The 57,671-nt window shown below is 34.6% G+C and carries 55 protein-coding genes (2 of these 55 running past the window's edge); 41 read left to right on the forward strand and 14 right to left on the reverse strand.

The genetic code is table 11. The annotated features are described in order from the left end of the window. The 10 genes from NCC77_RS04645 to NCC77_RS04690 form a co-directional block, all read right to left on the reverse strand. On the reverse strand, positions 1 to 730 hold the 5' portion of the coding sequence (locus NCC77_RS04645) for a ribulokinase (protein ID WP_250834547.1). It extends 962 nt beyond the left edge of the window; the window shows 730 of its 1,692 coding nt (coding positions 1-730); its start codon is at positions 728 to 730; its stop codon lies off the left edge, out of view. A gap of 315 nt (positions 731 to 1,045) precedes the next feature. Continuing rightward, complete coding sequence (locus NCC77_RS04650) at positions 1,046 to 2,158, reverse strand: glycoside hydrolase family 43 protein (RefSeq protein ID WP_250834548.1); 1,113 nt, start codon at positions 2,156 to 2,158, stop codon at positions 1,046 to 1,048. A gap of 41 nt (positions 2,159 to 2,199) precedes the next feature. Further along, complete coding sequence (locus NCC77_RS04655) at positions 2,200 to 4,179, reverse strand: glycoside hydrolase family 127 protein (RefSeq protein WP_250834549.1); 1,980 nt, start codon at positions 4,177 to 4,179, stop codon at positions 2,200 to 2,202. Positions 4,180 to 4,191: 12 nt separating this feature from the next. Continuing rightward, the gene (locus NCC77_RS04660) at positions 4,192 to 5,172 is read right to left on the reverse strand and encodes an arabinan endo-1,5-alpha-L-arabinosidase (protein ID WP_250834550.1); all 981 of its coding nucleotides are present in this window, start codon (positions 5,170 to 5,172) and stop codon (positions 4,192 to 4,194) included. An 89-nt stretch (positions 5,173 to 5,261) separates the two neighbouring features. After that, positions 5,262 to 6,206 (reverse strand): glycoside hydrolase family 43 protein, encoded by a 945-nt coding sequence (locus NCC77_RS04665; RefSeq protein ID WP_250834551.1) that lies wholly within the window; start codon positions 6,204 to 6,206, stop codon positions 5,262 to 5,264. A 255-nt stretch (positions 6,207 to 6,461) separates the two neighbouring features. Next, the gene (locus NCC77_RS04670) at positions 6,462 to 8,084 is read right to left on the reverse strand and encodes an arabinan endo-1,5-alpha-L-arabinosidase (RefSeq protein ID WP_250834552.1); all 1,623 of its coding nucleotides are present in this window, start codon (positions 8,082 to 8,084) and stop codon (positions 6,462 to 6,464) included. An 11-nt stretch (positions 8,085 to 8,095) separates the two neighbouring features. Next, complete coding sequence (locus NCC77_RS04675; protein ID WP_250834553.1) at positions 8,096 to 9,634, reverse strand: alpha-N-arabinofuranosidase; 1,539 nt, start codon at positions 9,632 to 9,634, stop codon at positions 8,096 to 8,098. A gap of 54 nt (positions 9,635 to 9,688) precedes the next feature. Continuing rightward, positions 9,689 to 10,696: an arabinan endo-1,5-alpha-L-arabinosidase gene (locus NCC77_RS04680; RefSeq protein ID WP_250834554.1), complete on the reverse strand. Its 1,008-nt coding sequence runs from the start codon at positions 10,694 to 10,696 to the stop codon at positions 9,689 to 9,691. Between the two features lie 127 nt (positions 10,697 to 10,823). Then, positions 10,824 to 12,386 carry a RagB/SusD family nutrient uptake outer membrane protein gene (locus tag NCC77_RS04685; RefSeq protein WP_250834555.1) on the reverse strand — a complete coding sequence of 521 codons (1,563 nt, stop codon included), beginning with the start codon at positions 12,384 to 12,386 and terminating at the stop codon, positions 10,824 to 10,826. Between the two features lie 28 nt (positions 12,387 to 12,414). Next, positions 12,415 to 15,471: a SusC/RagA family TonB-linked outer membrane protein gene (locus NCC77_RS04690; RefSeq protein ID WP_250834556.1), complete on the reverse strand. Its 3,057-nt coding sequence runs from the start codon at positions 15,469 to 15,471 to the stop codon at positions 12,415 to 12,417. 573 nt (positions 15,472 to 16,044) lie between these two features. Here NCC77_RS04690 and NCC77_RS04695 point away from each other — a divergent pair. Next, positions 16,045 to 16,734, forward strand: coding sequence for an NUDIX hydrolase (locus tag NCC77_RS04695; protein WP_095930664.1), 690 nt, complete (start codon positions 16,045 to 16,047; stop codon positions 16,732 to 16,734). Positions 16,735 to 16,932: 198 nt separating this feature from the next. Here the strand turns inward: NCC77_RS04695 and NCC77_RS04700 are convergent, their stop codons facing one another. Further along, complete coding sequence (locus NCC77_RS04700; protein WP_250834557.1) at positions 16,933 to 17,931, reverse strand: GntR family transcriptional regulator; 999 nt, start codon at positions 17,929 to 17,931, stop codon at positions 16,933 to 16,935. Between the two features lie 101 nt (positions 17,932 to 18,032). On the opposite strand from NCC77_RS04700, the gene NCC77_RS04705 reads away from it, so the two are divergent. The 5 genes from NCC77_RS04705 (at position 18,033) to NCC77_RS04725 (ending at position 24,561) form a co-directional block, all read left to right on the forward strand. Continuing rightward, positions 18,033 to 19,085 (forward strand): aldose epimerase family protein, encoded by a 1,053-nt coding sequence (locus NCC77_RS04705; RefSeq protein WP_250834558.1) that lies wholly within the window; start codon positions 18,033 to 18,035, stop codon positions 19,083 to 19,085. 246 nt (positions 19,086 to 19,331) lie between these two features. Beyond that, positions 19,332 to 20,492, forward strand: a complete 1,161-nt coding sequence (gene galK, locus NCC77_RS04710; RefSeq protein ID WP_250834559.1) for a galactokinase — start codon at positions 19,332 to 19,334, stop codon at positions 20,490 to 20,492. 15 nt (positions 20,493 to 20,507) lie between these two features. After that, positions 20,508 to 21,566, forward strand: coding sequence for a UDP-glucose--hexose-1-phosphate uridylyltransferase (locus NCC77_RS04715; RefSeq protein WP_250834560.1), 1,059 nt, complete (start codon positions 20,508 to 20,510; stop codon positions 21,564 to 21,566). A 250-nt stretch (positions 21,567 to 21,816) separates the two neighbouring features. After that, positions 21,817 to 23,505 (forward strand): sodium/sugar symporter, encoded by a 1,689-nt coding sequence (locus tag NCC77_RS04720; protein ID WP_250834561.1) that lies wholly within the window; start codon positions 21,817 to 21,819, stop codon positions 23,503 to 23,505. A gap of 276 nt (positions 23,506 to 23,781) precedes the next feature. Then, complete coding sequence (locus tag NCC77_RS04725; protein ID WP_057115557.1) at positions 23,782 to 24,561, forward strand: L-fucose dehydrogenase; 780 nt, start codon at positions 23,782 to 23,784, stop codon at positions 24,559 to 24,561. 304 nt (positions 24,562 to 24,865) lie between these two features. Here NCC77_RS04725 and NCC77_RS04730 read toward each other — a convergent pair whose 3' ends face one another. Continuing rightward, complete coding sequence (locus NCC77_RS04730; protein ID WP_250834562.1) at positions 24,866 to 25,756, reverse strand: AraC family transcriptional regulator; 891 nt, start codon at positions 25,754 to 25,756, stop codon at positions 24,866 to 24,868. A gap of 171 nt (positions 25,757 to 25,927) precedes the next feature. Here NCC77_RS04730 and NCC77_RS04735 point away from each other — a divergent pair, with 171 nt between their 5' ends. The 4 genes from NCC77_RS04735 to NCC77_RS04750 all read left to right on the forward strand — a co-directional run bounded on the left by NCC77_RS04735 (position 25,928) and on the right by NCC77_RS04750 (position 29,738). Further along, positions 25,928 to 27,583 (forward strand): UxaA family hydrolase, encoded by a 1,656-nt coding sequence (locus tag NCC77_RS04735; protein ID WP_250834563.1) that lies wholly within the window; start codon positions 25,928 to 25,930, stop codon positions 27,581 to 27,583. Between the two features lie 38 nt (positions 27,584 to 27,621). After that, the gene (locus tag NCC77_RS04740; RefSeq protein WP_250834564.1) at positions 27,622 to 28,386 is read left to right on the forward strand and encodes an SDR family NAD(P)-dependent oxidoreductase; all 765 of its coding nucleotides are present in this window, start codon (positions 27,622 to 27,624) and stop codon (positions 28,384 to 28,386) included. Positions 28,387 to 28,540: 154 nt separating this feature from the next. Further along, positions 28,541 to 29,398: a fumarylacetoacetate hydrolase family protein gene (locus NCC77_RS04745; RefSeq protein ID WP_250834565.1), complete on the forward strand. Its 858-nt coding sequence runs from the start codon at positions 28,541 to 28,543 to the stop codon at positions 29,396 to 29,398. Between the two features lie 4 nt (positions 29,399 to 29,402). Continuing rightward, on the forward strand, positions 29,403 to 29,738 hold the full coding sequence (locus NCC77_RS04750) for an L-rhamnose mutarotase (RefSeq protein WP_250834566.1): 336 nt from the start codon (positions 29,403 to 29,405) through the stop codon (positions 29,736 to 29,738). A gap of 246 nt (positions 29,739 to 29,984) precedes the next feature. Here NCC77_RS04750 and NCC77_RS04755 read toward each other — a convergent pair whose 3' ends face one another. Next, positions 29,985 to 31,235, reverse strand: a complete 1,251-nt coding sequence (locus tag NCC77_RS04755) for an NAD(P)/FAD-dependent oxidoreductase (protein WP_250834567.1) — start codon at positions 31,233 to 31,235, stop codon at positions 29,985 to 29,987. 101 nt (positions 31,236 to 31,336) lie between these two features. Here NCC77_RS04755 and flxA point away from each other — a divergent pair, with 101 nt between their 5' ends. From flxA to NCC77_RS04840, 17 genes are all read left to right on the forward strand, one after another. Continuing rightward, on the forward strand, positions 31,337 to 32,857 hold the full coding sequence (gene flxA, locus NCC77_RS04760) for a flexirubin biosynthesis tyrosine ammonia-lyase FlxA (RefSeq protein ID WP_250834568.1): 1,521 nt from the start codon (positions 31,337 to 31,339) through the stop codon (positions 32,855 to 32,857). Positions 32,858 to 32,897: 40 nt separating this feature from the next. Next, entirely contained in the window at positions 32,898 to 34,124 is a 1,227-nt protein-coding gene (locus NCC77_RS04765) for a WG repeat-containing protein (protein ID WP_250834569.1), read from the forward strand. 95 nt (positions 34,125 to 34,219) lie between these two features. Continuing rightward, positions 34,220 to 34,951, forward strand: coding sequence for a flexirubin biosynthesis SDR family reductase FlxB (gene flxB / locus NCC77_RS04770; protein ID WP_201999149.1), 732 nt, complete (start codon positions 34,220 to 34,222; stop codon positions 34,949 to 34,951). A 167-nt stretch (positions 34,952 to 35,118) separates the two neighbouring features. Continuing rightward, positions 35,119 to 36,354, forward strand: coding sequence for a beta-ketoacyl-[acyl-carrier-protein] synthase family protein (locus tag NCC77_RS04775; protein WP_250834570.1), 1,236 nt, complete (start codon positions 35,119 to 35,121; stop codon positions 36,352 to 36,354). Further along, positions 36,347 to 36,601 carry an acyl carrier protein gene (locus NCC77_RS04780; protein WP_177211448.1) on the forward strand — a complete coding sequence of 85 codons (255 nt, stop codon included), beginning with the start codon at positions 36,347 to 36,349 and terminating at the stop codon, positions 36,599 to 36,601. Before NCC77_RS04775 ends, NCC77_RS04780 begins: the two co-directional genes overlap by 8 nt. Further along, positions 36,602 to 37,483: a lysophospholipid acyltransferase family protein gene (locus tag NCC77_RS04785; RefSeq protein ID WP_250834571.1), complete on the forward strand. Its 882-nt coding sequence runs from the start codon at positions 36,602 to 36,604 to the stop codon at positions 37,481 to 37,483. Positions 37,484 to 37,763: 280 nt separating this feature from the next. After that, complete coding sequence (locus NCC77_RS04790; protein ID WP_250834572.1) at positions 37,764 to 38,666, forward strand: NADPH-dependent FMN reductase family protein; 903 nt, start codon at positions 37,764 to 37,766, stop codon at positions 38,664 to 38,666. Between the two features lie 17 nt (positions 38,667 to 38,683). Then, complete coding sequence (darB, locus tag NCC77_RS04795) at positions 38,684 to 39,817, forward strand: dialkylresorcinol biosynthesis protein DarB (protein WP_250834573.1); 1,134 nt, start codon at positions 38,684 to 38,686, stop codon at positions 39,815 to 39,817. Continuing rightward, positions 39,817 to 40,245, forward strand: coding sequence for a hotdog family protein (locus tag NCC77_RS04800; RefSeq protein WP_250834574.1), 429 nt, complete (start codon positions 39,817 to 39,819; stop codon positions 40,243 to 40,245). The genes darB and NCC77_RS04800 overlap by 1 nt, the downstream gene beginning before the upstream one ends. Positions 40,246 to 40,254: 9 nt before the next feature. After that, positions 40,255 to 40,722 carry a hotdog family protein gene (locus tag NCC77_RS04805; protein WP_250834575.1) on the forward strand — a complete coding sequence of 156 codons (468 nt, stop codon included), beginning with the start codon at positions 40,255 to 40,257 and terminating at the stop codon, positions 40,720 to 40,722. Further along, a complete protein-coding gene (locus tag NCC77_RS04810) occupies positions 40,715 to 41,035 on the forward strand; it encodes a hypothetical protein (protein WP_250834576.1) in 321 nt (106 codons plus the stop codon). Before NCC77_RS04805 ends, NCC77_RS04810 begins: the two co-directional genes overlap by 8 nt. A gap of 4 nt (positions 41,036 to 41,039) precedes the next feature. After that, positions 41,040 to 41,444, forward strand: coding sequence for a flexirubin biosynthesis protein DarG (DarG, locus tag NCC77_RS04815; protein WP_250834577.1), 405 nt, complete (start codon positions 41,040 to 41,042; stop codon positions 41,442 to 41,444). Beyond that, positions 41,445 to 42,443: a BtrH-related acyltransferase DarH gene (gene darH, locus NCC77_RS04820; RefSeq protein ID WP_250834578.1), complete on the forward strand. Its 999-nt coding sequence runs from the start codon at positions 41,445 to 41,447 to the stop codon at positions 42,441 to 42,443. A 63-nt stretch (positions 42,444 to 42,506) separates the two neighbouring features. Further along, positions 42,507 to 43,205: an ABC transporter ATP-binding protein gene (locus NCC77_RS04825; protein WP_250835065.1), complete on the forward strand. Its 699-nt coding sequence runs from the start codon at positions 42,507 to 42,509 to the stop codon at positions 43,203 to 43,205. Further along, positions 43,195 to 44,478, forward strand: a complete 1,284-nt coding sequence (locus tag NCC77_RS04830) for an ABC transporter permease (protein ID WP_250834579.1) — start codon at positions 43,195 to 43,197, stop codon at positions 44,476 to 44,478. Before NCC77_RS04825 ends, NCC77_RS04830 begins: the two co-directional genes overlap by 11 nt. Further along, complete coding sequence (locus tag NCC77_RS04835) at positions 44,453 to 44,902, forward strand: acyl-CoA thioesterase (RefSeq protein ID WP_111423009.1); 450 nt, start codon at positions 44,453 to 44,455, stop codon at positions 44,900 to 44,902. The genes NCC77_RS04830 and NCC77_RS04835 overlap by 26 nt, the downstream gene beginning before the upstream one ends. A gap of 107 nt (positions 44,903 to 45,009) precedes the next feature. Beyond that, the gene (locus NCC77_RS04840) at positions 45,010 to 46,149 is read left to right on the forward strand and encodes a beta-ketoacyl synthase N-terminal-like domain-containing protein (protein ID WP_250834580.1); all 1,140 of its coding nucleotides are present in this window, start codon (positions 45,010 to 45,012) and stop codon (positions 46,147 to 46,149) included. 12 nt (positions 46,150 to 46,161) lie between these two features. Here NCC77_RS04840 and NCC77_RS04845 read toward each other — a convergent pair whose 3' ends face one another. Beyond that, a complete protein-coding gene (locus NCC77_RS04845; RefSeq protein WP_201999162.1) occupies positions 46,162 to 46,347 on the reverse strand; it encodes a hypothetical protein in 186 nt (61 codons plus the stop codon). 73 nt (positions 46,348 to 46,420) lie between these two features. Here NCC77_RS04845 and NCC77_RS04850 point away from each other — a divergent pair, with 73 nt between their 5' ends. The 14 genes from NCC77_RS04850 to NCC77_RS04915 form a co-directional block, all read left to right on the forward strand. Further along, a complete protein-coding gene (locus NCC77_RS04850; protein ID WP_250834581.1) occupies positions 46,421 to 47,104 on the forward strand; it encodes a hypothetical protein in 684 nt (227 codons plus the stop codon). A 20-nt stretch (positions 47,105 to 47,124) separates the two neighbouring features. Further along, positions 47,125 to 47,742 carry a beta-ketoacyl-[acyl-carrier-protein] synthase family protein gene (locus NCC77_RS04855; RefSeq protein WP_250834582.1) on the forward strand — a complete coding sequence of 206 codons (618 nt, stop codon included), beginning with the start codon at positions 47,125 to 47,127 and terminating at the stop codon, positions 47,740 to 47,742. Between the two features lie 2 nt (positions 47,743 to 47,744). Next, on the forward strand, positions 47,745 to 48,002 hold the full coding sequence (locus tag NCC77_RS04860) for a phosphopantetheine-binding protein (protein ID WP_111378796.1): 258 nt from the start codon (positions 47,745 to 47,747) through the stop codon (positions 48,000 to 48,002). 132 nt (positions 48,003 to 48,134) lie between these two features. Then, complete coding sequence (locus tag NCC77_RS04865; RefSeq protein WP_250834583.1) at positions 48,135 to 49,331, forward strand: beta-ketoacyl-[acyl-carrier-protein] synthase family protein; 1,197 nt, start codon at positions 48,135 to 48,137, stop codon at positions 49,329 to 49,331. Further along, positions 49,331 to 50,392, forward strand: a complete 1,062-nt coding sequence (locus tag NCC77_RS04870) for a beta-ketoacyl synthase N-terminal-like domain-containing protein (RefSeq protein ID WP_250834584.1) — start codon at positions 49,331 to 49,333, stop codon at positions 50,390 to 50,392. Before NCC77_RS04865 ends, NCC77_RS04870 begins: the two co-directional genes overlap by 1 nt. Beyond that, entirely contained in the window at positions 50,389 to 51,174 is a 786-nt protein-coding gene (locus NCC77_RS04875) for a polysaccharide deacetylase family protein (protein WP_250834585.1), read from the forward strand. The genes NCC77_RS04870 and NCC77_RS04875 overlap by 4 nt, the downstream gene beginning before the upstream one ends. A 102-nt stretch (positions 51,175 to 51,276) precedes the next feature. Next, on the forward strand, positions 51,277 to 51,903 hold the full coding sequence (gene lolA2, locus NCC77_RS04880) for a flexirubin biosynthesis/transport protein LolA2 (RefSeq protein WP_250834586.1): 627 nt from the start codon (positions 51,277 to 51,279) through the stop codon (positions 51,901 to 51,903). Then, complete coding sequence (lolB2, locus tag NCC77_RS04885; protein WP_250834587.1) at positions 51,869 to 52,504, forward strand: flexirubin biosynthesis protein LolB2; 636 nt, start codon at positions 51,869 to 51,871, stop codon at positions 52,502 to 52,504. Before lolA2 ends, lolB2 begins: the two co-directional genes overlap by 35 nt. A gap of 37 nt (positions 52,505 to 52,541) precedes the next feature. Beyond that, entirely contained in the window at positions 52,542 to 53,138 is a 597-nt protein-coding gene (locus NCC77_RS04890) for a porin family protein (protein WP_250834588.1), read from the forward strand. A gap of 2 nt (positions 53,139 to 53,140) precedes the next feature. Further along, positions 53,141 to 53,752 carry an outer membrane beta-barrel protein gene (locus NCC77_RS04895; protein WP_095930629.1) on the forward strand — a complete coding sequence of 204 codons (612 nt, stop codon included), beginning with the start codon at positions 53,141 to 53,143 and terminating at the stop codon, positions 53,750 to 53,752. Positions 53,753 to 53,758: 6 nt separating this feature from the next. Then, complete coding sequence (locus NCC77_RS04900) at positions 53,759 to 54,130, forward strand: ApeI family dehydratase (protein ID WP_250834589.1); 372 nt, start codon at positions 53,759 to 53,761, stop codon at positions 54,128 to 54,130. A 2-nt stretch (positions 54,131 to 54,132) separates the two neighbouring features. After that, entirely contained in the window at positions 54,133 to 54,618 is a 486-nt protein-coding gene (locus NCC77_RS04905) for a hypothetical protein (RefSeq protein WP_250834590.1), read from the forward strand. Positions 54,619 to 54,634: 16 nt separating this feature from the next. After that, a complete protein-coding gene (locus NCC77_RS04910; protein ID WP_250834591.1) occupies positions 54,635 to 55,810 on the forward strand; it encodes a DUF2062 domain-containing protein in 1,176 nt (391 codons plus the stop codon). 161 nt (positions 55,811 to 55,971) lie between these two features. After that, on the forward strand, positions 55,972 to 57,671 hold the 5' portion of the coding sequence (locus NCC77_RS04915; protein WP_250834592.1) for a 1-acyl-sn-glycerol-3-phosphate acyltransferase. It continues 1,978 nt past the right edge of the window; the window shows 1,700 of its 3,678 coding nt (coding positions 1-1,700); its start codon is at positions 55,972 to 55,974; the stop codon falls past the right edge of the window.

Raw genomic sequence — 57,671 nt, forward strand, 5'->3', positions numbered from 1 at the left:
ATGTATAAGTTTCATCATATAAATTACCTCGAAGCTGCGCTAAATACGGATGTAATTTTTCTAAGAATTCAACTGGCGGTAATCCGTTCCAGTCTGCATGCCACATGGCTTTATGACCTGCTGCGCAACGGCTTCTTTTGAACGTTTTTAAATCTTTATCTTCAATTAACAAATACGTCATTAAATCGCAATGCTCCATCCAAGTGTGTGCTGCATTTCGAACCGCTTCGTCTTGTCTTGCGATATGGAGGATTTTTGCCCAAAACCATTCAGAAGAATAAATTCCTCCAACATATTTTGTAACATCTTCTCCGCCCCAGCTAACTGCCAGTTCATTGATTTCGTTTGCTTCATTTATCGAAGTATGATCTTTCCATAAAACCATCATCGCATTTGGATTTTCTTCAAAACCTTTTGTCAAAGCTAATGGCGTTCCGTCTTTTGTAACTGGCACTGGAGACGATCCAGTTGTATCAATACAAATTCCTTTTACTAACGAAGGATCTACTTTACTTTCTTTTACAACGTTTTGAATCGTAATTTCTAATCCTTCGATATGATCCAAAGGATGCTGACGAAATTGGTTTATAGAAGCGTCACAATATTGTTTGTTTTTCCATCTTTTGTAATGAGAAACATTCGATGCTAGCTCCTGCCCATTTTCTGTATCAATTAGCACCGCGCGAACAGAATCTGTTCCGTAGTCCAATCCTATTACATAATTTTTCATTCGTATTTTATTTTTAAAATATTGACAAATATAATTATAAATAATTTATAAGTGTATAAAAAACACTTAACAAAATTCTGTTCTTTAATTTTTACAAAAAATGCATCAAAACAAAGATTTAAGCTCAAAACAAAAAATAAATGTCAATGTTACATTTATAATCTTGCGATTATTTCATCTTAATTTTCAAAACAGTCAAAGAATAAGCTGGAAAATCATACTGAACTTTACTTCCACTTATCTAAAACTGACTTTCTTTTGGACTAATTTTGGTTGGTGCTGCGAATGAATTTTCGTCATTACCATTTGGCTTTTTTAGTTAAATTCGAATATTGGTCTACCACTTTCATCAAATTTTAATTTCATCATTCTTGCATGACGATTAGGATCATATAGCGGATCTGCAATAATTTCTTTCAACGGCCTTTTATCTGTCGAAGGCACCACTTTCGGATCGCCAACAGCTTTTTCGTAATCTCTTGCATGATAAATTACTAATGGTTCTCCGTTTTCATCCACCGTGAATGAGTTATGCCCTGGTCCATAAATCTTTTTTGCTTCATTGGTTTTTAATACTGGATATCTAGATTTTTTCCAAGAATTTCTATCTAGTAAATCAGCGTTTTCATCTGCTTCCATCATTCCCATACTGTAACAAGAACCAGTAGCACTTGCCGAAAAAGTAATGTAAATTTTTCCTTTGTTTTTAATCACCGCAGGACCTTCATTTACCCAAAAACCTACGCGTTCCCAATCATAATCTGGAGTTGTTAGCATGAATTGAACTGTTTTTAGTTTTACGGGCGATTCCATTTCGGCTAAATACAAATTGGAAGCGGCAAACTGTCCGCCTGTTTTTTCTGCCCAACAGAAATAGCGTTTGTTTTTATGCTCAAATACAGTCCCGTCCAGAGAAAAATCGGTAAAGCTTTTTGGATCTGCATCCGCTGCCTGCATTTGTCCAAGTTCAATCCACTTGTCATGTAAAGGATCCTGGCCTGTACACTCCAAAACATAAGGTCTTAATTTCCAAATATCTTCTTCTTCGCTTGCTGCAAAATACACGTACCATTTTCCATCTAAATAATGAATTTCAGGAGCCCACACGTGACGGCTCATTGGTCCGCTTTTATGTTTTTCCCATACTCTAAAGGTTTCAGCATTTTGAAGCTCAGCAATAGACTTTGCACGTCTTAACTCTATAGCGTCGTAGGTTGGTACCGATCCTGTAAAATAATAATACCCATCTGTATGCTTGTAGATAAAAGGATCTGCTCTTTGCAACACAATAGGTTTGTTAGTTAAGGTTGTTTTTGTATTAGTCACTTCTTTAGACAGTTCTTTTTCTGCTTTTTTATCTGTACAAGAAGAAACACTTACAAAAACAATGGCCGAAAGTGCCCAATTTTTTAATAGGTTTGTTTGCATGTTATACTGGTTTGTTTGAATTTAATTTATTTGGGAGGAATTCAGTCTTTAAAATCAATCCACACTTTCATTTTCCCAACTCCGCGATTTGACCAAGAATAATAGGGAATGGCTTTGAATTTTGAATTTTCGATTACATTTACACCTTGCAATAAGTTCGCTTCTTTTCTTACTTTGAAAGTATCTGAAGCCGAAATATTGATCTTGTCAAAATTGGTTTTGTTGTCCATTTCTTCCACTGCATATACCAGCGGACCGTATTCCAAAGAAACTTTATTTTTATTCGTTTCTACCTTTGAATTGGTTTCTACTTCTTGAACTTCCATCGGGAAATTGAGAGCGATTTTGTCTCCTTTTTTCCAGTTTCTTGTTACATTGAAATAGCCATTTTCAGGCTGAATTGCTACTATTTCTCCATTTATAGTAATCGTTGGTTTTTGAATTGAAGCTTTCTTATATGTATACAAATCTCCTGGCAAAACTTCATTTCTTGCCCAACCTGGAACGCGAAGTTTTATAGTGAATTGACTTTCTTTTTTAGGATTAACTGAAATTCCGACTTTTCCGTTCCAAGGATAAGAAGTCTGTTGCGAAATCTGTAAATCGGTTTTTCCTAATGCGAAAGAAGCGTCATTTGAAGCATATAAATTCACATACAAATCGTTCTTAGTTTTCGAATAAATCAATCCCGGAATTGAAGGAATAAAACGAATTAAATTCGTCGGACAGCAAGAGCAATCAAACCAAGCCTGACGTGTGCAAGAACCTCTGTTTGATTTGTAAACACCGTCTGCTTCTAAGGCATTTGGATAGAAAAATTGTTTTCCGTCAAGCGAAATACCCGAAATTAATCCGTTGTACATTGTTCTTTCTATGACATCAAAATATTGTGATTTCCCGTATAAATTATGCAATCTATGATTCCAATATACATCGCCAATTGCAGCACAAGTTTCGTTGTAAGCCGTTAGATTTGGCAATTCGTAGTTTGCTCCAAAAGCTTCGCCGTCATGTCTCGATCCGATTCCGCCTGTGATGTACATTTTTTTATTGATCATATTTTCCCATAAACTATTTACAGCATTTTCGTAGGCTTTATCTTTGGTCATGGCTACAATATCTGTCATTCCCGCATACATGTAAACAGCGCGAACGGCATGTCCAACTGCTTCTTTTTGCTGCACAACAGGCATATGATCCTGAGCATATTCTCCGTATAATTTATGATTGTCTGGATTCCCGCGATTATCCAAATAGTATTTGGCCAATTTCAGATACTCTTCTTTTCCTGTAATCTGATACAATTTTATTAAACCCGTTTCTACAATCTGATGCCCTGGAACCCCTTTTACCTGACCCGGATTATCGCCAAAAGTTCTTACCAGCATATCGGCTGCTTTTATGGCAATATCTAGAAAATTGGTTTTTCCTGTGGCTTCATAATGCACGATTGCCGCTTCGATTAAATGTCCTGGATTGTATAATTCATGGCTGATTTGCAAAGATTCCCATCGTTTTCCCTCAATTACAGGAACCCAAGGTGCCGGCGGTTTTGCAGGGTTTATCGTTCTCCAAGTGGTAATATATCCGTCTGGTTCCTGACCAATTTTTACAATGGCAATCATCGAATCAAGAACTCTCTCCAATTTCGGATTCGGAGCACTTATTAAAGTATTAGATGCGCCTTCAATGATTTTGTAAACATCGGTATCATCGAAAGGCATATCGCCTCGCACTTTTCCAGTTTTTTGTTTTCCAGCAATTAAAAAGTTTTCAAAACGACCTTCTTCATCACATTTCTTAATCGCATATTCGATTGTTACTTCTTGGACTCTTTTGATAATTGGAAGCCAAAAAGAATCTGTCAGTTTTACATTTTGAATGTTAATCGGTTCGATTTCATAACCTGCTTTTAAGGCCGATGTTTTATTTTGCACCACATTGTTTTTGGTTTCCTTACAAGAAGCCAAAACAAGTAATAACATCAAAATCGTTAAAATTGGTAAGTTATATTTCTTCATTGTATTTGTATTCTATTTTAAAACAGGCCAGAAATCGGCATCCCATTTAATTTCTCTAACCACTAATCTTGGTGTTCCGTTGGTTTTCTTTTCGTAACCGTGATAAAACATATAATCTTTTCCATCAAAAGTATAAGCACTGTTATGGCCTACGCCAAAGTAATTTTCATCGCCTTGAACTACTAAACTTCCTCCACCTTGATCGAGTTGTTTTCCTTCTTTATCCAAATAAGGTCCTGCTACATTTTTTGATCTTCCAACAACCACTTTGTAAGTGCTTTTTTCTCCGCGACAGCACAAATCCCAAGAAAGAAATTGATAATAGTATCCGTTTTTCTTAAAGATAAAAGGAGCTTCAAGTGCGCCATCTCCCGGGTCTGAATCTGTTAATTCGAAAGATCTTTTGCGTTTTGCAATCGTATGCCATTCTTGAGGTTGTGCAATTGATTTTAAATCGGGATTTAGTTTGACCAATTTCAATCCTTCCCAAAAAGAACCAAAAGAAAGCCAAGGCGTATTGTTTTCATCAAAAACCAAATTCGGATCAATGGCATTCCACATATCTCTGTTTGGTTGTGATTTAATGACAATTCCCTGATCGACCCATTTGTAATTTTTATCTTTTGGATCTAAAGTTGTATTCGTCGCAACGCCAATCGCCGATGTATTTTTGGCGAAAGCCGAAACTGAATAATACAGATAATAGGTATTGTTGTGAAATGAAATATCTGGCGCCCAAATATGATTTTTAAAATCGGCCGCAACGCCATCTGCCCAAACTGGTTTTTCTGTGAAAACTTGTGGTTCTTTGTTCCATTTTTTTAAATCTTTAGAACTAAAAACACTTATTCCGTTGCCTGTACAATACAAATAATAAATGCCTTTTTGCTTGATAACAACAGGATCGTGCACAACAATTTCTTGAGCCATAATCACCGAAGTTGTCAGCATCAAAAAAATTGAAATTGTATATTTTATGTTTTTGTAAACCATATAAGTGATTTAAGTAAGTTTAAGTTTTGGCTAAATGAGAACTGCTTTAGATAATATAAGTCAAACTGCAACTGAACACTGAACACTTATTACTGTATTCCTTCAGACGTCATCACGACACGTTTCATTGTTCCGTCTTTGTTATAAAATAATTTATCTACACAAACAGATCTTCTAAAACTTCCTCCATGTGGTTTTGATGCTCCGTTATGATAAATGAAATACGATTGTCCTTTAAAGTCAATTATAGATTGATGATTGGTGTTACTGTTTCCTGCTAATTCATTCAAAATTCCTTTAAACTCCCAAGGCCCTGTAATTGATTTGCTCATGGCGTAGGCAATTTTTTCGGGAAACTCATATGCGTATGACAAATAGTACCAGCCGTTATGTTTATGAATCCATGGTGCTTCAGTGAAATTTGGTAATTTTATGTGATGAATTTCTCCGTCTATTTCCGTCATATTTTCTTTTAATTTAGCATAATGACAAGCTGTATTTCCCCAAAACAGATACGCTTGTCCGTCAGTATCAATAAAAACCGTCGGATCGATATCGTCCCAGCTTATGTCGCTAAACTTGGTCATATCGTTGGTGATTAGTGCTTTTCCCAATGCATCTTTAAAAGGTCCAAGCGGATTATCTGCAACCGCAACTCCAATCGATTTTCCTGGAACAGTTCCATGTTCAACCGTTACGTACCAATAAAATTTTCCATTTCTTTCTATTACCTGCGAAGCCCATGCATCACTTTTTGCCCATTTAAAATCGGTTACTTTCAATGGCACAGGATGTGATTCCCATTTTTTCATATCAGAAGAAGAATACACTAGCCATTCATTCATTTTATAAAAATTAAAATCGTTTGGCGCTTCATCATGACCTGCATACAAATACACTTTGTCTTTGTAAACCAATGCTGCGGGATCTCCTGTATATTTATCTGTAATAATGGGGTTGTTGAATTTTACCGATTGTGCTGTTCCCACAATCGATAAAAGCAAAACAGAAAGGTTTATAAATAGGTTTTTCATTTGTTACTTTTTTTTGCCACGAATCCACGAATTTTTACAAATTATAATTTGAGAAATTTGCGGTTATTTTTATTCAAGCAGATTTCACAGATTTTTTAATCATTTTAATTCGTGAATTGCTTCGCCTATTCGCTATCGCTCGGGTTGTGGCTATTTTTCTCTCGCAGATTGAGCAGTTTTTTTAATCTTTTTAATCCTTTAATCTGTGGCCATTCTTTAATGTTTGGAATTTGGAATTTAAAAAATTGGAATTTTCTAGTTTACTTTTTTACCCCAAACTGCTAATCCCGCACTATTGATTCCAGTGTAACTTAAAGTCACTTTTCTGGTTGCCGATTCCCAATCCCAAGCATCAATTACATTGCATTTCACTCCGTTTATGGTAGCGATTTTTTTTGCAGGATCGTAAGACCAAGTTCCTGTTATATCACCACTTACTTTTTTATCGGCCGTTAAATAAATCGTAACCGCTTTCTGCATCGTTTTGTATTGATAATTCATGGTGATTTGTTCCCAAGTTCCTACCAGATTTCCTTCTGCAAAAGTTGTTGTTGGTACTCCAGCATAGCGTTCTGGTTCTATTACAGGCCAGCCGTCTTCTGTCCATTGAATTCCGTGCACATGTCCCATCATGACTGCATTTGAGACATTAATTCCAGCAACTCCTTCTGGCAAACGTGCCTGCGAAGCATAAAACCATTGTTTTGTTTCTGGGTTTTGAAAAACAGCGCAGTGCGCAAATCCAACCCAACCTGTATGATTTTTAAACTGATACGGATGTGTTACCAACGGAAAACATTCTGCACCGTTTGTAATACTCATTCCTGTATTGGTTACATAAGGCCCCAAAATATTTTTAGAACGAGCTACACGTGTGTTATAGGCAACCGATAATTCGTCATAAGCCAAAAACAAATAATAATATTGCGTCTCTGGATTGTAGATAATTTCTGGTCCTTCAAGTGCTTGCCATCGATTTGAATTTACATTTCCTCGACCCGCGATTCGAACCCCGTAATCGTCGATTGTTTTTAATTTATCTGGTTTTCCTGTTGTCGGATTTAGTTTTAAAGCTGCAATTCCTGAATGCCAAGAACCGTAAATTAAATATTGTTCGCCTTCTGGGGTTTCAATAAAACTCGGATCAATGGCATTGAATTTAAAATAAGCATCCCAATCGTTTCCTCCGTTTCTCACATAACTTTTTACACCGTCAGGTTCTGAGCAGACTACCATTCCTTTGTCAACCCAATTATTAGAAGCCAAATCTGTTGTTTCAGCCAAACCAATAAAAGCACGTTCTGTCCAAGAAGTATTGGTGTCTGTTCCTGTAATGGGATTGGTTACTACAATGCTGTAATACATTCTAAAAACATTACCTACTTTTCGAACGCATGGCGCCCAAAATCCATAATTTGGATTTTCTATCGGAGGAAGAGCTGGACTCATTCTGGCTCTTTTATTATTTAAAGAATCTTTTACCCAAGCTGGAGCCTGAGCCATTGAAGATCCCATAAATTCCCAATTGATTAAATCTTTGGATCTTCTGTAGAAAAAATGTCCGTTACCCTCATGTGCATTTCCGTACGAAGCATCTGTTTGGTACATATAATAATATTCTCCCGATTTTTCAACTGACGGATCATGTACATTTGCCAGATTCCATTGTGATCTAGTGTTCCAGCTTGCAAATGCCGTATAATTGTCTGCATAAGTTGGTCCTGCAAACGTTGGCGTAACCACTGGCGGTACGACAGGATCTGGCCCACCAACTTCAGGTGCCGCAGGATCATCTTTGGAACAGCTTGCCATTAGAATTGCTGCCGCAAAAAATCCGATGGAAGAAATGGTTTTTAAAATGAAGTTTTGCTTTTTCATCTGCTTCTATTTTATTTTCCTTCTAAAACAACAACTGAGAAAGGAGGAATAGTGATTTCAAGTTTTCCTTTTTTGTTTTCGAAACCTTTAAAAGCTGTTGGAACAATTTTATTTGGGTTTTCAAATGAATTATAATCTTGTAATTTAGCCGATGTTATAACCGCTCCTGTGAAGTTTTTCACACCTAAATCTTTTACATCAATTTCGATTTTGTTTTTGTTTTTTGCATCCACATTAACTAATGAAATATGAACTGCGCCATTTTTGTCTTTTGATGCCGATGCTGAAACTGCTGGAAGGATTTCTCCATTAAAAGTATAATTTGGTGAAGTAAAACTTACTGGCAATAACTTCGCATCTTGATGCACGCTGTACATTTTCATTACATGATAGGTTGGCGTTACAATCATTTTAGCTTTGTCTGTAAGGATTACAGCTTGTAAAACGTTAACGCATTGTGCTAGGTTTGCCATACGAACGCGATCTGCATGGTTATTGAAAATGTTAAGAGTTGCTCCAGCTAAAACCGCATCACGCATGGTATTTTGCTGATACAAAAATCCTGGATTGGTTCCTTTTTCTACTTCATACCAGCCTCCCCATTCGTCAACAATCATGGCTACTTTTTTCTCAGGATCGTACTTGTCCATAATAGCAGAATGTTTCGTAACTAATTCTTCCATTTTTAAAGCCGATTGCATCGTTTTAAAATAGCCTTCTTCTGTAAAATTTCTGTCATCTCCTTTTTTACCCCAGTCAATTACAGCATAATGATGAACTCCAACTCCGCCTAACATATTTAGCGGAATTCCTTTCATTAAAACTTCTGTCCAATTGTAATCTGCACTATTTGATCCAGATGCAATTCTGGTGATTCCTCCCGTATTTTCCCAGTCAGACATGAAAGTCGCATATTTACGGTATTCTCCTGCATAATATTCTGCTGTCATATTTCCTCCACATCCCCAAGCTTCATTTCCAATTCCCCAATACTTGACTTTCCAAGGTTCTTTTCTTCCATTTTTAGCACGTAAATCACTCATCGGACTTTTACCGCTGAAGTTCGTATACTGAACCCAGTCTGCTAATTCCTGAACCGTTCCGCTTCCTACATTTCCAGATAAATAAGGTTCAGCACCTAAAAGTTCACACATATTCAAGAAATCATGTGTTCCAAAACTGTTATCTTCAGTAACTCCGCCCCACCATTTGTTTACAATAGTTGGTCTTTGTTCTTGTGGCCCGATTCCATCTTTCCAATGGTAAGTATCAGCGAAACAGCCTCCTGGCCATCTTAAATTTGGAATTTTTAAATCTTTTAAAGCCGCAATAATATCATTTCTTACTCCTTTTGTATTTGGAATTTTCGAAGTATCTCCCACAAAAAATCCTCCGTAAATACAACGCCCTAAATGCTCTGCAAAATGACCGTAGATGTTTTTGTCAATTGTGGGCGCATCGGCCGTATTTTTAATGGTGATTGTGGTCTGCGCAAAATTCAGCTGACTGCAAAACGAAATAAGAAATGTGATTAAAAGTGCTTTTTTCATAGTGGTTTTTATTGTAGAGGAAAGCCCGAAAACTTTCCTCTGAATTTTAATTTTTTAATAAGAAAGTGTCGGCCATCCTGATGACCAAGTAAAGTATACAATTTCGAGTTTTGGATTTCCGCTGTCGGCTCCGTCATAATAATGAACCGCTCCCTTTTGCGTTCCTGTAATTCTAGACAAATGACCTGGACCGATATAATTTCCTTGTGAAGCCAGAACGGTTGTTCCGCCGCCGCTTTTTAGAGATACTCCGTTTTTATCCACAAAAGGCCCAAACGGACTTGTAGAACGCCCAACTACAATATAGTAGGTGCTGTTAACTCCATTGCAGCAAGTTCCTCGGTTTACAAATAAGTAATAATAGCTTCCTTCTTTAATTAAACAAGGAGCCTCCCAAGATGCGCTGTTTCCGCCAGCAACAATGGTTTTGCTTCCTGTTGTTTTTCCTGTTGAAGGATTAATTTGAATTACACCAATACCTGCATGCCATGAACCGTAAGCCATATAGACATTGCTTCCATCTACTAAAATTGACGGATCGATTGCATTAACATCTGATGCTGATGAAGAAGAAACAACAACTCCTCTGTCTGTCCATGTTGTTCCCGCGCTTTGCGAAATGGCTGGTGTTGTTACCAATCCAATTGCTGATGTTGCCGAACCAAATGTCGAGCATGAATAATACATATTCCATCTGTTATTGAACCAAGCAACGTCTGGTGCCCAAAACGTTTTAACGAATCCTGGAACGTATCCTGTAATCCAACTTGGTGTTGATGAAAACACCGATGTTCCCCATGACCAGCTTGTTAGATTTGTTGAATAGGTAACTGGTATATTATCTCCTGTTGTAAAAACATAATAATTAACACCACTTTTTACAATCGTACTTGGATCATGTGATGGCACATTTCCGCTGACTGTTTTGGCTGTTAAATTGGTAACCTTTGAATCCTCTGCATTTACAATTGCTGTTGTTTCTTCTTGTGTTGGGACAATATCTTCATTCTGACAACTCCCAAATAATATCGCTAATAAAACCAAACTTGTAATTGTTTTCATTATTCTAATTTTAGTTACTGTTAAAAATTACTTCTCTTGTATTCCAAATTCTAAGGCATAATATTATAGTCTCAGTTTTCATTTACAGTATCCAGTGAGACTGTGACTGAAAACCGAGACTGAAAACTTAATAACTGTCGTTTTGAACAGTTCCCGGGTTATTATCCATTTCTAATTGTGGAATTGGGAAATATTCTCTTCCTGCTGTATAAGAATTAAACTCAGCATCTCTTGCTTTTAACCAAGCTAATTTAGCAGGATCTTGAAGCCATCCCCAACGGCGGATATCGTCAAAACGGTGTCCTTCTAGAGGAAATTCTAAAAATCTTTCGTGACCAATCTGCTCTCTCATTTGCGCTTGAGACAATCCTGGTTTTGCAGTGGCTAAATCAGGAAGATTTACTCTATCTCTTACCATCTGAATGTAAGTATAAGCTCCTTGAGTATCGCCCGTTTCATTCAAACATTCGGCATACATTAAAAGAACATCAGCATATCTTAATAAACGCTCATTGATTCCGGAACGCCAATCGTATTCGTCTGCAAATTGTCCGTCAGAGTTTTGGTATTTTCTGCAGAATAAATCATTTAAATCGGCTGGACTTGAAGCATAGAATGTGGCAAAATCTTTTCCGTACAATTGCATTCCGCCTGGTTTATTGTAGAAAATAGTAGCATCTAGACGAGGATCATCTTGTCCTGTTTTTGTTTTTTCTTCTTTAAATTCATTAAACAATGCCCAAGTTGGCTGAACATCTGTCCATCCAAAAGCACGAGGTGCATAGGTAATAGCTCTTGCAGATGTTTTTCCCCATCCAGAAGCAGGAGCACCTCCCCAACCTAAATCGACACCTCCGGCATCACGGCTAAATTGCACTTCAAAAAGAGATTCTGAATTGTTTTCGTTTGCTGTTGTGAAGTTATCACGGTAATTTGCGACCAAAGAATAAACTCCTAAATCTATTACTTGCTTGAAAGTTGTTTTAGCATTTGTAAAATCTTTTGTAAACAAATAGGCTTTTCCTAAATATCCTAACGCTGCACCTTTAGTTGCACGTCCTTTTTGTCCTCCATCTAATCCTGAAAGGCCAACATAAGAATTTGGAAGTAATTCTGCTGCCGCTTTAAAGTCTGCAATAACTTGTACCCAGCCTTCGTCTTGTGTTTTTTGAGGATAATAAACTGCTAATTCTGTTGGAAGAGGCACATTCTTAAACATGTTTACTGCATGAAAAAAGTACAATCCTCTTAAGAAATAAGCTTGTCCTATAATTCTGTTTTTTAAAGCTTCGTCTTCAAATTCAATTCCGGGTACATTTGTCAATACTTGATTGGCACGGTAAATACCTTGATAATAGGTTTCGTAAGCCCACCCATAAATAGCTGCATCTGCAACATTTGAATTAAAGTGCCCCACATTATACATTGATGCCCAAGGGCTGTTTGTACGAGAATCATCTGCTTTTGCATCTAATAATAATGGTGTACTTCTCATGTAAGTTCCGTCTGTTAGTAAACTTCCATAAGCAGCATTTACACCTTGCAATGCATCTTCATCTGTTTTCCAAAAATTATCGACTGAATCATTATTTGGATCTAGTTGAGTCAAATCTTCGTTATCCACACAGCTTGTGGTTACCAAGGCTAGTGAAAGGAAAACGGTTATATAGCTAAAAAATTTAGATTTCATTTTAATACGTTTTAATGGTTAGACCTGGTTAGAAGCTCACTTCTACTCCTAAAGAAATTGTTCTTGGATTTGGAAAAGATCCTGCATCATATCCTCTTGAAAGTAATCCGTCACTGTTAAAGTCAGGATCATATCCTTTATATTTAGAGATAATCAACAGATTTTGACCATTTAGGTAAACCTTAGCTTTTTCAATAAATTTATCTTTTATCGGAATGTTATACCCGATTTCCATTGTTTGCAGTTTCACATAATCACCGCTTTCAATAAATCTGTTTGAATCTCTGCTGTTTCCATTTGGATCTCCAATAACTGGAGCTGGAATATTGGTATTGGTATTAGTTGGTGTCCAATAATTTAACTCATCTGTATGATGGTTTGTATATTGTCCGATCATCAAATTGCGGTACATTGCATTAAATACTTTGTTACCTCCCGCTCCTTGCCAAAACATAGAGAAATCGAAGTTAGAATAAGAAGCACTGAAATTGAATCCGAAGCCATATTTAGGAATTGTTACTCCTTGGAAAGTTCTATCTGCATCCGTAATTATTCCGTCGCCATTTACATCTCTAAATTTCACGTCTCCAGGAGCCGCGCCAGTTTGAGTTGGAGAAGCTGCAACTTCAGCTGCATTTTGGAAAATTCCAATTGCTTCCCAAGCAAACATTTCGCCAACAGATCTTCCTACTTCGGTTTTAGAAACTGCTCCGTAGATCGGATTTCCGTTTACACCGATTTTAGTAACTTCATTTTTCAGTGTTCCAAAGTTTGCAGAAATATCATATCTAAATTTATGATGATGATTGCTGTAAGCTGCTGTAAACTCAACCCCAGAGTTTTTCATTGATCCTGCATTTGTGGTAACACTTGCCGGAAATGCCCCTGTAGAAAACGGAAGCGGAACGCCTAACAATAAATCATCTGATTTTTTTACAAAGTACTCTGCTGTAAACTGTAAATCATTATTTAAGAAACCTAATTCGATACCTACGTTTGAGTTTGTAGATTTTTCCCATTTTACATTCGGATCCAATGCCGCAACTACAGTTGTTCCTGGAGCAAGCTCATTATTAAAATCATAACCTGCAAAACTGTTTACGGTTGAAGCAAAGAAATATTGCGAAATGGTATTATTTCCTAATGTCCCGTAACCTCCTCTAAGTTTAATATTGCTTATCCATTCTGGCAATGTCCAGAATTTTTCGTTACTAAGTTTCCATCCTCCTGAAAAAGAGTAAAAGTTTGCCGAATTATTTTTTTCGCTAAAAAGAGATGTTTTATCTTGTCTAAAGTTAGCCTGCACTAAATATCTGTCATCATAAGAATAATTTAATCTACTGATGTATGATATTCCAGTAATCGTAAATTTATATTCAGATGCATTTCTAGCATCAGCGTATTGAAGCATTGGAATGTCGTTTGGAGTAAAACCTACACCTCTCATATTATATCTATGATAATCTCTTTTTTCCTGAATCCAACCTGCAAGAGCGTCAATTTTATGCTTCCCAAGAGTCACTTCATACGTTAGCAAATTATTCAAAAACGTTCTTAGTTCGTTTCCTGTTTCAACATCTAGAGATGCTTCGTCATTTGTAGTAATGTAATACCATCCTAAATCACTTGGCGGAATAAATTTTCTATTTTCCCAATCTGTTCTATCATAACTTACATCCAGTTTGTATTTAAGACCTTTTACGATTTCGATTTCTCCCCAAACATCTCCAATAAAACGGTTTCTTTTTCCATTATTATCAATCAGATTGTTGTATCCAATAGGGTTCATAGAAATTGCTCTCTGAGTCAGGTTGTCTGTACCTCCATAACCACCGAGTCTGTTTGCATCATAAACGGGCATAGTCGGAATAGCTCCCAAAATGTCACTTACAACCGTTTGACCTGCATTGTATTCATTAAAAATTTCTTTATCAGATTGTGTATAAGCTATTTTTGCACCGTATTTAAATTTTCCTTTTTTACCATTTAAATTCAAATTGGTTGACAATCTCTCATAGTCCTGAGGTGTTTTAATATAACTTGTATTTTTAAAATAGTCAACATTAAAGCTGTAAGCAATACTTTCTGCGCCTCCAGTAAATGTCAAGGCTTGATTTTGCACAACACCAGTCTGAAAAGATTCTTTCTGCCAATCTGTATCTACATTTGATATGTACGATGCACTATTTGGGTCATTTCCTGGAGCAATGCTTACAGGAACACCTGCTCTAATATCTCTGTTTCTTTCGGCCTCGCTCGTAATTTTCTGATAACCTACTCGATCTGTAACATCCCACTTTTTAGCAACATTTTGCAGACCTACAATAGACTTGAATTTAATATCCATTTTGCCTTGTTTTCCTTTTTTAGTCGTAATAATTACAACACCATTTGCACCGCGAACACCATAAATAGCAGCCGATGATGCATCTTTTAAAACCTGCATAGATTCTATTTCTCCTGGGGCAAAATCATAAGGTGAATCGACCATAATTCCGTCGATTACAAAAAGTGGATTATTGTTGCTAAAGGAAGTTATACCTCTAATCTTCACATTAACAAAGCCTCCCGGTTCTCCTGAAGATTGTACAGTAACACCTGGCACTTGTCCTTGAAGCATTTTAGCAGCATCATACGTAACTACTTTTTTAGCCGATTCTAAGTTAACAACACTTACAGAACCTGTTAAATCTGATTTCTTTTGAGTTCCGTAACCAATAACAACTACCTCGTTAAGTTTATTAGTGTCTTCACCCAACGCCACATCAATTTTAGACTGGCTTCCTACGACTATCTCTTTGTTCTGAAATCCTATAAATGAAAAAACTAAAACATCATTTGTCGATGCTTTAATCGAATACTCTCCATCAAATCCAGTTGTAGCAACTGTTTTGGTTCCTTTTATTATAATGTTTACACCCGGCAAAGGAAGATTGTCTTGCGCCGATGTAACAACCCCTGTTATCGTTTTGCCTTGAGCAGACATCTGATTAACAGAAAATAATAGCATTAATACTGCTAAAATCCAATTTGTTTTTGGCAATAGAAAATTGCAATACAAAAGTAATTTTTGTTTTGTAATCATAATGGTTTAGTTAAGATTGGTTAGTGGTTTAGTTAATAAGTGTTAATCTTACATTTGTAAATTTAACTAAAAAAAAACCATGTAAACAAATTAATATCACAAAAAAAGAGCTCAAAAAAAACACATATCGCAAATTAAGTGTCAAATTAACATTTAAAAATTCAAGGTTTTTTCAAAAAAACTGCTGTTTTAATGATTTTAATTGTGTAAAAAATACACTTTTACTGAAAAACTCGTTTTTTAATCAAAAAAAGAAGGAAATAAAAAAAAGCATAAATAATCTGTTTTTTAATGTTTTGAATTCAAAAAAAAGATTGTTTTGTAGGTAAAAGATTGTTTATTTTTATATGTTTTTAAACAAACAGAACTTATTTTTACAAAAAACTATCCTTGACTGTCCTGTTTTTTTCTTAAAAAAATCTTAAAAAGAAAATTTGTATGTTATTTTTATGTAAAAAGTAACTTTTTTAACTATACATTTGAGTAGTTAATTATGTAAGTGTAAAATCTACATTAATAAATTATGATACGTTTTAAGAAGTTCATATATTTACCCATCCAAATTAATAATATATGCTAAATAGTTATAGCTCTGCTGATAAAGTTTTACTGGCAGTAGACTGCATCATTTTCGGATTCGACAATGATGGTCTAAAAATCCTTTTGATCCAAAGAGATTTTGAGCCAGAAAAAGGGAAATGGTCCTTAATTGGAGGTTTTCTAAAACGTGATGAAGTCTTAGATGCTGCCGCAACCAGAATCTTAAATACCTATACAGGTCTTAATGATATTTATATGGAGCAACTTCATGCTTACAGTGAAATTGATCGTGACCCTGTAGAAAGAACCATCTCGGTTTCTTATTTCGCTTTAATTAATATCGAAAACCACAATGCAGAATTGATCCAGAATTACCACGCTGAATGGTTCCCGATTAACGACGCTCCAAACTTAATTTTTGACCATAACGAAATGGTTCAAAATGCTATTAAGAGGCTTCGATATAAAACTTCTGTAAAACCAATTGGTTTTGAATTGCTTCCAGAAAAATTCACCATGCGTCAGCTTTTAGAATTGTACGAAGCAATTTTGAGTAAAGAATTGGACAAAAGAAATTTCATCAGTAAAATAAACTCTCTAGAAATTTTAAATAAACTGGAAGAAAAAGACATGCAGTCTTCTCGAAAAGGTTCTTACTTATATACTTTTAATAAGGAGAAATATGAAGAAAAACTACTAAATAATTTCGTATTGAATTTATAACTTTATTTATTCTCCCTATTGGGTGAAATAGAACAAGTTTTAATTTAAACACATAGAAATATAGATTTTTATTGCTCTGTTTAAGATTACAGAAAAAGCTCGCTTTAACACATAGCTATGTGCATTGAAATTAGTGAAACGCCTTTTTTGGGTTCACAAAAGCTATGTTTCTATGTGTTAAAAATTTTACTCAACGATTTATAAAGAATTCCTTACTATAAGAGCAGATCTATTTTCGATCTGCTCTTTTGTTCCTTTTAAAACCATATCTGCCAGAATTTTTCCCATCAACTCAAAATTGGTTGAAATGGTTGTAATTCCATTTGCGGCAATTTTCTTCAATGGAGTTTCATTGTATGATATAATTCCGAAATCTTCTCCTAGTTTCAAATTTCGATTTATGGCATTTTCTATTACCAAAAGCAAGTCACGATCGTGCGGAATAATGTACAAATCTCCCAAAGCAATAGACTGGTTGCTGAAATCTGAAATAATTTCATAATCAAAACCATAATCTTGGCAGAAAGATTCAAAACCTAATTTCATTCCGGGTGGTTCTCTAAAACCAGGAAAAATTAAAATCAGTTTCTTGTATTTAGACAATCTCGTTTTGCCTTTCATCAAACCTTCGTAAATATCTTTTTGGTGATTTTGATAAATGGCAGGAAACATTTTTAAATCTGAATTGGTCTGATCCAAAATAATTACGTCGCTTACTGGTAGGGTTTTTATAGAATCGACGATATCGTTTAAGTTCGTCGGCATAATAATATATTTTGTATAATTTCCGTTGCTGTCATTTAGCAGCTTTTTGAAAACTTGAACATTAAAATGGTGAAAAAAAATATCGACTTGAACATTTTTTCCAATGTTTTTTAAAAACGAATTATAAATATCTTCTTTAAAAATATTCAACTCATCAAAAAGCAAAAAAACCTTCTGAGTTATAGTGATTTCAACGCTTTTAACGTAATATCCCTTTCCTGGAATAGCGTAAATAATTCCTCTTTTCTTCAATTCGTCATACGCCAATAAGACCGTATCACGAGATAAAGAAAAAGCCAAGCAGACTTTATTTACCGACGGAAGCCTATCGCCTTTAATCAAATTTCCTTCTTCAATCGCTTTTTCGATTGAAAGAATAATCTGCTTATATTTTGGCAGACCGATGTTATTTTGAATTGAAATAATGTTCATAATAAAGTCATTTTGACTATAAACAGCAAAAACTGGTAGGTACTGGTATGTAAAAATAATAAATGTTTCTATTTTTGGATTTCATTTTTGGTAAAATTTTTATGGAAATAAAACACATATCGCATTTAAAAGAGACTCACAATTGCAATTTATTTGGTTTAATGCCTAATAAGGAAGAAATTTATTCTTTTGATCTGATTAATAAAAACGGAATGAAAGTGCAGATTATCAATTATGGAGCAACTGTAACTTCTATCCAAATTCCGCTTGACGGAAAACTAGTAGATGTTGTTTTAGGTTTTGATAATCTTGAAGCATATTTAGAATCGTATAATTTACCAAGCGCTCCTTATTTCGGAACTACAGTTGGCCGTTACGCAGGACGTATTCATAATGCGACTTTTAGTCTTGACGATAAAAAATTTCAGCTAGACGGAAACAATAACGGCAACACGCTTCACGGAGGAGTAATGGGATTTGGAAGAAAAGCATGGAGTGTTGTTAATGCAACTTCTGGTGAAAATCCTTCTATAACTTTCGCCCTTTTGAGTGCCCATCTGGACGAAAATTTTCCTGGAGAAATGACGGTTTATTTGACTTATACTTTGACCGAAGAAAATGAATTGAAGCTAGAATACAAAGCAACCTCAACAGAAGATACGATTATCAATTTGACACATCATAGCTATTTTAACCTGGATGGACATGACGGAAATGTTTTAGAACAGCAAATGTTTATCAAATCGGCTAAAATGCTAGAAACCAATTCTGACAATATTCCAACAGGAAATTTCACCGATTTAACCAATCATGATTTTGATTTTAGAACTTCAAAAAACTGTCCGTTTCCAATTGACAATTCTTTTGTAGTGAATTCTAAAACTGAAATCGTAGCGCAGTTAATCAGCATAAAAAATAACCTAAGAATGAATGTTTATACCGATCAGCCAAGTGTACATATATATGTTGGTGGAAATTGTTTCGGAAAACTGAAAGGAAAAGAAAACGTTGATTACAATGCACAAAGCGGAATTTGTTTTGAAACTCAAAATTTCCCAGATGCGCCAAATCATGCGCATTTTCCAAATGCAGTTTTGAAAAAAGGTGAAGAATACACGCAAAAAACACTTTACAAATTTGAAAGTTTAAACTAATATAATAACTGCTGGATAAGATAAAATAAAAATAATTTCATCCATCAAGTAAAATCTAATTGAATCTGCTGAAATCTTTTAGAATCTGCGTGAAATACTTTTGCCAAGATTTTTTCACGCAGATTTACACAAATTAAAGCTGATCTAGACAGATTTTGATTTAAACTATAAGTAGTAGGTAGAATAGAAAAAATAATTTCACTCAACACATATAAAATTCTAAAACCACAATATACTAACTATATAATGAATGATATTTTAATACAAAATACCGTTGCTTTTTTTGAGAAATCTTTTGGAGCTTCTCCTCAAAAAACGGTACTTTCTCCAGGCAGAATCAACATCATTGGAGAACATATTGACTACAATGACGGTTATGTTTTGCCTGCTGCAATTGACAAAGTGATTTGCTTTGCTTTTGAAAAAAACAACACCAAAACTTCTAAAATAATTGCCATCGATTTGAATGAAGAATTTGAAATCGATTTGACTCAGGAAGTAAAACTGAGCGATGTGGTTTGGACCAATTACATTCGTGGTGTAATCAAACAATTGCAAGATAACGGATTTTCGTTTGATGGTTTTAACTGTGTTTTCAGCAGTAATATTCCGGTTGGTTCTGGATTGTCTTCTTCTGCAGCTTTAGAATGCGGAATGATTTTCGGAATCAAATCGCTGTTTGATTTAAAAATTGAGAAAAAAGACATTTCATTATTAGGCCAAAAAGCAGAACACTGGGTGGGTATCAACTGCGGAATTATGGACCAATTTTCAAGCGTTCACGGTCTTGAAAATAAAGTGATCAAACTAGATTGCAACACTTTAGATTTTGAATATCACAATGCCGACTTCAAAGATTATTCTCTAATTTTATTTGATTCTAATGTAAAACATTCGCTTTTTACATCAGAATACAATACCAGAAGAATTGAATGTGAGGAAGGTTTATCTATCATAAAAAATCATTTCCCAGAAGTAAAAAGTTTCAGAGATTCTTCTGTAGAACAAGTTTTGAGCTTACAAGATAAAATGACTGAAAAAGTTTTTGACCGAGTTCATTTTGTTGTAAAAGAAATCAATCGCGTTATCAAAGCTTGTGAAGCACTAGACCAAGGAAACATCGAACTTTTAGGAGAACTGCTTTTTGAAACACATTATGGTTTATCTAAAGAATACGAGGTAAGCTGCGAAGAATTAGACATGCTTGTTGATACCGCAAAAGAAGATGATGCCATTATTGGTTCCCGACTTATGGGAGGTGGTTTTGGAGGATGCACTATCAATTTAGTTAAAAAAGGAAATGAAAATGAGGTAAAGCGTAAGTTCTCTAAACTTTATTTAGATACATTTGGAATTGAATTAAAATTCTATGATGTAAAAATCTCTAACGGAACAACGCTACTTTAAAACCACAACTGTACAATGAAAAATTTTGACATTAACGAAGATCCTCACAGACGCTTCAACCCATTAATTAACGAATGGGTCTTGGTTTCACCTCACCGTGCAAAACGCCCTTGGCAAGGACAAAATGAAACTATTTCAACTGAAGAACTCCCTAAGTACGACCCTACTTGTTACTTGTGTCCAGGAAATGTTCGTGCCAACGGAATGAATAATCCGCAATACGAAAACAGTTTTGTTTTTGAAAATGATTTTGCAGCCATGAAACAGGACGAAATCATTTTTGAAGATGATATTAAACATACTTTTTTTAAGGCAAAACCAGAACAAGGAATTTCGAGAGTGGTTTGCTTTTCGCCAAGACACGATCTGACTCTTCCAGAAATGGAAATTGCCGATATTGAAAACATCATTAGAACTTGGCAGAAAGAATATACCGATTTAGGAAACATTAAATTCATCAACCATGTTCAGATTTTTGAAAACAAAGGAAGTGTTATGGGCTGCAGCAACCCACATCCGCACGGTCAAATTTGGGCACAATCTTCTCTACCAACTCAGGTCGAAAAAACACAAAATAGCTTAAAATCGTACTACGATAAAAATCAGACAACATTGTTAGAAGATTATGTAAAAGCCGAATTGAAAGCTGGCGATCGTATCGTAATCGAAAACGATCATTTTGTGGCATTGGTTCCATTTTGGGCAATCTGGCCATACGAAACTATGATTATCAGCAAAAGAGCTGTAAACAAAATCACCAATTTTACTGAAGATGAAAGTAGCGCTTTCGCGAAAATCTTAAAGCAACTTACAACGAAGTACGACAATTTATTTAATACTTCATTTCCATATTCGTCAGGAATTCACCAATCGCCAACAGACGGTTTAATCCATCCAGAATGGCATTTCCACATGCATTTTTATCCACCTTTGCTGAGATCTGCAACGGTAAAGAAATTCATGGTCGGATATGAAATGTTGGGAGAATCGCAGCGTGATATTACACCTGAAAAAAGTGCTGAAATTTTGAGACAGCTTTCAGATGTACATTACAAAAGCCCAGTAAAAGCTTAATGGTTTAGTGTTGTCCTTAATTCAAATCTAAAAATTTAACACAATTCTTATTAGATAAATGTAAAAAACACATTTACTAATGGTTAATTTCTAAATTTTTATTTTACATTTGGCTTCTGCTTTATTTTCGCAAAAAAATAACAGAAATAAAACACATCTTGCATTTTTAACAAGATTTGACAACACAAAAACTGATTTAAAACCACATAAACAAACAACCCTATAATAATTATTTAAAATACTACTAACAATGAACCAAAACCTCGCTTTCGCAGACTATGCGGTTTTTATTATTTATTTCATCGTAGTCTCGGTCTACGGTTACACCGTTTACCGCAAACGTAAACAAGACGAACAAGATGCTAAAGCTTACTTTTTGGCTGAAGGAAATTTAACTTGGTGGGCAATTGGAGCTTCTCTTATTGCTTCTAATATCTCTGCAGAACAGTTCATCGGAATGAGCGGTGAAGGATTCTTCTTAGGAATCGCTGTTGCTGCTTACGAATGGCTTGCTGCCGTTGCTCTTATTATTGTCGCGGTGTGGTTTATTCCTGTATATCTTAAAAATAAGATTTACACGATGCCACAATTCTTAAAAACACGTTACAACGAATCTACTGCACTTATCATGGCTGTATTCTGGCTGTTTTTATATGTTTTCGTAAACCTTACTTCTATTTTATACTTAGGAGCTGTTGCGATTAACAAACTTGCGGGTGGAGAATATCTTCACGTAATTATGCTTGGATTGGCTATTTTTGCTTTGTTTATTTCTCTTGGAGGAATGAAGGTTGTGGCTTATACAGACGTTATTCAGGTGGCTGTATTAATTATCGGAGGTTTAGTAACATCTTATATTGCCTTAACAACAGTTGCAGAAGCTTTTGGTGTTGGACAAAACGCAATTGCCGGTTTCAAAGTTTTAATGCAGCAGGCTCCAGAACATTTCAAAATGATTATTCCGAAACCAACTGCGACGTCTTCTCAGCTTGAAATCGATAAATACCTTACTTTCCCTGGATTGTTATCTTACGCTGCTGGTATCTGGATCATCAACCTAAACTATTGGGGATGTAACCAATACATTACACAAAGAGCACTTGGAGCAGATCTACAAACCGCTCGTACAGGTATTTTGTTTGCTGGTATGTTAAAATTATTAATGCCACTTATCGTCATGTTACCTGGTATTGCTGCTTACGTTTTATATACAAACGGACATTTACCTCAATTGGAGGGAGGAGTAAAAGACGAGGCATATTCTGCTATATTAACATTCCTTCCAACTGGATTAAAAGGTCTTTCTGTTGCTGCTCTTACTGCTGCAATTGTAGCATCGTTGGCTGGAAAAGTAAACAGTATTTCTACAATCTACACATTAGACGTTCATAAAAAATATATCCAGAAAGATGCGGGTGAAAAACAGCAGGTGAACATCGGGCGTCTTGCCGTTTTTGTTGCCATGCTTTTAGCTGTGTTATTTACATGGAATGACGTCTTAGGAATTGGTGGCGTTGGAGGATTTACCTACATCCAAAAATACACTGGATTTATTAGCCCTGGAGTTTTTGCTATGTTCTTCTTAGGTATGTTCTGGAAAAGGACTACTGGAACAGCAGCAATTGTTGGTGTAATTTTAGGATTCTTATTATCTGTTTTATTCAACGAATACGCTCCGGCTTTATTTGGAAACGATACACTTTTATACACAGCTTACCCTAACGGAAAAGGAGGTTTCGAAATTCCGTTCCATATCTGTATGGGATTATCATTCTTATTCACAATGATTGCAATGATTCTGATAAGTTTTGCTGGTCCAAAAGTAAACCCTAAAGCATTTGAAATTGATTCTGAAATGTTTAAAGTTAAACCGCAGACAACAGTCTTAATCGTAATTACATTATTGATTATTGCTGCGCTTTATGTTAAGTTCTGGTAATAAATTATCAGTTCTATTCTCTCTATCTTTACAGCTGTTGTTTGTCATGAACAACAGCTGTAAATTTTTAAAAAAGTTTTAAAATAGAAATAAAAGCTACGGACTAAAATGATTCGCTTTATTTTGTCACCCTGAGCGAAGTCGAAGGGCGCTCCGATTGGACGTGGGCTTCGACTTCGCTCAGCCTGACAAAACTGGATTTTAAAAATCCTTTTAATCTTTATGATCTGTGGCAAAAAATATTAAACAGAATTTAAATTATAATAAATAAATACCATGCAGTTATCATTAACCCAAAAAATCATTATCGTTACGGGAGGCGCAAAAGGAATCGGTTTAGGAATCGTTAAGGTTCTAGCCGAAGAAAATGCCATTCCGTTTATCGTTGGACGTAACGAAAATGACAACATCAAAGCCGTAGAAGAATTAAAAGCCATTGGAAAAGAAGCGCATCAAGTTGCCGCCGATTTGACAAAACCTGAAGACTGCAAAAAAGCCGTTGAAGCCGTAATCGCAAAATTCGGCAGAATTGACGGATTGGTAAACAATGCCGGCGTTAATGACGGTGTTGGATTAGAAAACGGAAATTATGAAGATTTCGCTGCTTCTCTTCACAAAAATTTAGTGCATTATTATTTAATGGCACAGCATGCTCTTCCTTATCTTAAAGAATCAAAAGGAGCCATTGTAAACATTGGTTCTAAAACTGCCGAAACTGGTCAGGGCGGAACTTCAGCGTATGCCGCTTCAAACGGTGGAAGAAATGCTTTAACCAGAGAATGGGCTGTTGAATTATTAAAATACAGCATTCGTGTAAACGCTGTAATTGTAGCAGAATGTTACACGCCACTTTACGAAACTTGGATCAATACTTTTGAAAATAAAGAAGAAAAACTGGCTGCAATTACCAAAAATATTCCGCTAGAAAACAGAATGACAACCGCAGAAGAAATTGCGAATATGGTTGTTTTCTTATTGTCTGAAAAATCAAGTCATACCACTGGACAGATTATTTATGTTGATGGTGGTTATACGCATTTAGATCGTTCTATTTAATTTTTTTTGCCACAGATTAAAAGGATTACAATGATTCGCTTTAGTTTGTCACCCTGAGCGAAGTCGAAGGGCACTCCAATTGGACGTGGGCTTCGACTTCGCTCAGCCTGACAAAACTGGACGTAAAAATCATTTTAATCCTTTTAATCTGTGGCATTTATTTAAATTCACATAGCACTATGTGTTCAAATCTAGATTTGTTTTTTCACTCTTTTATGGATGACAAATTCTATGTTTCTATGTGTTTATTTTTTTGTTTCACGCAGATTCGGCAGATCAAGCAGATTTAATTCTGAAATCCTTTTTAATCTTTATAATCTGTGGCAAAACTAACCTTCGCATTATTTTTAAAATCGGAAGGCGTAATTCCTTTAACTTTTTTGAAGAGTTTATTAAAGTTTGAAGCTGTTTTATAACCGCATTCATACGCAATCTCAGACATACTTTTATCCGTTTCCAACAACAATTTGCAGGCATTCGAAATTCGGATTTCATGTAGATAATCCACAAAATTCTTTTTCGTTTTTACCCTGAACATTCTGCAGAAAGACGTTCTTGTCATATTAGCTACAGCGGCAATTTCTTCTAAGGAAATATTCTTTTTGTAATTTTTGTTGACGTATTGAAAAACCTCCGAAAGACGATCTACTTTCGAATCCTTTTGCATCAAAGAATAAATTTCATCGTTGATATAAATCGTATCCTGACTTTCAGAAAGAATAGACAAAATCTCAAAAAGCCCAACAATAACTTCGAAGTCTTTTTTAGCAACTAACTTCTCTAGTTTCTTTGCAATTTGTTTATTGGTTTTTCCGATAATCGAAATTCCTTTTCCTGCCTGAAAAAAGAGTTCGTTTATTTTCTGAGTTTCTTTTAATTCGTAAAAAGTCGGCCCGAAAATATCCTTATGAAAATATACGACTATCGAATTGGCTCTTAAATCTTCAATTCCATGATAGTATTTTTCATCATTTAACCAAACATGCGGAATATCAGAACCTAAAAAAACCATATCTCCAGGCTCAAACGGCATTACCGAATTTCCGATAATCCGCTTACCGTAACTCTCTTTTACATATACCAATTCCAATTCCGGATGCGAATGAAACGGCGCCTGAAAAAAAGGTTCAATACGATTCAGCACCGAAACTTTAGTATTGAGATAAGATGCTATTTTAGTTTGTTCCAATTTCATATTGCAAAGATAATTAAAGATTAGATACGGATAATATTAGACTATTAACCAATGTGTAAAAAAACTAATTTTATTTTTCGTTAACTGCCCGAATTCTATACAAAATCAAAGGATTAAATTGTTATAAAACGAACGCAGTGACATCAAAAAAAAGAAAAAACAAACAACACAATGTCTGAGAATAACACAAAAAAACTGGTTGTAAAACTGCATCCAGACGATAATGTATTGGTTGCCTTAACCGATCTTCAAAAAGGCGAAACCATTCATTTTGAAAACGAAACATACGTTTTACAAGACCTCATCAAAGCCAAACATAAATTCTACATGCAGGATATGAAGCAAGGAGAAGAAGTAAATATGTACGGTGTTTTGGTAGGAAAAGTGCAAAACGATATTGTGAAAGGAAGTCTAATGACGACCGAAAATCTTAAACACGCCGCAGATCCTTACGCCTACAGAAACGCTTCTTACGAATGGAATGCACCAGATATTTCTAAATTTGAAAACAGAACTTTTAAAGGTTACAAAAGAAAAGACGGACGCGTTGGAACGGCAAATTACTGGCTTTTTGTTCCAACTGTTTTTTGTGAAAACAGAAATTTAGATGTTATCAAAGAAGCCTTACACAAACAATTGGGTTATGCTGTAACGGACAAATACAACCAATTTACGCACGAATTACTAGAAGGTTATTTGAACGGAAATGACATTAACGATATCAATATTGAATTAAATCCGACTCCAAAAAACAAACGTGTTTTTGAAAATGTGGACGGAATTAAATTCTTAAATCATCAAGGAGGCTGCGGCGGAACTCGTCAGGATGCTTCTACTTTGAGCGCTTTATTGGCTTCTTATGCGAATCATCCAAATGTGGGCGGAATTACACTTTTGAGTTTAGGATGCCAGCATTTACAGGTTCAAGATTTTGTAAATGATGTAAAAAGACAAAACCCAGAGTTTGACAAACCGTTGTTTATTTTTGAGCAGCAGCAGACCGAAAGCGAAGAAGTTTTGATTACCAATGCCATCAAAAAAACATTTGAAGGTTTAATTGAAATCAACAAATATGAAAGAACCGATGCGCCTTTGAGCGATTTATGCATTGGTGTAAAATGTGGCGGAAGCGATGGATTCAGTGGTGTTTCTGCAAATCCTGCTGTGGGTTATACTTCAGATTTAGTCGTAGCTTTAGGCGGAAAAATTCTTTTGGCTGAATTTCCAGAATTGTGCGGTGCCGAGCAGAATTTAATCGACAGATGTATTACGGAAGATAACGCTAAAAAATTCATAGATTTAATGGAATCTTATGATGAGCTAGCGCATAAAGTGGGTTCAGGTTTTCATATGAATCCGTCTCCGGGAAATATCAAAGACGGATTAATTACAGACGCCATCAAAAGTGCCGGAGCGGCCAAAAAAGGCGGAACTTCTCCTGTTGTTGATGTTTTAGATTATACCGAATTGGTTACAAAACCGGGTTTAAGTTTGGTTTGTACGCCAGGAAATGATGTCGAAGCAACAACTGGAAAAGCGGCTTCGGGAGCAACTTTAATTTTGTTTACAACGGGATTGGGAACTCCTACAGGAAACCCAGTTTGTCCTGTAATCAAAGTGGCGACAAACTCTGTTCTAGCAACCAGAATGAAAGATATTATCGATATTGACTGCGGACCAATTATCAGTGGTGAAAAATCTATTGAAGAAATGGGCGAGGAAATTTTAGAATATTGCATCAAAGCGGCAAGCGGCGAAATTATTCCGAAAGCGGTTCAATTAAATCAAGATGATTTTATTCCGTGGAAACGCGGCGTATCTTTGTAAAAGACTATTAAAAAACAACTCATAAAAATTTATATCAAATGTTTTCATTACAAAATAAAAAAGCAATAATCACGGGCGGCGGAAGCGGAATTGGAAGAGCGATTTCGGTATTATTTGCAAAACAAGGTGCTGAAGTTCACATTCTAGAATTGACGGAAGAAAGCGCAAAAGAAACTGTTGAAGAAATTAAATCAGCTGGCGGAACTGTTTTTGCTCATGCTTGTGACGTTTCGAACCACGAACAAGTAAACTCAACTTTCGAAAAAATCGGAAATATCAATATTCTGGTAAACAACGCTGGAATTGCTCACGTTGGAAAAGTAGACACCACTTCAGAATCTGATTTTGACAGAATTATGAATGTAAACGTTAAAGGGGTTTACAACTGTCTTCACGCTTCGATTCCAGCGCTAAGAAATTCTGGCGGAGGTGTAATTTTGAACTTGGCTTCAATCGCTTGCTGGGTTGGAATACCAGATCGTTTTGCTTATTCTACGGCAAAAGGAGCGGTTATGGCCATGACTTTATCGGTTGCAAAAGATTATTTGAATGATAAAATCAGATGTAATTCTATTTCTCCTGCGAGAGTTCACACACCTTTCGTAGATGGATTTATTGCTAAAAATTATCCTGGAAAAGAAGAAGAAATTTTCGAAAAACTATCTCAATCACAGCCAATCGGCCGTATGGGAAAACCAGAAGAAATCGCAACTTTAGCATTATTTTTATGCAGTGATGAGTCTTCTTTCATCACAGGTTCAGATTACCCAATTGATGGTGGATTTATTAAATTGAATAACTAAAAAAGGAAATAGCCACGAATTCACGAATTAAAAAGATTAAAAAATTTGTGAAATCTGTGCGAATTAAAATAACCGCGAATTTCACAAATTATGATTTGTAAAAATTCGTGAATTCGTGGCTAAAAAAAATACATATTACTAAAAAAATTAAAATATGAAACTTATTAGATTCGGAGAAGAAGGAAAGGAAAAACCAGGAGTTTTACTAAATGAAAAAAGATACGATGTTTCGTCTATTGTAACAGATTACAACGAAGCTTTTTTTGAAAATGACGGTTTAGCAAAATTAGAAGAAGCTTTAAAAAATAACCCATCTTTACCAGAAGTAAGCGATTCAGTACGTTTAGGTTCGCCAGTTGCACGTCCATCAAAAATTATCTGCATCGGATTAAATTATGTAGATCACTGTGAAGAAACGGGTGCTACAATTCCAGAAGAACCAATTATTTTCTTCAAATCAACCACTTCTTTATGCGGACCAAATGACAATTTGATCATCCCAAAAAACAGCGAAAAAACAGACTGGGAAGTAGAACTAGCTTTTGTTGTAGGAAAAAAAGCAAGCTACGTTTCTGAAGAAGATGCACCAAACTACATCGCTGGATACTGCCTTTTGAATGATTACAGCGAAAGAGCATTCCAAATCGAGCGTGGCGGACAATGGGCAAAAGGAAAAGGTTCTGATACCTTCGCTCCTCTTGGACCAATTATGGCAACTCCAGACGAAATTGGAGATGTTAACAACTTAAAAATGTGGCTTACGGTAAATGGAAAAACGTTCCAAAATAGTAATACTTCAAACTTGATTTTTAAAATTCCATTTTTAGTACATTACTTAAGCCAGTTTATGACATTGCTCCCTGGTGATGTTATTAGTACTGGAACACCTCCGGGAGTTGGATTAGGAATTAAACCAGATCCAATTTACATTAAAGCAGGTGACGTAATCGAATTAGGAATTGAAGGTTTAGGTACAAGCAAACAGACTGCCGTAGCGTATCAACAAAACTAAAATTATGGCAACTCAAAAATTCTATCTGGCACTAGACTTAAAAGACAACGCCAATTTAATTGCAGAATACAAAGAACTACACAAAAATGTATGGCCAGAAATCAAGAAAAGCATTCAAGATTCTGGAATTGAAGTTTTAGATATTTATTGCACTGGAAACCGTTTATTCATGATCATCGAAGCAGATGCCGATTTTACTTTCGAGAAAAAAGACAAAGCAGATGCCGAAAACGAAAAAGTTCAGGAATGGGAAACTTTAATGTGGAAATTCCAACAAGCTTTACCTTGGGCAAAACCGGGACAAAAATGGATTTTAATGGATAAAATATTTGGATTGTAATATCCGATTCCATATCAATAGCAATATTTAATATTCCGTAGGAATATCTGATCGGTAGAAAAAAAATATTATCGTTTTGAATGTGTCCTGTAGGGACACCTCTTTTACGGAAACAAAATATTCATCCATTAATCAAACGTTCCTACGGAACGTATATGATCATAATTACAATTTCATTCTACCGACGAGACATTCCTACGGAATGAATTTAGAAAATGAATTGTTTTTTTAATAAAAAAGCCCTGATTATTCAGGGCTTTGTTCTTTTTGCATATTTAATAAATACGCCATATTGGCTATTACGTGATCGTGTTTTTTGACAAAAGGATTTTCTTCGTTCCAAACATATCCTGCTAATACAGAACATATTTTTTCTTTCACATCTGGATTTTCAGGTTGGTGGAAAAACAGCGTCTGTAAATTTCCTGTGTACCATTCTTGAACGTAAGTGGTGAAAACAGCGATTCCGCGTTTCATGTATTGCGTGAATTCCACTTCCCAGTCAACAGGAATTCCTTGTGATTCTTTTAAATATAATTTTGCTGCCAACATTCCCGATTCAGTTGCAAACGCAACTCCAGATGAGAAAACTGGATCTAAGAATTCTGAGCTGTTTCCTGTCAAAGCAAAGCCATCGCCGTACATTCTTTTAACCGCTCTCGAATAGTTTTCTAACTTAACAGGTTCGAATAAAAATTCTGTTCCCGCAAATCTTTTAATATAATAATCCGATTTCTGAATGGCATTTCGCAAAGCTTCAGCATTGTCTTTATTTTCAGAAAGTGAGTTAATAAAATCTGTCGGTCCCACAACTCCCAAACTAGTATTTCCATTAGAAAACGGAATTACCCAAAGCCAAACTTCGGTTTCCAAAATGTCAAAAGAAATCTGGATTCCCTCTACTCCTTCTTCTCTATTAATGTCTTTAACATGCGTAAAAATAGAAGAATGCGGATCTAGTTTTGAAGGCGTATCCAGATCTAAAAGTCTTGGTAAAACGCGTCCGTAACCACTAGAGTCGATGATAAATTTAGCGTGAATTTCTTTTAGGTTTCCGTCCTTATCTTTTACAATAGTTTTTGAATTTTTCCCTTCAAAAGAAACCTCCAAAACTTCGGTTTCAAATTCTAAGTCTATTCCTTTTCGTATGATTTCTTGAGCCATTGTATTGTCAAAATCAGCTCTAGGAACTTGCCAAGTCCAGTCCCAGCCTTCGCCAAATTTTACACTAAAATCAAAATTGCAGATTTCTTCTCCTCTAATAAAACGAGCTCCTAATTTCTTTTCGAAGTTCATCGCGTCAAGAGCGTCAAACAATTCTGCTTCAGCAAAATGATCCATTACTCGCGGAATAAGGCTTTCGCCCACTACAAGTCTTGGGAACTTCGTTTTTTCTACAACTTTAACCTTTACGTTGTTTTTAAAAAGATACGATGCCGAAACACATCCAGACGGTCCTGCACCAATCACTAAAACATCAACAAACTCCTTTGTCATATTAGAATTATTATCATTAATTAACCTACATTTGCCATCATCAAAATAACTACATTTATTTTGATAAATAAAATTAAATTAGCACAACCAAAATCGATTTAATGAATACAATAAATGAATATCTAAGTTTAGCAGAATTTGAAGCCATAATCTTTGGAAAAAACAAAGTTGCCATAAGCGATGTGGTTCAAAATCGAGTAAACGAAAGTTTTAATTTCTTAAAAGAATTCTCGGGAAATAAAGTAATCTACGGAGTAAATACTGGCTTTGGTCCGATGGCTCAATATAGAATTAAGGAGTCAGATCAAATTCAATTGCAATATAACTTAATTAGAAGCCACTCTTCTGGAACTGGAAAACCTTTAAACGCTGAGTGCGCAAAAGCAGCAATTTTAGCACGATTAAATACACTTTCTTTAGGAAATTCAGGAGTTCATTCTTCTGTTATTCATTTAATGGCAGAATTAATCAATCGAGATATTACGCCTTTAATTTTTGAGCACGGTGGTGTTGGTGCCAGCGGCGATTTAGTACAATTATCACATTTAGCTTTAGTATTAATTGGCGAAGGAGAAGTTTTTTATAAAGGAGATAGACGCCCAACGGCAGAAGTTTTCGAAATTGAAGGTTTAAAACCAATTCAGGTAGAAATTAGAGAAGGTCTGGCATTAATCAACGGAACTTCTGTAATGACAGGAATTGGAGTAGTAAATGTTCATTATTCAAAAAAATTATTGGACTGGTCGTTAAAAGCTTCTTGTGCCATTAACGAATTGGTTCAAGCTTATGATGATCACTTCTCTGAAGAATTAAATCAAACCAAACGCCATAAAGGACAGCAGGAAGTTGCGGAAAGAATGAGACAAAATCTTTCTGACAGTACTTTAATCCGTAAAAGAGAAGACCATTTATATTCTGGCGAAAACACCGAAGAAATCTTCAAAGAAAAAGTTCAGGAATATTATTCACTAAGATGTGTTCCTCAAATTTTAGGGCCTGTTTTAGAAACTATAAATAATGTAGCTTCTATTTTGGAAGACGAATTTAACTCGGCAAACGACAACCCAATTATAGACGTAAAAAACAAACATGTTTACCACGGCGGAAATTTCCACGGAGATTATATTTCGCTAGAAATGGATAAATTGAAAATCGTTATTACGAAATTAACGATGCTTGCAGAACGTCAATTGAATTATTTATTGAATTCAAAAATCAACGAAATTTTGCCTCCATTCGTAAATTTAGGAACATTAGGATTTAATTTCGGAATGCAGGGTGTTCAATTCGTTGCCACTTCAACAACTGCCGAAAGTCAAATGTTATCTAACCCAATGTATGTGCATAGTATTCCAAACAACAATGACAATCAAGACATTGTAAGCATGGGAACTAATGCGGCAGTGATTACATCAAAAGTAATTGAAAACTCATTTGAGGTTTTGGCAATCGAATTAATCACAATTGTTCAGGCAATCGATTATTTGAAGCAAAAAGATCAAATTTCGTCTACAACTAAAAAATGGTATGACGATATCAGAACTATAATTCCAGAATTTAAGGAAGATCAGGTAATGTATCCTTTTGTTCAAAAAGTAAAAGATTATTTGATCAACAGTTAAAAATCTTTATTTTACAGTATTAATATTGAATCTTAAAATCATGAAAAAGTCACTTGTTTTTTTATTGCTAAGCTGCATTCAATTTGTTAATAGTCAAGAATTGGCATTAGTAAAGAAAAATTCCAAAATTGGATATCTGTCTAAAGATGGATCTTTTAAAATCGAACCTCAATACAAATCTGCCAGAAGTTTTTCTGAAGGTTTAGCCGCTGTAGAAAATGGCGGAAAATGGGGATTTATCGATGCAAAAGGAACTTGGGTAATTCCAGCCGATTTTAAAGATGCTAAAGATTTTAACAGCGGAATCGCAGTTGTACAAAAAGAGAAAGACTGGGTTTATATTAATACAAAAGGAGAAATCCAAAAAGGACCAACTACTGACAAAGTATTTGATTTTAATGATGGAGTTGCTTTCTTCAGACAAAATAATAAAGTGGGTTTAATCAACAACAAAATGGCTGTTGTTTTAGAACCAAAATACGATCAGATCAAACCTTTTGAAAATGGTTACGCCAGAGTAGAATTGAACAAAAACTGGGGAATTATTGATACCAACGGAAAAGAATTGGTTGAGCCTATTTATGCCGAAGTTGGAAATTATTTTAAAGGAACAACTTGGGCTAAAAAAGATAAAACTTTCGGTTTGGTAAGCGGTGGAAAATTTATTCCTGTTGATGGAGCAGAAAAAATCTGGGATTTTGAAACTCAAGATTTGACGTTTGCCAAAAAGAACGGAAAAATTGGTTATATCGATTTAAAAGGAAATTGGGCCATTCTTCCTATTTATGATAAAGGAAAAGCGTTTTCAAAAAATTTAGCTCCAGTTTTGGTTGGAAAAAAATGGGGATTCATTAATCCAGAAGGGAAATTTGTGATTGAACCAACTTACAGCGATGCAGAAGTTTTCAGTACAAATGGTCTGGCTCCTGTAAAAGAAAGCAATTGGGGATTTATAAATGAATCTGGAAAATTGGTTATTCCAACTCAATACGGGATTACTGCAAATGCTATTATTGCAATGTTTGTACAACAGGACAAAGGATTTATTGATGGCGTTGCCCGCGTAAAAAACGAAGGAAAATGGGGATTTCTAAAACCAGACGGAACCGTTTTAGCTAATCAATGGTTTGAAAACGCTGAATTGTTTTCTAAAAGCGCTGAAAAACCTCAGCCAGCTGCAGCTCCTGTTTCTGCCGAAAAACCAAAACAAGAGACTAAGCCTGCGGCGAGACCAGCTGCAAAACCAGCACCGAAAAAAAAGAAATAATATTTATCTCCAAATAAATTAGAAATTTGCATAAGTGAAATCGCATTCGATAAAGCGGTTTCATTTTATGATGAATAAAAACAAACCCTACATAAATGAAGTGTGTATTAGTAACAGGCGGTTCAAGAGGAATTGGAAGTGCGATTTGTAAAAAACTGGCCGTAGAATCCGATTATCATATTCTGATTAATTATCATTCGAATAAAACAGCTGCCGAAGAAACATTACAAGAAGTACAAAAATTGGGCGCAACAGGAGAAATCTTAGGTTTTGATGTTTCTAATTTTGAAAACGTACAAAATGTTTTAACTGCTTGGCAGGAAGCAAATCCTGAAAAATTGGTTGAAGCAATTGTAAACAATGCCGGAATCACAAAAGATGGTCTTTTTATGTGGATGACACCAGAAGACTGGAACGGCGTTATGAATACAAGTGTAAACGGTTTCTTTAATGTTACGCAGTTTTTTATTCAAAAAATGTTACGCAACAAATACGGCCGAATCGTAAATATGGTTTCCGTTTCTGGAGTAAAAGGTACTGCGGGACAAACCAATTATTCGGCTGCAAAAGGTGCCATTGTTGCAGCAACTAAAGCCTTGGCACAAGAAGTTGCAAAAAGAAATATTACTGTAAATGCTGTCGCTCCAGGTTTTATTAGAACCGATATGACGAGTGAATTGGATGAAAAAGAATTATTAAAGCTAATTCCCGTAAACCGTTTTGGCGAAGCCGAAGAGGTTGCAGATTTGGTAAGCTTTTTGATTTCTAAAAAAGCAAGCTATATTACAGGAGAAATTATCAATATTAACGGCGGAATATATTCTTAAAGAATACTATGTTTGCGAGATTATTTTAAGATTTTTAAACATAGAAAATTGCTCGCAAAGACGCAGAGTCGCAAAGTTTAAGCAAAAAGACTTTAAAAAAACTTAGTGCCTTTGTGGCAAGATTAAAAAATTACACTTTAAGGATAAAAAATTACTTTTGAAAGACGATGAATAGACGAGTTGTAATTACTGGAATGGGAATTTATTCTTGTATCGGAACTTCTTTAGACGAAGTAAAAAATTCGTTATACGAAGGAAGATCTGGTATTCAGTTTGATTCTGAACGTAAAGAATTTGGTTTCCAGTCGGCCTTAACAGGGATGGTTCCGAAAGCCGATCTTAAAAATTTATTGACGCGCAGACAACGTATGAGCATCGGTGAAGAAACCGAATATGCTTATATGGCCACTATAGAAGCATTAAAAAATGCCAACATTGATGATGCTTTTTTTGATGAACACGAAGTAGGTATTATGTACGGAAACGACAGCGTTTCTAAAGCAATCATTGACGCAACAGATATTGTTCGCGAGAAAAAAGACACCGCTCTTATTGGTTCTGGTGCTATTTTCAAATCGATGAATTCTACTGTAACGATGAATCTTTCTACGATTTTTAAACTTCGCGGCATCAATCTTACGGTAAGTGCAGCTTGCGCGAGTGGTTCTCACTCTATTGGTTTGGCTTATTTTTTAATTAAAAGCGGTTTTCAAGATATTGTTATAACTGGCGGAGCACAGGAAATCAACAAATACGCCATGAGCAGTTTTGACGGTTTAGGTGTTTTTTCTAACCGAGAAGGTGATCCTACAAAAGCTTCAAGACCTTTTGATATTGGTCGTGATGGATTAATTCCGAGTGGTGGTGGCGCAACTTTAATTTTAGAAAGTTACGAATCTGCCATTGCACGTGGTGCCAATATCATTGCAGAAATTGGCGGGTACGGATTTTCATCAAACGGCGGACACATCTCAACACCAAACGTTGAAGGACCAGCCACAGCAATGAAACGTGCACTTGATGATGCAAAAATAGAAGCTTCAGATATTGAATACATAAATGCCCATGCCACCTCAACACCTGTTGGAGATGCTAATGAAGCTAAAGCCATTTTTGAAGTTTTTGGAGAAAAAAATCCTCCTGTAAGTTCTACAAAATCAATGACTGGCCACGAATGCTGGATGGCAGGAGCCAGCGAAATCATTTATTCTATCCTAATGATGCAGCACGATTTTATCGCGCCAAACATTAATTTGGAAACTCCAGATGAAGATGCGTCAAAATTAAATTTAGTTAAAACTACGTTAAACAAAAAATTTGACATATTTTTGTCCAATTCTTTCGGTTTCGGAGGAACCAACTCTGCGTTGGTGGTTAAAAAGTTTAAATTGAACAATGAATAAAGAAGAGATTATAGCAAAGATTAATGGTTTTTTAGTTGATGAATTTGAAGTTGATAGTGACGACATTGAACCAAATGCTAATTTAAAAGATACACTTGGGTTAGACAGTCTGGATTATGTTGATTTAGTCGTTTCAATAGAGGCAAACTTTGGTGTAAAACTAGTTGAAGCAGATTTTGTTGGAATTTCTGATTTTCAAAGTTTTTATGACTTAATCGAAACTAAAATAAAAGCCAAATCAGCTTAAATGAGTCAATGGGATGGTAAATCCAAAGGAACTGTTTTAGGTTATAAAATATTCGTTTTTTTAATTCAAAAAGCGGGTGTCAAAGCGGCTTATGTCTTACTTTATTTTGTTGCATCTTATTATTTTTTATTTCTAAGAAAAAGCAACAGAGCCATTTTTTATTATTTTAAAGAAAGACTGCAATACTCGTATTTCAAATCCAAAAAAATGGTTTTCAAAAGTTACTATACTTTTGGACAAACTATTATTGATAAAGTTTCCATTTCGGCAGGAATGCGAAACAAATTTACTTATGAATTTGACGGAATAGAAACACTAAAAAAATTACTTGCCGAGAAAAAAGGTGGTGTTTTAATTAGTGCCCATGTCGGAAATTTTGAAATTGCCGAACATTTTTTGGGAGATATTGATCTTAATTTCCAAATCAATTTGGTTACAACAGATTTAGAGCATTCTGCCATTAAGAATTATCTCGAAAGCGTTTCTCAAAAACCAACTGTAAAATTTATTATCATCAAAGATGATCTTTCTCATATATTTGAGATCAATGCCGCTTTGGCCAATAACGAATTAATCTGCTTTACGGGCGATCGTTATTTTGAAGGAACAAAATCGCTTTCTGAAACACTTCTGGGCAAAGAAGCCAATTTCCCTGCTGGTCCGTTTTTAATTGCTTCACGATTAAAAGTTCCTGTAGTTTTTGTTTATGTAATGAAAGAACCCAATCTTCATTATCATTTGTACGCAAGAGAGGCCGAAGTCAAACACCGAGACGAAAAAGCACTTTTGAAGGAATATGTAAAAAGTGTTGAATGCATTCTGCACACATATCCTTTGCAATGGTTCAATTATTTTGATTTCTGGAACGATATAAAATCGTAATTTTTTTAGCCACGACCCGAGCGATAGCGAACTGGCGAAGCAATTCACGAATTTTTATTAATTACTGGGGCAGAATCTTTATTTCGAATTACACTAATTTTTATTAATTCGTTTTTCGTGAAATTATTACTATTTAATAATTTAAGGAAAATCATTAATAACAACAGTATTTGAATAATTCGTGAATTCGTGGCTAATAAAAAACCATTGGTCGAAATAAGAAAATTCGTTTAAATAAATTTACTTATTTTTGCTGACCACCAAAGCCCAAAAACCTAAAATGAAAAATGTTCTCGTAATTTATTATACGCAATCTGGACAGCTAGAATCTATTGCAAGAAATATTGCAAAACCATTTCTAGATTCAGAAGAAATAAAGCTCACATTTCATGAAATACAATTAGAGAAACCGTTTCCTTTTCCTTGGAACAAAGAATCATTTTTTGATGCCTTTCCAGAATCGTTTTTACAGATTCCGACCGCATTAAAACCTGTTCCTGAGGAAATTTTAAACACAAAATTTGATTTAGTATTATTTCATTATCAGGTTTGGTATTTATCGCCTTCTATTCCCATTAATTCATTTTTGAAAAGTGACGATGCCAAGAAAATTTTAAACAATACTCCTGTTATTACCATCAGCGGTTCAAGAAACATGTGGATTATGGCTCAGGAAAAGATTAAAGTTTTGCTGCGAAAAGCCAATGCCAATTTGGTTGGAAACGTAGCTTTGGTAGACCGCGTTGGAAATTTAATAAGTGTAATCACCATTGTAGAATGGATGTTCTCTGGAGTTAAGAAAAAATATTTAGGTATTTTTCCGCTTCCTGGAGTTTCAGAAAAAGACATACAAGAATCGAGTCAGTTTGGAGAAATCATGCTGGATTCTTTACAGCAAAATAATTTAGCGCAATTACAGCCCAAATTGGTCGATGCTGGCGCTGTAAAAATAAGTTCGTATTTGGTAACGGTTGACAAAACGGCCAATAAAATTTTTAATAAATGGTCAAATATCATTTATAAAAATCAAAAAAACCGAAAACAGCTGCTTAAAGTATTTAATGTTTATTTATTCCTTGCGATATGGTTAATCTCACCAATAGTGTATATATTGCACCTTATTACCTATCCGCTTAAGTTAAAATCTATAAAAAAGGAAACTCAATATTATCAGGGAGTTTAGAAGACGAAATTTAAATTATGTTTGAAGTATATATTACAAAAGCTGCAAAATATTTGCCAAACGAAGCTGTTTCTAATGATGAAATGGAAGCCTACTTGGGCCTTATCAATGATACTGCTTCCAAGGCTAGACGTATTATTTTGCGCAACAATAAAATTACAAGCCGATATTACGCTGTTGACAAAGAAGGAAAAAGCACACATAGCAATGCCGAATTAACCAAAAATGCCATTTTACCGTTATTCGACGAAAATTTTACGCCTCAAGATTTAGAGGTACTTTCTTGCGGGACCTCAACTCCAGACATTTTTCTGCCTTCACACGCAGCGATGGTTCATGGTCTGCTAAAAAATAAATCGGTAGAATTAAACTCTTCAACGGGAGTTTGCTGTGCCGGAATGAACTCTCTTAAATTTGGTTTTCTTTCTATAAAATCTGGAAATTCAAAAAACGCAATCTGCACAGGATCAGAAAAAGTTTCTACTTGGCTGAATGCCCAAAAATACAATCACGAGGCCGATAATTTAAAAAGCCTTGAAGAACAGCCAATTATTGCATTCAAAAAAGATTTTCTTCGTTGGATGCTGTCAGATGGTGCTGGAGCTTTTCTTTTGGAAAACAAACCAAGAGGACCAATTTCATTAAAAATCGAATGGATGGAAGCTTTTTCGTATGCCTATGAATTAGAAACCTGTATGTATGCCGGAGGTGATAAATTGGAAAATGGTGAAATTAAAGGCTGGAGCGATTATTCTCCAGAACAATGGCTGAACGAATCTGTTTTTTCAATAAAACAGGACGTTAAATTATTAGACGAATTTATCCTGTCAAAAGGTGCTCAAAGCATGAAAGACGCCATGGATAAAAACAATATTAAATCGGAAGATATTACTTATTTTATTCCTCATGTTTCTTCTAACTTTTTTGTGGAAGGATTGAAAAAAGGATTAAACGAAAAAGGTATCGGAATGAGCGATGACAAATGGTTCATGAATCTTTCTAGAGTAGGAAATGTTGGCTCTGCCTCTATTTACTTGGCTCTTGAAGAATTGATGAGTTCAGGGAATTTGAAAAAAGGAGATAAAATTTTATTATCTGTTCCAGAAAGCGGAAGATTCTCTTTTGCGTATGCCTATTTAACGGTTTGTTAATGGAAACAATGCTTTTAGAAAAAGAAATGGTCGAAAATTTACTGCCTCAAAAGTTTCCTTTTGTGATGGTAGATGCTATGCATTCTTATTCTGAAACTTCGTTGGTTTCGGGTTTAGAAATTCAGCGCGAAAATATTTTTGTATCAAACGATATTTTTCTTGAAGCTGGATTAATAGAACATATGGCACAATCTGTGGCATTGCATACGGGATATCAATATTTCTTGAAAAACGAAATTGCTCCAACGGGCTATATCGGTTCTATTAAAGAAATTGAAATTAAGAAACTTCCAAAACTTAACGATACTATTCAATCTGAAGTTACGATTCTGCAGGAATTTGCAGGAATTACTTTGGTGAATATTGTTACGACTTTAAATAATGAAGAGATTGCCAGAGGACAAATGAAAACCGTTTTGGCAAAATAAAAATAACCGATGAAAACTACTTCTGCTGTTGACATACAAAACTATTTACCGCACCGAGCTCCAATGCTTATGGTGGATTTGATTTTGGATATAGATGCCAACTTTGTAGAAACCATATTTTTGATAAAAGAAGACAATATTTTTATTCAGAATACTGTTTTTATAGAAGCAGGATTAATCGAAAATACAGCGCAGACTTGTTCTGCAATTGTTGGAAAAAAATACTTTTTTGACGATAACGGAATCGAAAATGAAAACGTAAATGTAATTGGATTTATCAGCGCTTTAAAAAGTGTAAAAGTTCATGCATTGCCAAAAGTTGGCGATACGATCATAACAAAAGCCAATCTGGTTTCTAAATTTGTGGGCGACGATTATACTTTATGCACAATGAGCTGCAAAAGCTTATTGGAAGACCAGATTCTCTTAGAATGTGAAATTAATTTGTTTATTCAGAAAACAATCTCGGTTGGATAATCCAAAAAATATCATTTTACATCTAGGGACTCGAATCGTTGTTTTGGCTCTTTTACTTGGTTTAGTTTTCTTAATTTGGTATTTTGGCCCTTCTCACTTTTCTGTAGAAAAAGGAGATAAACATAACGCTGGTGCTTTAGCAATGGTAATGATAATATCTGTTATAGTACTTATTTTTAATATAGTATTATTTATAGAAATGGTTGATTTATTTTTAAGGAAAAACAAAATTTTAGCTTTTACAAATCTTGGATTTTTAATAATTAGCCTATACATAATTTCAGTCTATATGTTTCCTAATATATTAAATTAACAATATGGAAAAAGAAAATGTACCACAAGACCAAAGCAACTTAACGAAAAATAACGTTAAAGAGCTTTTGTACGCAACTGATGAAAATGGTAATTATACCACAACATTAAGTACGGGCTGGGAACCGAAAACAATTGCCCTTTCAAATTCTATTGATGAAATAAACGAACGAATTGCCGATGCCAGACAACAGGTTTTAAATGGTGAAGCAAGTCCGATTGTGTATTTTATGGAAGTCAATAAAATGGATCTTAACATATTATCCAGCTATGTTGGGTTTTGGAAATGGCGCGTAAAAAGACATTTTAAACCAAGTGTTTTTGCCAAACTAAACGATAAAATCCTGAAAAAATATGCTGATACTTTTGGAGTATCAATCGAAGAATTAAAAAACAGCATTACCAAATAAATGGAATTAACTTTCACACATCATCAGTCTGCTCATTGCGAGAATGGAGTAGCGTCAAATCTGCTAAAAAATAGCGGACTAAACATTAGCGAACCGATGGTTTTTGGTATTGGCTCTGGATTATTTTTTGTATATCTGCCTTTTATAAAAGTGAATCATGCACCAGCAATCAGTTATAGAACTTTGCCTGGACAGATTTTCAATAAAGTTGCCACTCGTTTAAATTTAAAAATCAAAAGACAAAAATTTTCCTCTATTTCAAGTGCCAATAAAGCTTTAGACGAAAATTTAAAAAATAATATTCCAACCGGATTACAAGTTGGCGTATACAATTTAAGTTATTTTCCTGACGAATATCGTTTTCATTTCAACGCGCACAATTTAGTCGTTTACGGAAAAACCGAAACCGAATATTTAGTGAGCGATCCAGTAATGGAAACCGTTACGACTTTAACTTACGAAGACATGAATAAAGTGCGTTTTGCCAAAGGAGCTTTTGCGCCTCGCGGACAAATGTACTATCCAATTCAGATTCCGAAAGAAGTCGATTTAAAAAGCGCCATCATTAAAGGAATCAAAAATACGTGCCGAGATATGCTTGCGCCAATGCCAATTGTTGGTATTCGCGGTATTAAAATGGTTTCTCGTCAGATTCGTAAATGGCCTAAAAAACATGGCGTTAGAAAAGCCAATCATTACTTGGCACAAATGGTTCGTATGCAGGAAGAAATTGGAACTGGTGGCGGTGGTTTCCGTTTTATTTATGCAGCTTTTTTACAAGAAGCTTCAGTTATTTTAGCTAACGAAGAACTGAAAGAACTTTCTAAAGAAATGACTCAAATTGGAGATTCATGGCGTGATTTTGCTGTTGAAGCTTCAAGAATTTATAAAAACAGAAGTGCCAAAGAAGATGCTTACAACACTATTGCCGATGAACTTTTGGACATTGCCAATAGAGAAGAAATCTTTTTCAAAAAACTAAAAAAAGCGATCAGCTAAAATCATATTTTGCAATCTATCATTCAAATAGAATCCCTTTCGAAAAAGTACAAAAATGCAGAAATGTATTCTTTGAACAATGTTTCGCTAAATATAAATGAAGGTCAGATTTTTGGTTTGCTCGGTCCAAATGGTGCTGGAAAAACAACCTTGATCTCGATGCTCTGCGGATTGGTAAAACCAACTTCGGGACATTTTACAATCGATGGTTTAGACTATCAGCATCATGCTTCGAAAATTAAAAAAATCATAGGCGTTGTTCCACAAGAATATGCTTTGTATCCGACTTTGACTGCTAGAGAAAATCTGCTTTATTTTGGAAGTATGTACGGTTTAAAAGGTTCTGATTTAAAAGATAAAGTAATCGAGACTCTGGATCTTTTAGGTTTATTGAAATTTGCCGACAAACAAGTTCAGACTTTCTCGGGCGGAATGAAACGACGTGTCAATCTGATTGCCGGAATTCTCCATAATCCGAAAGTTTTGTTTTTGGATGAACCAACAGTTGGTGTGGACGTGCATTCTAAAACTGCCATTATCGATTATCTGAAAGTTTTGAACCAAAACGGAACAACCATTATTTATACTTCGCATCATTTGGCTGAAGCCGAAGATTTCTGTTCGCAAATTGCGATTTTAGATCAAGGACAGATTTACGCACAAGCAACTCCGTTGGCATTGATTGAATCTACAAAAGACGCTCGAAATCTCGAAGATGTTTTTATTTCATTAACTGGTAAAGCGCTGAGAGATGATATATAAAATTTGGATGTCGGTAGTAAAAGAATTCCTTTTGCTAAAAAGAGATTTAGGCGGATTGATTATTTTATTTATAATGCCTTTGGTTTTGGTAATTGCTGTAACCTTAATTCAGGACAGCACTTTTAAAGCCGTAACCGATTCTAAACTTCAGATTCTTTTGGTCGATAAAGACAAAGGATCTGTATCAAAAACCGTTTTTGAAAATTTAGAAAAAAGCAAATATTTTACCGTTGTAACCCAAATTGACAATAAACCGATTACCGAAGAAATTGCCAAAGAAAATGTGTACAAAGGAAAATTTCAACTGGCAATTGTAATTCCAGAAAACCTAAGTTCCGATTTACAGGAAAAAGTAAATCAGAATGTAGAGAAAATTGTCAGCAATTTAGGTTTGACCGATAGCACTTCTGCTACCGAACCTCAGCGCATTATTAAAGAAAAAGAAGTAAAACTGTATTTTGACCCAGCGGTACAAATGAGTTTCAAAAATGCCGTAATGAGTTCGATTGACAAAATGATTTCTCAAATTGAAACCAAATCAATTTACAGCACTTTTCAAAAACAGTTAGGAGAAGAAACCATCGATTTTGAGCAAAAAAACTTTATTACTTTCAAAGAAATAATTCCGAGAATCAACAACAAAGAAGTTCGTCCAAATTCAGTTCAGCACAATGTTCCAGCGTGGACACTTTTTGCGATCTTTTTTATTGTAATTCCGTTATCTATCAATATTGTTAAAGAAAAATCACAAGGAACTTTTGTTCGATTAAGAACCAATCCGGTTTCTAATTTAGTGGTCATTATTGGAAAAACTATCACCTACTCGATCATCTGTATGATTCAGTTTTATATGATGGTTGCCGTTGCTGTATTCTTATTCCCATCAATCGGATTGCCTTCACTAAACATCGAAGGTCATTTCTTGCTGACAAGTGTTGTCGCATTATTTTCAGGTTTTGCCGCCATCGGATTCGGAATCTTATTAGGAACTGTAGCCAGCACACAAGAACAATCTGCTCCATTTGGCGCTACAAGTGTGATCATTTTAGCCGCAATTGGCGGTGTTTGGGTTCCTGTTTTTGCTATGCCGAAAATCATGCAGTATATCGCAAAATCATCTCCAATGAACTGGGGATTAGAAGCTTTTTACGATGTATTACTTAGAAACGTTTCTTTCGTTGAAATCATACCAAGAATAAGTTTATTATTTTTGTTTTTCATTATTACCACTTCCATCGCATTATTTTATGATAAAAAGAAAAGAGCAGTTTAAAGAAGCTACAGATCTAACCGTTTCACACGAAATTAGGATTCGTTTTAACGAAACAGATCCGCTTGGAATTGTTTGGCACGGCAATTACATTACGTATTTCGAAGATGGACGTGAAGCGTTTGGGCGCCAGCATGGACTTACATATCTGGATATTGCCAAAACGGGTTATACCACGCCAATTGTAAAATCGACTTGCGAACATAAATTATCTTTGCGTTATGGTGATGTGGTGACAATAGAAACAACAGTTGTTGATACTCCCGCAGCCAAAATGATTTACCGTTTTAAAATTATTGATGATAAAGGAGAAGTAGCATGTACAGGAGAAACCACTCAGGTTTTCTTAGATGCAGCAGGAAATTTAATGCTGACCAATCCTCCTTTTTATGAGGAATGGAAACGAAAAGTTGGGTTATTGAAATAAAACACGGATTACACGAATTTTCACGAATTAAAAAATAAAAATCTTTTTTAAATCTGCTGAAATCTTTATAAATCTGCGTGAAAATTTAAAAAATTGAGATTCATAAAATGTTAAGAGAAATATACATTACAGAAACGAATTGTATCACGCCTTTGGGTTTTGATGTTGAATCTAATATCGGTGCCATTCTTCGTGGAGATTCTGGAATTCAGCTTCATAACGATGTTTCTTTGATGCCGAATCCGTTTTATGCTTCGATTATTTCTGATGAAAAAATAAACAGTGCTTTTTCAAAAATTAGTCCTGACACCAAATATTCCCGTTTAGAGAAAATGATGATTTTGGCTTTAGAGCCGATTATCAAAAATTCAAACGTAGAATTAAATTCAAAAACTGCTTTTATACTTTCTACCACAAAAGGAAATGTTACCGCTTTGGCAAATGATTCTGAGGAAAGTTTCAACAACGCACATTTAGATGTTTTAGCAAAAAACGTTGCCGATTGGTTCGGATTCCAAACACAACCCATAGTAGTTTCAAATGCTTGCGTTTCTGGAATTTTAGCCGTTTCTGTTGCCAAAAGAATGATTCAGTCTGAACTTTACGACAACATTTTTGCAGTGGCTGGCGATGAAGTTTCAGAATTTGTTTTATCTGGTTTTAATGCTTTCCAAGCCATGAGCGAACTGCCTTGTAAACCCTATTCTAAAAACAGAACGGGAGTAAGTTTAGGCGAAGCGACAGCAGCAGTTTTAGTTACGGCGGAAGCCAAAAACGCTAAAATAAAAGTAATTGGCGACAGTTCGATAAACGATGCGAATCATATTTCTGGACCTTCAAGAACAGGTGAAGGTTTGTTCAGAAGCATTCAGAATGCCTTGAAAGAAGCGCAAATTGAGGCAAACAAATTAGATTATATTTCAGCCCACGGAACCGCAACGCCTTACAATGACGAAATGGAAGCGATTGCTCTAACTCGTTTAGATTTACAAAATGTTCCAGTAAATAGTTTAAAAGGATTTTACGGTCATACACTTGGCGCTTCGGGATTATTGGAAACCGTAATTGCCATAGAATCTGCCAATCAAAATAAACTTTTTGAATCGAAAGGTTTTGATGAAATTGGTGTAAGCGAATCTATTAATGTAATTGAGAAAAATGAAGAAAAAAATATTGAATATTTTCTAAAAACGGCTTCTGGTTTTGGAGGTTGTAATACGGCTGTGGTTTTTGAGAAAGTAAAATAAATAATAACAGAACTATTTATTAAAGAATGCTGAACCATTTAATTCTCTTTCTTTTAAAATAGTATCAACAATTTTAATGATTTTAATTTTTGAAACATTTTGATTCTCTAAATTCATGGTAGAATATACAGTATCAACAAGCACTTTTGATAAAAAGCCTTTTTGTTTTAATACTGGATATTTTTCGTAGAATTTCATGAGATATCAAATCTATAAAATTTAATTCCAACTTGTAAATAAATCTTACAAGTTCAACATAGTTAATTAAAAAATGAAGCTATCAAAATTCATATTTATAACACTCACCATTCTTTCATCTTTTGGATGTAAGAAGAAAGAAGTGCCTAAATCTGAATTTGAAAAAGAGGTTTTAAATAGTGTTTTTGTCGAAATTGTAGATTCTATTTATATGGATCGAAGAATGATGCTTGGACCACCACCTCCATTATTTAGTTCTAAAACAAATAAAATAGATACCACAGGACATGCTGCAGAATTAAAGAAATATTTACAGTATAAAGACAGCATAAAAAACATTAAAAAAAGAATCTTATTAGGTGTCTATGACCAAGTTGGAAAAATTAGTTCTTTTGAAACAGAAATGATTTCTAAAGAAGTTGTTCTTTCAAACTTTGCGTATGACACTTTAAAAGAAGGCGAAGAATTTAAATTTGATTTAAAACCTTTTAAGAATAATAAAAAGTTTCGTTTTGAAAATACTTCCAAATATCTTCATGAAAAAGAATGGAACTTAAATGATAAAAGTAATTCTTTGATACCTGTTGGAACTATTTTTATATCTAGAATTCAATTTGACAAAACAAAAAAATCAGGAATTTTATCAGCTGGTGCTTCATGTGGTGGTGGAAAATGCGGAAGAGGTTTTCTTGTTTTAGTTGAAAACAAGGCAGGGAAATGGAAAGTAAATAAAATTATTCATCTTTGGGATTCATAACTTGAATCCGTTATTAAAAAATGACTCAAAACAAAACCTACATACAATCCTACATCACCATCCAAAACAACGAAATTGTTTTGAACGGAAATTCTGTATTCAAAATTGAACCAACAGATTTTGCTGATTTCTCGAAACAAGCGTATCGAAATTTTGAAATGCAATATCCAAAGTTTTTCAAAATGGATGCTTTGAGCAAACTCGCTTTTTTAGGATCAGAATTGCTTTTGAGTCCGATAACCTCAACGGAACAAGAAAATAATATTGCTTTAGTTTTGGCTAATAAATCGTCGAGTTTGGATACCGATGTAAAATATCAGGAATCTATTTCAGACAAAGAAAACTATTATCCGAGTCCGGCGGTCTTTGTTTATACGCTGCCAAATATTTGTTTGGGCGAAATAAGTATCCGTCATCAGCTGAAAAGTGAAAATTCTTTCTTTATATTTGATGCCTTTAACACCGAATTTATGTCTAATTATTCAAATATTCTTCTGAATACGAATAAAGCAGATGTGGTTTTGTGCGGTTGGGTAGAATATTTTAACGACAATTATAAAGCTTTTTTATGTACAATTAGTACAGAAGAAAATGCAAAATATACAAACGAGACTATCAATACATTATACAATAAATAATCATGGAAGCATTAAAAGAAGAATTAAAAAATAAAATCATAACAACTTTAAACCTTGAAGATATTGCAGTAGAAGATATTGCTGATAACGATCCTTTGTTTGGAGACGGTTTAGGTTTAGACTCGATTGATGCACTTGAATTGATCGTGATTTTAGATAAAGATTACGGAATTAAATTAGTAGATCCGAAAGAAGGAAAATCTATTTTCCAGTCTATCGAAACTATGGCGGCGTATATCAGCGCTAACAGAACGAAGTAAGACTTCTTAGACTGACTTAGATTTTTAGACTTCTTAGACAATGCTTTTCAAAAATCTAAAAAGTCTAAAAATCTAAGCCAGTCTAAAAAAATCTAAGAAGTCTAAAATTCTAACAATCTAAGAAGTCTAAAAATGAAAGGTGTTGCAATAACGGGAATGGGAATTATCTCTGCGATTGGTAATTCGGTTGAGGAAAATTATATTTCGCTGACCGAAAACAAAATCGGCATTTCTCGTATTCAAAATATTTCGACTGTTCACGCAGATGTTATCAAAGTTGGTGAGATCAAAAAAACCAATGAAGATCTTGTTGATGAACTGAAATTAAAGGAGAATAATAATTTCTCTAGAACCGCTATGATTGGCACTTTGGCAGCAAAACAAGCTGTTGAAAATGCTGGCATTACCGATATAAATGAATTTAGAACGGGACTTATTTCGGCTACCAGCGTTGGCGGAATGGACATGACGGAAAGACATTATTACGATTATTTCGAAAAACCAGAATTGATCAAGTACATTACTTGCCACGATGGTGGCGATGTCGCCGAAAAAATTGCTGAAGAATTAGGTTTAAAAGGAATGGTGACAACTATTTCTACGGCTTGTTCATCTGCCGCCAATTCGATTATGTTGGGCGCAAGATTAATCAAAACGGGAAAACTGGATCGCGTAATTGTAGGCGGAGCCGATGCTTTGGCAAAATTCACCATAAACGGATTTAAGACTCTTATGATTTTATCTGACGATTACAACAAACCTTTTGACAACACCAGAAAAGGATTGAATCTGGGAGAAGCTGCCGCTTTTTTAGTTTTAGAATCAGATGAAATTGTAGAAAAGCAAAACAAAAAAGTGCTGGCAAGAGTTTCGGGTTACGGAAATGCCAACGACGCCTTTCACCAAACTGCTTCTTCAGAAAATGGAGACGGCGCTTATTTGGCCATGAAGAAAGCGTTTGACGTTTCGGGTTTAAAACCTTCTGAAATTGATTACATCAATGTGCACGGAACTGCAACTCCAAACAACGATTTATCTGAAGGAAGAGCTTTGCTCCGAATTTATGAAAACGAAAAAGTTCCAGATTTCAGTTCTACAAAACCTTTTACAGGACATACTTTAGCGGCCGCGGCTGCGATTGAAGCCGTTTACAGTGTTTTGGCAATTCAGAATAATGTGGTTTACCCCAATTTGAATTTTGAAGTTCCGATGGAAGAATTTGATTTGAAACCGCAGACAACTTTAAAAAATAAAAACATAGAGCACGTTTTATCTAACTCTTTTGGTTTTGGAGGAAATTGTTCAACCCTTATATTTTCAAAAAGCTAATGACGAAGACATATATAAATGGAGTAGGTTGTATTTCGACTCAAAAAACATTTGATACTGTTTTTTTGGAAGAAGCTGTTGTAAATCATGAAGAAAATGTACTGGCAATTATTCCGCCAGCATACAAAGAATATATTTCGCCAGCTGCCAGCCGACGCATGGCAAAAGGCGTAAAAAACGGAATCGTAGCTTCAGCTTTGGCTATGAAAGATGCTAATATTGAAAATGTCGATGCCATTATCACAGGAACTGGTTTAGGTTGTATCGAAGATTCTGAAAAATTCCTGAAAAGTATTTTAGATAATAACGAAGAGTTTTTAACTCCGACTTCTTTCATTCAGTCTACTCACAATACAGTTGGAGCGCAGATTGCACTTTTACAGCAATGTAAAGGTTATAATTTTACCTATGTTAATGGCGCTGTTTCTTTTGAATCGGCTCTTATTGATGCTAAAATGCAAATTGAAGAAGCTGAAGCTAACTCGATTTTAGTAGGCGGTGTTGATGAAAATGGAGATTATACGACTTCGCTTTTTAAACTAAACGGTCGCATTAAAGCAGACAATTCTGCTCCGTACGATGTTTTAAATTCTACAACGAGCGGTGCTGTATATGGTGAAGGCGCCAATTTTTTTGTTTTAGAACACGAAAGAAAAGAAAACACTTATGCCGAACTTCTAGATGTTTCTATTGTAAATACGCTGGAAGAAAATGAAGTTGAAGCAGCAATTATTTCTTTCTTAAAATCAAATCATTTAGAAATCTCAGATGTTGACGCGCTTGTTTTAGGTTTTGACGGAAATGTCGATTTTGAGAATTATTATAGAAATCTTGCCGAAAATTCGTTTGCGCAAACTCCTGTTTTATATTACAAACATTTGAGTGGAGAATACGATACGGCTTCGGCTTTTGCTTTTTGGATGGCTGCTAAAATTTTGAAAACTCAAGAAATTCCTGAAATCGTAAAAGTAAATGCTGTTGAAAAATCAGAATACAAAACGATTTTATTATACAATCAATTAAACGGAAAAAACCATAGTTTTACGCTGCTGTCAAAATGATAACGCACAAAAACATATCGCTGTTTTTTATCTTTTTATTGCTTTTATTGTTTCTTCTGAATCTGTATAACGCAATTCATTTTCTGTGGTTTATTGTTATAATTCTCATTTGGATCGGAATAAATGCTTTTGGATCAGCCCGAATTTCTTCCAATTATCATGTAAAAGCTTATTGCAGTAATCCGTTAGAAACCGAAAAAAAAATTGCACTCACTTTTGATGATGGTCCAAGTATTTACACTTTGGAAGTTTTGGAACTTTTGAAAAAATACAATGCTAAAGCCACTTTTTTCTGCATTGGAAAAAACATCGAAACGCATCCTGAAATTCTCCAGAAAGTAATTGACGATGGTCATTTAGTTGGAAATCATTCTTATTCACATTCTAAGTTTTTTGATTTTTATAATGCTAAAAAAATAACCGAAGAACTTCAGAAAACAGACGCGCTTCTGGAAAAATTCACTTCTAGAAAAATCAACTTTTTTCGTCCGCCCTATGGAATTACGACACCTTCGATTAGAAGAGCTTTAAAAGTAACCGGACATAAAACAATTGGCTGGAATATTCGTTCGCTTGACGGAGGAACCCAAAATCAGGAATTAATTTTCAATCGGTTAATTAAGCATATATCTCCCGGCGGAATTGTACTTTTGCATGATACAGCAGAACATTCGGTTTTGGTACTGGAACAGTTTTTGCAATTTTTACAGCAAAATAATTATCAAGTGATTTCTGTTGAAGAATTACTGAAGCTTAATGCTTATGAAATTGAACGCGGATAAAACAGATTCGCTTGCGCGAAGACGCAGATAAAACGAATTTTTCTAATCCTTTTAATCTGTGAAATCTGTGGCAAAAAAATTAAAGCACATTTTTGAAAAAATATGAAAACTAAAATAGCACTACTCATTCTATTTATTTCAGGCAATTTGTTCGCACAGGAACAAAAAATGACCGATGCCGAAATTGCTTCTTTTAAACAAGATGTAAATGTGGTGGCCAAAAAAATCAAGACGTTGACGACTGATTTTGTTCAGTATAAACATTTAGATTTTTTATCAAAAGACATTGAAACTTCAGGAAAAATGGTTTTTAAAGAACCTGCTTTACTTCAATGGCAATATAAAAAACCATACAACTATAGCATCACTTTCAAAAACGGAAAAATCCTGATTAACGATGAAGGAAAGAAAAGTGCGGTTGATATTGGAAACAGTAAAATCTTTGCCCGAATTAATAAATTGATCGTGGGAAGTGTGAGCGGCAATATGTTTGACGATAAAGAATTTACGATTTCGTATTTTAAATTGAAAGGTCAGAATCTGGCGAAATTTATTCCGAAAGATGCGACGCTTAAAAAATACATCAAACAAATTGAACTGACTTTTGACAAAGAGGAAGCGACTGTTGTTCAGGTAAAATTGTTAGAATCATCTGAAGATTATACCCGAATTGTACTTAAAAATAAAGTGATCAATGCAAAAATCGACGATTCAGTTTTTACTAATTAATTGCTTTCTGGCAATTGTTTTAATTTCTTGTGGCTCGGTCACAAAAAATTATACGTCCAAAAAATTAGACAAAACGTCTTATACAGTTCCGTATTTTTCAGACTCAAAAACCGATTATGTTTATAAAACCAACATTAGTGTTTACGGAAATGAATTGTCTGGAATTTTTATTGCCAAGAAAATAAATGACACCACACACCGAATTGTTTTTACAACCGAATTCGGAAACAAATTAATGGATTTCGAAATTTCAGAAACCGATTTTAAAGTCAATTCGATTGTGTCTGAATTGGATCGAAAAATATTGATCAATACTTTAAAAGAAGATTTCCGATTGCTTTTAAAGAAAGAATATTCGATTCAGGAACAATTCGAAAACGAATCGGATGACATTTACAAATCGGCAGATGGCAAACGCGACAATTACATTTTTATCTCCAAAAAAGATCAGAAATTAGAAAAGATCGTCCATGCTTCTCAAACAAAAGAAAAATTTACACTGCTTTTCAGTTCAGAAAACAATATTTTTGCCGAAAGGATTCAGATAATCCATCAGAATATTAAATTGAAAATTGAACTGAATTATTTCAAATCAGAATAAAAACTTAAACTAATCCTAAACTTAAACCAAACCCAAAATGAGAAAATTTGTTTTAATTGCATTTGTTTTATTAATCGGAATCCAAGCAGAAGCTCAAATAAAAGTTAGTCCAGGACTAAGAGGTGGTTTGAATGTATCAACATTAACGAATATTGATGATAATAGCTCTAAAACTGATTTCTATGTTGGTGGATTGGTAAATATTAAATTCAATAAATTTTTCTCGGTTCAACCAGAGATAAATTATTCCAGACAAGGTGATGAAGGAAGATATTTTGAAAACGGCCGTTATTATTCTGAAAAGTATGAGTTGAATTATATAACACTGGGAGCGGTTGCAAAATTTAACTTTGGAGGTGGAGGTTTTCATTTATTAGCAGGCCCTTCTTTAGATTTAAAAGTTAGTGATAATTATATAAATACTAACCCCGAAGATTTTGATCTTGCATTTGTTGGAGGTCTTGGTTATACTTTACCAAATGGTTTAACTTTTGAAGCTCGACTTAAACAAGGATTAATTGATATTTATGGTTATAACGGATATGATTATGACAATAATGGATATTACTATAATGATGTAATCTTAAATCAAGTTTTCCAAATCGGAATTAGTTATACGTTTAAAACAAAATAAAAATGAATAAAAGAATATTCTTCTTTATTGCTGTTTTTTTCTCGCTTTTAAATATACAAGCGCAAGTATCAGTTAAACCAGGTTTAAGAGCTGGTTTTAGTTTTTCGACTATTTCTGAAATGCACGCCGATTATAAAACTGATTTTTATGCTGGTGGTTTTACAGAAATTAAGATAACAAGAATTTATTCCCTTCAGCCTGAAATTAATTACAGCAGACAAGGTTCTAATAATGTTGCGCGAAATTATTTTGATGAAAATACACAGACCAATAAAGTAGAACATTTAGATCTGGACATCAACTATTTGTCTCTTTCTATGATAAATAAGTTTACGTTGCCACAAGGAATTCAGTTTCAAGCAGGGCCAACATTAGATATTTTATTGAATGATAATCTTGCGGTTAGAAAAGCACAAAATGATCTTGGTTTGGTTTTAGGAGTCGCTTATGCCCTACCTTCAGGTTTGACATTTGAAGCTCGATTTAAAAAAGGACTGCTTGATGTTTTAAGCAGCGATTATTATCAAAATGACTCCAATAACCATTATTTATTTGGAGATTATAACACAAATATTAATTTTCAGTTAGGGGTTTCCTATTCATTTGGAAAATAAAAAAATATGATTTTACAAGATTTTTATAAAATACTATCAGATGAAAAAGTATCTGATTCAAAATATACTGTTACTATTTTAGTCAACGAAAAACACGAGGTTTTTAAAGGACATTTCCCTGGAAATCCAATCATGCCTGGTGTTTGTATGATTCAGATTATCAAAGAACTTACAGAATCTATTACCAAAAGTTCGCTGATGATCCAATCTTTGGCAAATGTAAAATTCATGGCACTGATTAATCCTGAGGCTACTCCAGAATTACGATTGGAATTGGACATTACAACTACCGAAGACGGTTTAGTAAAAGTGAAAAACACGACTTACTTTAACGACACAACTGCTCTTAAATTGAGTAATGTGTACAAAAAAATATAATTATGAAACTATTACTGACCTTATTTTTATGGATAGGTTTTGCTGGAACGCCAGATTTGGCTTCGATACGCAAAATGTATTCTGATGTGGCAAAATCAGAAACCAACGCCAAAGAGTTTGTAGACAAACTTGCGGGTGTTTCAAGCAATGATGATAAAATTTTAGTGGCTTATAAAGCGGCTTCTATTTTATTGGATTCTAAATTTGAAAAAAAATTAAGCCAGAAAATGGAACGTTTTAAAGAAGGTGCAAAATTGCTTGAAGCAACAATAAAAAGTGATCCAAGCAATATCGAAATGCGAATGATTCGATTGAGTATTCAGGAAAATGTTCCTGGTATTACAGGCTACAAGAAAAACATTAAAGAAGATAAAAAATTCATAACCACATATTATGCATCACAAGGTGCGGCTTTGAAAGATTATCTTAAAGACTTTGTTTTACAATCTAAAAGTTTCTCCGAAAAAGAGAAGCAATTTGTAAAGTAAGCTCAAAAAACTCTCCATGAAATCACAGCAAGAATTACTTAGTTCGACTAACTTTTGCGTTATTGTGCCTACGTACAATAATCAAAAAACGCTGAAAAAAGTATTGGATTCTATTTTAGATTTCACCACAAATGTCATTATTGTCAATGACGGTTCTACCGATTCAACTGCCGAAATTCTAAAATCATATTCGCAACTGACTCAAATTCATCATCCTAAAAATTTAGGAAAAGGAAGAGCACTAAGAAACGGATTTAGAAAAGCATTGGAATTGAATTTTGAATATGCCATCACAATCGATTCTGACGGACAGCATTTTGCAGCAGATATTCCTGTTTTCTTGGAAGCAATTCAAGATGAGCCAAACGCTCTCTTGATTGGAAGCCGCAATATGACTCAGGAAAATGTTCCGAAGAAAAGCAGTTTTGGTAACAAGTTTTCTAATTTTTGGTTCAAGTTTGAAACTGGAATTAAACTAGACGACACACAATCTGGATTTAGACTATATCCGCTTCGATTACTACCAAAACGTTTTTACACCAATAAATTCGAATTTGAAATTGAAGTTATTGTTCGCGCAGCTTGGAAAGGAATTACAGTAAAAAATATTCCGATTCAGGTTTTATACGATCCTGCAGAAAGAGTTTCACATTTTCGTCCGTTTCAAGATTTTACCCGAATTAGTATTTTAAATACCGTTTTGGTTACTAATGCTTTGCTGTACATAAAGCCGAGAGATTTTTTTAGAAGAGCAAAAAAAAAAGGTTTTAAAAAATTCTTTCTAGAAGATATTTTAGAAAGCAACGATTCTAATTTTAAAAAGTCGGCCGCCATTGCTCTAGGTATTTTTATCGGACTTTCACCTTTTTGGGGATTTCAAACTATTCTGCTTTTTACTTTTGCTGCTTTGTTCAGGCTCAATAAAGTCATTGCTTACCTTACTTCAAATGTAAGTTTTCCTCCTTTTATTCCGTTTATTATTTTTGCTTCGCTCCAAGTTGGAAGTGTTTTCGTGACGAGCGATACACCGCTGGTTTTAGATAGTTCGATTACGCTCGACGATATTCAAAAAAATGCTACGCAATATATCGTAGGAAGTCTTATTTTAGCAACCGTTTCAGCGCTATCAGTTGGTCTTATAAGTTATTTGCTTTTAACGGCTTTTAGTTCTAAAAACAAACCGAATATTTAAGTTAAGTTTGCCACAGATTACAAGGATTAAAATGATTATTACATCTAGTTTGTCAGGCTGAGCGAAGTCGAAGCCCACGTCCAATTGGAGCGCCCTTCGACTTCGCTCAGGGTGACAAACTAAAGCTAATCTTTTTATCAGTGTCAAAAAATAAAATTACCATGCATCAATACTTCTACGCCATTCATTTATTTGTAAACCGAAGAAAGTCTCTTTCGGTTCTATTGGCTGTTATGATGCTTTTGGTTTTTGGATTTTTTGCTTCAAGACTAAAGTTTGAAGAAGATATAACCAAACTTATCCCAACCAACGACAAAACCGATGTTACTGCCAAAGTCTTAAAACAATTAAATTTTGCAGATAAAACAACCGTAATTTTTAGCTTGGATAAAAATGGTTCTGCTGAGGATTTGAAAGAAATGGCAACTGTATTTTCAGACAGCGTTTCTAAATCCTGCAAACCATACATAACCGGAATTCAAGGAAAAATTGACGAAGAAAACATTCAGGAAACTATAAATTTTGTTTACAATAATTTGCCTCTTTTTCTTGATGATAAAGATTATGCAGCTATTGAAAAGAAACTCCAAAAAGATAGTATTGCGGCAACCGTTCAAGGAAATTACAAATCGATTATTTCTCCGTCTGGATTTATAACCAAAGATTTTATTCTGCAAGATCCGTTTGGGATTTCTTTTATCGCTTTAAAAAAGTTACAGCAATTAAATATTGGCGACGATTTTACGCTCGAAAATGGCTTTGTAATGACAAAAGATAAAAAGAAATTACTGCTTTTTATCACATCCAATATTCCGTCAAGCGAAACAGAAAAGAATACCATTTTTGCTGAAAAACTGAAATCAATTCAGGAAAATCTAAATACACAATTTAAAGGAAAAACCTCTATCAGTTATTTTGGTTCTGCTTTAATAGCAGTTGCCAATGCCAATCAGATTAAAGGAGATATTATTTTGACAACATCAATCGCGATGTTTACCTTAATGCTAATTCTGATTTTATTTTATAGAAAAGTATTAATTCCGCTGATTATTTTTCTGCCAACCGTTTTTGGCGGTCTATTTGCTGTGGCATTTTTATACTTTGTGAGAGAACAGATTTCTGCAATTTCTTTGGGAATTGGTTCTATTTTATTGGGAATTACGATTGATTATTCTATTCATATTCTTACGCATTACAAACATAATAGCGATGTAAAAACATTGTACAAAGACATTACAATGCCTGTTATTATGAGCAGTTCTACAACTGCGGTTGCGTTTTTATGTCTGCTTTTTGTAAAATCGGATGCCTTAAACGATCTCGGAATTTTTGCTGCTGTTATCGTTATGGCTTCGGCTATTTTCTCTCTGTTGATTATTCCTCATTTATATAAACCAAAAGAAAATCCTGCAGATCATAAAAAGAATGTGATCGATAAAATGGCTCATTTTTCTTTTCACAACAATAAAATCTTAATTGGACTTTGTGTTATCATTACCATTATTTGCTGTTTTACTTATAATGATGTGGGTTTCAATAACGATTTATCACAGCTGAATTTTATTCCGAAAGAAATTAAAGCAGCCGAAAAACAGTTGGAGGAAAGCACGAGTTTAACTTCCAAAACGATTTATGTCGCTTCGTACGGAAAAACAATGGAAGAAGCTTTACAGCATAATAGCCAACTTTTTGATAATTTATTTGTAACAAAAAATCAGGATAAAATTTTAAATTTCAGCTCTGTTGGTGGAATTGTACTTTCGCAACAAGCTCAAATCGAAAAAATTGAAAAATGGAATTCGTTTTGGACTTCGCAGAAAAAACAATTTATAAAATCTGAATTAATTTCAGAAAGCGCTAA

The organism is Flavobacterium tyrosinilyticum (assembly GCF_023656565.1).
Taxonomy (GTDB): domain Bacteria; phylum Bacteroidota; class Bacteroidia; order Flavobacteriales; family Flavobacteriaceae; genus Flavobacterium; species Flavobacterium tyrosinilyticum.

Coding starts and splice junctions, on each gene's coding strand:
- NCC77_RS04650 (WP_250834548.1), bottom strand. CDS start 2,158: ATGCAAACAAACCTATTAAAAAATTGGGCACTTTCGGCCATTGTTTTT.
- NCC77_RS04655 (WP_250834549.1), bottom strand. CDS start 4,179: ATGAAGAAATATAACTTACCAATTTTAACGATTTTGATGTTATTACTT.
- NCC77_RS04660 (WP_250834550.1), bottom strand. CDS start 5,172: ATGGTTTACAAAAACATAAAATATACAATTTCAATTTTTTTGATGCTG.
- NCC77_RS04665 (WP_250834551.1), bottom strand. CDS start 6,206: ATGAAAAACCTATTTATAAACCTTTCTGTTTTGCTTTTATCGATTGTG.
- NCC77_RS04670 (WP_250834552.1), bottom strand. CDS start 8,084: ATGAAAAAGCAAAACTTCATTTTAAAAACCATTTCTTCCATCGGATTT.
- NCC77_RS04675 (WP_250834553.1), bottom strand. CDS start 9,634: ATGAAAAAAGCACTTTTAATCACATTTCTTATTTCGTTTTGCAGTCAG.
- NCC77_RS04680 (WP_250834554.1), bottom strand. CDS start 10,696: ATGAAAACAATTACAAGTTTGGTTTTATTAGCGATATTATTTGGGAGT.
- NCC77_RS04685 (WP_250834555.1), bottom strand. CDS start 12,386: ATGAAATCTAAATTTTTTAGCTATATAACCGTTTTCCTTTCACTAGCC.
- NCC77_RS04690 (WP_250834556.1), bottom strand. CDS start 15,471: ATGATTACAAAACAAAAATTACTTTTGTATTGCAATTTTCTATTGCCA.
- NCC77_RS04695 (WP_095930664.1), top strand. CDS start 16,045: ATGCTAAATAGTTATAGCTCTGCTGATAAAGTTTTACTGGCAGTAGAC.
- NCC77_RS04700 (WP_250834557.1), bottom strand. CDS start 17,931: ATGAACATTATTTCAATTCAAAATAACATCGGTCTGCCAAAATATAAG.
- NCC77_RS04705 (WP_250834558.1), top strand. CDS start 18,033: ATGGAAATAAAACACATATCGCATTTAAAAGAGACTCACAATTGCAAT.
- galK (WP_250834559.1), top strand. CDS start 19,332: ATGAATGATATTTTAATACAAAATACCGTTGCTTTTTTTGAGAAATCT.
- NCC77_RS04715 (WP_250834560.1), top strand. CDS start 20,508: ATGAAAAATTTTGACATTAACGAAGATCCTCACAGACGCTTCAACCCA.
- NCC77_RS04720 (WP_250834561.1), top strand. CDS start 21,817: ATGAACCAAAACCTCGCTTTCGCAGACTATGCGGTTTTTATTATTTAT.
- NCC77_RS04725 (WP_057115557.1), top strand. CDS start 23,782: ATGCAGTTATCATTAACCCAAAAAATCATTATCGTTACGGGAGGCGCA.
- NCC77_RS04730 (WP_250834562.1), bottom strand. CDS start 25,756: ATGAAATTGGAACAAACTAAAATAGCATCTTATCTCAATACTAAAGTT.
- NCC77_RS04735 (WP_250834563.1), top strand. CDS start 25,928: ATGTCTGAGAATAACACAAAAAAACTGGTTGTAAAACTGCATCCAGAC.
- NCC77_RS04740 (WP_250834564.1), top strand. CDS start 27,622: ATGTTTTCATTACAAAATAAAAAAGCAATAATCACGGGCGGCGGAAGC.
- NCC77_RS04745 (WP_250834565.1), top strand. CDS start 28,541: ATGAAACTTATTAGATTCGGAGAAGAAGGAAAGGAAAAACCAGGAGTT.
- NCC77_RS04750 (WP_250834566.1), top strand. CDS start 29,403: ATGGCAACTCAAAAATTCTATCTGGCACTAGACTTAAAAGACAACGCC.
- NCC77_RS04755 (WP_250834567.1), bottom strand. CDS start 31,235: ATGACAAAGGAGTTTGTTGATGTTTTAGTGATTGGTGCAGGACCGTCT.
- flxA (WP_250834568.1), top strand. CDS start 31,337: ATGAATACAATAAATGAATATCTAAGTTTAGCAGAATTTGAAGCCATA.
- NCC77_RS04765 (WP_250834569.1), top strand. CDS start 32,898: ATGAAAAAGTCACTTGTTTTTTTATTGCTAAGCTGCATTCAATTTGTT.
- flxB (WP_201999149.1), top strand. CDS start 34,220: ATGAAGTGTGTATTAGTAACAGGCGGTTCAAGAGGAATTGGAAGTGCG.
- NCC77_RS04775 (WP_250834570.1), top strand. CDS start 35,119: ATGAATAGACGAGTTGTAATTACTGGAATGGGAATTTATTCTTGTATC.
- NCC77_RS04780 (WP_177211448.1), top strand. CDS start 36,347: ATGAATAAAGAAGAGATTATAGCAAAGATTAATGGTTTTTTAGTTGAT.
- NCC77_RS04785 (WP_250834571.1), top strand. CDS start 36,602: ATGAGTCAATGGGATGGTAAATCCAAAGGAACTGTTTTAGGTTATAAA.
- NCC77_RS04790 (WP_250834572.1), top strand. CDS start 37,764: ATGAAAAATGTTCTCGTAATTTATTATACGCAATCTGGACAGCTAGAA.
- darB (WP_250834573.1), top strand. CDS start 38,684: ATGTTTGAAGTATATATTACAAAAGCTGCAAAATATTTGCCAAACGAA.
- NCC77_RS04800 (WP_250834574.1), top strand. CDS start 39,817: ATGGAAACAATGCTTTTAGAAAAAGAAATGGTCGAAAATTTACTGCCT.
- NCC77_RS04805 (WP_250834575.1), top strand. CDS start 40,255: ATGAAAACTACTTCTGCTGTTGACATACAAAACTATTTACCGCACCGA.
- DarG (WP_250834577.1), top strand. CDS start 41,040: ATGGAAAAAGAAAATGTACCACAAGACCAAAGCAACTTAACGAAAAAT.
- darH (WP_250834578.1), top strand. CDS start 41,445: ATGGAATTAACTTTCACACATCATCAGTCTGCTCATTGCGAGAATGGA.
- NCC77_RS04825 (WP_250835065.1), top strand. CDS start 42,507: ATGTATTCTTTGAACAATGTTTCGCTAAATATAAATGAAGGTCAGATT.
- NCC77_RS04830 (WP_250834579.1), top strand. CDS start 43,195: ATGATATATAAAATTTGGATGTCGGTAGTAAAAGAATTCCTTTTGCTA.
- NCC77_RS04835 (WP_111423009.1), top strand. CDS start 44,453: ATGATAAAAAGAAAAGAGCAGTTTAAAGAAGCTACAGATCTAACCGTT.
- NCC77_RS04840 (WP_250834580.1), top strand. CDS start 45,010: ATGTTAAGAGAAATATACATTACAGAAACGAATTGTATCACGCCTTTG.
- NCC77_RS04845 (WP_201999162.1), bottom strand. CDS start 46,347: ATGAAATTCTACGAAAAATATCCAGTATTAAAACAAAAAGGCTTTTTA.
- NCC77_RS04850 (WP_250834581.1), top strand. CDS start 46,421: ATGAAGCTATCAAAATTCATATTTATAACACTCACCATTCTTTCATCT.
- NCC77_RS04855 (WP_250834582.1), top strand. CDS start 47,125: ATGACTCAAAACAAAACCTACATACAATCCTACATCACCATCCAAAAC.
- NCC77_RS04860 (WP_111378796.1), top strand. CDS start 47,745: ATGGAAGCATTAAAAGAAGAATTAAAAAATAAAATCATAACAACTTTA.
- NCC77_RS04865 (WP_250834583.1), top strand. CDS start 48,135: ATGAAAGGTGTTGCAATAACGGGAATGGGAATTATCTCTGCGATTGGT.
- NCC77_RS04870 (WP_250834584.1), top strand. CDS start 49,331: ATGACGAAGACATATATAAATGGAGTAGGTTGTATTTCGACTCAAAAA.
- NCC77_RS04875 (WP_250834585.1), top strand. CDS start 50,389: ATGATAACGCACAAAAACATATCGCTGTTTTTTATCTTTTTATTGCTT.
- lolA2 (WP_250834586.1), top strand. CDS start 51,277: ATGAAAACTAAAATAGCACTACTCATTCTATTTATTTCAGGCAATTTG.
- lolB2 (WP_250834587.1), top strand. CDS start 51,869: ATGCAAAAATCGACGATTCAGTTTTTACTAATTAATTGCTTTCTGGCA.
- NCC77_RS04890 (WP_250834588.1), top strand. CDS start 52,542: ATGAGAAAATTTGTTTTAATTGCATTTGTTTTATTAATCGGAATCCAA.
- NCC77_RS04895 (WP_095930629.1), top strand. CDS start 53,141: ATGAATAAAAGAATATTCTTCTTTATTGCTGTTTTTTTCTCGCTTTTA.
- NCC77_RS04900 (WP_250834589.1), top strand. CDS start 53,759: ATGATTTTACAAGATTTTTATAAAATACTATCAGATGAAAAAGTATCT.
- NCC77_RS04905 (WP_250834590.1), top strand. CDS start 54,133: ATGAAACTATTACTGACCTTATTTTTATGGATAGGTTTTGCTGGAACG.
- NCC77_RS04910 (WP_250834591.1), top strand. CDS start 54,635: ATGAAATCACAGCAAGAATTACTTAGTTCGACTAACTTTTGCGTTATT.